Here is a 41,293-nt window from a genome sequence, read left to right as displayed (position 1 = left end):
ACGATCCGCAACATCCTCGGCGGCACAATTTTCCGCGCCCCGATCCTCATCTCCAACGTTCCCCGCCTCGTTCCGGGCTGGACCAAGCCCGTCGTCGTCGGTCGGCATGCCTTCGGTGACCAGTACCGCGCCACGGACTTCAAGGTGCCCGCTGCCGGAACCGTCACCATCACCTACACCCCGGACGACGGATCGGCGCCGATCGAGCACGAGATCGTCAAGATCCCCGAAGAGGGTGGCGTCGTGATGGGCATGTACAACTTCAACAAGTCCATCGAGGACTTCGCGCGGGCGTCCTTGAACTACGGGCTGCAGCGCAACTACCCGGTGTACCTGTCGACGAAGAACACCATCCTCAAGGCCTACGACGGCGCGTTCAAGGACATCTTCCAAGACGTCTTCGACCGCGAGTTCAAGGCCGAGTTCGACGCGGCCGGCCTGCACTACGAGCACCGGCTGATCGACGACATGGTCGCGTCGTGCCTCAAGTGGGAGGGCGGCTACGTCTGGGCGTGCAAGAACTACGACGGCGACGTACAGTCCGACACGGTCGCCCAGGGCTATGGTTCGCTGGGTCTGATGACGTCGGTGCTGCTGACCCCGGACGGCAGGACCTGTGAGGCCGAGGCCGCCCACGGCACGGTGACCCGGCACTATCGGCAGCACCAGCAGGGCAAGCCGACGTCGACCAACCCGATCGCCTCGATCTTCGCCTGGACTCGTGGACTCGACCACCGTGGCAAACTCGACAACACCCCGGAGGTGCGCGAGTTCGCCGAAGCGCTCGAGGACGTCGTCATCAAGACCGTCGAGTCGGGAAAGATGACCAAGGACCTGGCGCTGCTCGTCGGCGGTGATCAGGCCTACCAGACGACTGAGGAGTTTCTCGGGACTCTCGACGTGAACCTGGCGAAGGCGCTCAAGGCCTGAGTCGATACCGTGGCCGCGTGAGCATTTCGATTACGACGGTCAACGTCAACGGCATCCGGGCTGCAGTCAAACAACGCTCGGATGAGAACTGCGGCCTGCTTCCGTGGCTGGCCGATCTGGACTCCGATGCGGTTGCGCTGCAAGAGATTCGAGCGACCCGAGAGCAGGCACAGGAGGCGCTGGCCCCCGCGCTGGCGGCCGGCTGGCACCTGAGCATGAGTGAGTCGACCGTAAAGGGCCACGCCGGTGTCGGTGTCCTGACCCGCGCCGCGCCGTCGGCGGTGCGGGTCGGCTTCGGCAGCGACGAGTTCGATTCGTTGGGCCGCTATCTGGAGGTCGACGTGGCGACGGCGCTGCTCGGCGAGATCACCGTCGCGAGCCTCTATCTCCCCAAGGGGGCCGTCGATCCGGCGAATACCACTACCGCGACCGAGGGTGATGCGCGCAAGTTCGCCGAGAAGAAGCGCTTCCTCGTCGAGTTCGGTGCGCACCTGGGCCGGCTAGCCGAGGCCGACCGCCCGGTGATCGTCGGCGGCGACTGGAATATTGCGCCCGCCGAGAACGATCTCAAGGCGTTCAAGACGAATAGGCGCAGTCCGGGCTTCCTCCCGCACGAGCGCGAATGGGTCGCGGCGCTTCTGGGGGGCGGTTGGGTCGATGTGGCCCGCCAGCTGACCGGCGACGTGCCCGGCCCGTATACGTGGTGGTCGTGGCGGGGAAAGTCGTTCGACAACGACGCCGGGTGGCGGATCGACTATCACCTGGTCACGCCCGGCCTGGCCGCGCGTGCGGTGAAGTCAGATGTCCATCGACCTGCGGCGTACAACCTCCGGTGGTCCGACCACAGCGCGGTCACGACGGTCTTCGGCTAGCCGGTCGGCCGATCGGGTGGCCCGCCGGTGGCAGTTCCGGCCGCTGGCCACCGTTGCGCCCGGAAACTCCCCGTCGTGGCCGGTCTGAAAGACTGGAACCATGAGCAACGACGAGCGTGCGACGGCCCGCCGCGTGCGGGTGCTTTCGGGCATCCAGCCGACCAGTGACTCCTTCCATCTGGGCAACTACCTGGGTGCGGTGAAGCAGTGGGTGGCACTTCAGGATGAGTTCGACGACGCGTTCTACTTCATCCCCGACATGCATGCGATCACCGTGCCCAACGACCCGGCAAAGCTGCGGGAACGGACCCGGCTGTCGGTGGCACAGCTGTTGGCGCTTGGCGTCGATCCGTCGAAGTCGACGATCTATGTGCAGTCTCATATCCCCGAGATCGCCCAGCTGACCTGGGTTTTGTCGTGCATCACCGGGTTCGGCGAGGCCAACCGGATGACACAGTTCAAGGACAAGTCCGCCAGGCAGGGGGCTGAGGCCGCCGGCGTCGGGTTGTTCACCTATCCGATCCTGATGGCCGCCGACATCCTCGCCTTCCACGTGGACGCGGTGCCGGTGGGCGAGGATCAGCGACAGCACCTTGAGTTGACCCGGGACCTTGCCAATCGCTTCAACACTCGCTTCGGTGAGACGTTGACTGTGCCCCGGGCCTACATCGTCAAGGAGTTCGCCAAGATCTACGACCTGCAGAATCCGACCGCGAAGATGAGTAAATCGGCCGACTCCGATGCCGGGCTGATCAACCTCCTCGACGAGCCGAAGCGATCGGCGAAGAAGATCCGGTCTGCGGTCACCGACAGTGATTCGGTCGTCGCCTTCGACCGCGAGAACAAGCCGGGTGTCTCCAATCTGCTCACTATTCAGGCGGCGCTGACCGGACGCACAATCGACGACCTCGTCGCGTCCTATGACGGCAAGCAGTACGGCCATCTCAAAGTCGACACGGCCGACGTTCTGACCGATTTCGTGACACCGCTGCGGGGGAGGGTCGACGAGTTGCTCGCCGATCCGGCACACCTCGACGCCATCCTCGCGGCAGGGGCGGCGAAGGCCAGGGCGGTCGCGGCGCCGACGCTGCGCGAGGTGTACGACAAGATCGGTTTCCTCGCATCGTCGGCAACCTAAGGGTACGTTCGGGGCCAATGCCATCGTTGCCGCCACCACTCGCCTCGGCCTGGAGTACTGCCTCCACCGTTGGTGGACGAGTCGCATCGTGGGGTGGCGATGTGTGGGCGTCGCTGCGCAAGCGGCTGCCGATCATCGATCGGATCATGGCTGCGCTTGCCCGTCACGACGCGCACTACGGTGGGGCGTTCGCTTCGGCGATGAGTTTCCGCACCGTGATGGCCATGGTGCCGATGCTCATGGTCGGGTTCGCGACTGCCGGTTTCATCTTGAACGCTCATGCCGACCTGCTCGATCAGTTCCGGCAGTCGATCGTCGATGCCATTCCGGGTGAGCTGGGCCAGACTGTCGCCAAGACGATGGATTCTGCGGTGCAATCGCGCACCACCGTCGGCCTCCTCGGTCTGATCGGTGCCGCGTGGACCGGGGTGAACTGGATCTCGGGGCTGCGGGAGGCGATGACGGCGATCTGGGGTGGGCGAGTGAACCGAAACCCTCTCCTGGGCAAAGTATTTGACCTGGGTATGTTCGTTGTTCTCGGCCTGGGATTCGTCGCATCTCTGGTGCTGAGCATTGCGACCTCCGGCAGTCTCGCCGATCGCTTTCTGGTGTGGCTGAACCTGGACTACTGGGACGCCGCGGTCATCGCCGTCCAGGTGTTGGCCCCGGTCATCTCGATTCTCATCCTGTGGCCGCTGCTCACCTTCGTCTTGGCGAAGGTGCCCCTGGTGAACCTGCCGCTGCGTAACGCCGCCAAGGCGGGACTCGCCGCGGCGATCGCGATGGAGATCCTCAAGGTCCTCGCCGGCCGGGTGATCGAGTCGACCAGCACTGGGCCGGCAGGGGTGGCGTTCGGGTCCATCATCACCGTCATGGTCGTCACCAACCTGATCGCGCGCATCATGTTCTACGCCACCGCATGGTGCGCAACGGCGCCGATTAACGCCGGGTACCTGCTCGACGGCGACGGTGCCGAAGATCCTGAGCCCGGCGAGGAGGCCGCTGACTCTGGGGCGGGCACCCCAGCCTAAGCCCGCTGCGGGTCATTCCGGTGGAAACCTGGGTACGGTCGGCCGCAATTCTGGGCACGGCCGACGATTAGTGCCTGGACAGGGTTCGAATGCCGAGGAAGCCCAGACCGCCGACGACGAGCGCGGCGATCAGGCCGAGGACGAGACTGTTGTCGAAGAGGCCGGACGACTCCGCCGGCGCCGGCGACGCGGGGGCCGCCACGGGTACCCGCGGCGGCGTTGCCGGATCGGCCGCCTGCCGGCCTGCCAGGGTGCCCACGGTGGCGCCCCGTGGTGCGCGGCCACCCCATCGGAACAGGTCTTTGGCCTGGGCCCAGTACGAGGAGGATTCGGTCGACAGTCCGTAGAGTTGCACGATCAGCACCTCGCGCGACCCGACACGGGCGGCGCCCACGTACGTCTTGAGTGCGTCGTCGGTGTAGCCCGTCTTCCCGCCCAGCACGCCGGGGAAGCGTTCGGCCAGAAGGTTGTTCGAGGTGACCATCTCGTAGGCGGGATGGTCGGGGTCGCCGGGGATCTCCGGGCGCGGCGGGTAGCCGGGGAAGCGGTACTGACGCGTGCCGATGATCTCGCGGAACGTCGGGTTGGCCATCGCGGCGCGGAAGATGACGGCGAGATCGTAGGCCGACGTCGACATCCCCGGGGCATCGAGGCCCGATGGCGAGGCCGCGCGGGTGTCTAGCGCGCCGAGATCCTTGGCGCGGGCGTTCATCTTGCCCAACGTGGCCTCGACGCCGCCGAGCTGCCGGGCGATCACCATTGCGCAGTCGTTGCCCGACGCCATCAGCAGGCCGGTCACCATGTCGCGATTGGTGTAGTGCCCGCGTGGTCCCGTGCCGCAGGAGTCGCCCTCGGTCTCGTACTCGGCACGGTGCACGGACACCGGTGCGTCGAGGTGGAGTTCGTCGAGGGCCACCAGTGCCAGGAGCACTTTGATCGTCGACGCCGGGCGATAGCGTCCGTGCGGATCCTTCGCGGCCAGGATGTCGCCGGTACCCAGGTCGGCGACCAGCCACGCGGCCGAGGTCAGCCTGGCCGGGGGTTGGCCCATTCCATCGGCGACGACGACGCCGCAGGTGGATAGTCGCGGTCCACCGGCCGGCGGCATCTGCAGGGGTAGGGGCCGGGGGGTGGTCGCGCCCGGCTTGGGGACTTCGGAGGTGTCGACGGCGGGCGGCGTCGCTGATCGGTGGGGACAGTGATCGGTCGGGGGCGTCGTCGGATTGACGCCGACGACGTGGCCGGGCCCAGGCGGATCAGCCCACGCAGACGAGTTGCCGAGCGCCACCGTCCCGATAATCAGAACACCCGCGATCTGTGCGAGGGCGGTCAGCCGTCGAACGTCATCCCCCAAGGCAATCACGCCCAACCCTAACAAGGGGGCGGCACCGGTCGGCTACGACGCGCAGGTCACCCGGGCGCCGCTTCGGAGTGCGGTGTGCTGATCTCGCAACTCGTCGTTGACGGTGACCACGCAGCGAGCGAAGGAGCCGGTCGTGGTGAACGTCGCGGAGAGTCGGAGGGTGGTCGACACTGCGGTGTAGACCAGCGTCGAGGTCCACAGTCGTGCGGCGCCGACCGGCTCGACGAGGACCGTTCGCTCCTGGCTGCGCGGCCGATTGAGTGCGTCGAACCAGGTGGACGGACCATTGTCCTGACGGTCGGAGACAAATGTGATGGCGACGCGATCGCCGGCGACGGCAGTCGGCCGGCCCGGGTCGGCACCCGCCGGTGGCGGGACGACCGTTCCGGCGATCAGCCAGAGGAGTATCAGAAGGCGAATGAGGTGAGCAGTCATACCTTCTTAGACGCACGCGGCCGGCGATTGGCTCCCCGTGCCCGTGAAACGGGCGAACCCCCGTCGAGAAGGAGAGTCGACGGGGGTTCGGGAAGCCGATTGCGGCGGCGGTCAGCGCGAGAACATCAGAGCGCGCTTGACCTCTTGGATTGCCTGGGTGACCTGGATGCCGCGCGGGCAGGCATCGGTGCAGTTGAAGGTGGTGCGGCAGCGCCAGACGCCATCGACCTCGTTCAGGATGTCGAGGCGTTCGACGGCAGCTTCGTCGCGGCTGTCGAAGATGAATCGGTGCGCGTTGACGATTGCGGCGGGGCCGTAGTACGAGCCCTCGTTCCAGAACACCGGGCAGCTGGTGGTGCAGCACGCACACAGGATGCATTTGGTGGTGTCGTCGAATCGGGCGCGGTCTTTCTGCGACTGAATTCGCTCCATTGTCGGCTCGTTGCCGCTGGTGATGAGGAATGGCTTCACGGCGCGGTACGCGTCGAAGAAGGGCTCCATGTCGACGACGAGGTCCTTCTCCACCGGCAGACCCTTGATCGGCTCGACGGTGATCGTCAGCTCTTTGCCGGCATCCTTGGGCAGCAGATCCTTCATCAGCAGCTTGCAGGCGAGGCGGTTGACGCCGTTGATGCGCATTGCGTCCGAACCGCAGACGCCGTGCGCGCAACTGCGCCGGAACGTCAGGGTGCCGTCGAGATAGCCCTTCACGTACAGCAGCAGGTTGAGAAGGCGATCGGTCGGCAGGGCCGGGACGCGGAACGTCTCGAACCCGCTGGCGTCAGGATCCTCGGGGTTGAACCGGTAGATCTTCAGATTCACCATGCGCGCCTCGGCCGGAACCGGGGGCAGCGGCGGCTCGCCCGATTCGACGGGGGTGCCTTCGACGGTTGCAGTCATCAGTACTTGCGCTCCATCGGCTCGTAGCGGGTCTGGACGACGGGCTTGTAGTCCAGCTCGATGTCGGCGATCAGGCCGGGGCCCTTCTTGTACGCCATGGTGTGTTTCATGAAATTCGCGTCGTCGCGGTCCGGGAAGTCCTCGCGGGCGTGGCCGCCGCGCGACTCCTTGCGGTTGAGCGCGCCGACGACGGTGACTTCGGCCATCTCCAGGAGGAAGCCGAGTTCGATGGCCTCAAGCAGGTCGGTGTTGAAGCGCTGTCCCTTGTCGTGGACCCGCACGTGGTTGTAGCGCTCCTTGAGTGCCATGACATCGGCGAGTGCCTGGGTCAGCGTCGCCTCGGTGCGGAACACCGACGCGTTGTTGTCCATGGTCTGCTGCAACTCGGTGCGGATGTCGGCGGCGCGCTCATTGCCGTGCTCGGACAGGACGCCTTCGAGCCATCCGTCGACCATCTCGGTCGGGTTATCCGGCATCGGAACGAAGTCGTGGCTGTTGGCATAGTCGGCGGCCGCGATGCCGGCGCGGCGACCGAACACGTTGATGTCCAGCAGCGAGTTGGTGCCCAAGCGGTTGGCGCCGTGCACCGAGACGCAAGCGCACTCGCCCGCGGCGTAGAGGCCGTGGACGACCTCGTCGTTGTTCGCCAAGACCTGGCCCTCGACGTTGGTCGGAATGCCGCCCATGACGTAGTGACAGGTGGGGTAGACCGGCACGTACTCGGTCACCGGGTCCACGCCGAGGTAGGTGCGGGCGAACTCGGTGATGTCGGGGAGCTTCTCGTTGAGGACATCCTCGCCGAGGTGGGTCACGTCGATGTAGACGTAGTCCTTGTTGGGGCCGGCCCCACGGCCCTCGAGGACTTCGAGGACCATCGAGCGCGCAACGATGTCGCGCGGCGCGAGATCCTTGATCGTCGGGGCGTAGCGCTCCATGAAGCGTTCACCGTCGGCGTTGCGCAGGATTCCGCCTTCGCCGCGGACCGCTTCGGAGATCAGGATGCCCAGGCCGGCCAGCCCCGTCGGATGGAACTGGTGGAACTCCATGTCCTCCAGGGGCAGACCCTTGCGGAAGATGATGCCCATGCCGTCGCCGGTCAGCGTGATGGCATTGGACGTCGTCTTGTACATCCGGCCCGATCCGCCGGTCGCAAAGATGATCGACTTGGCGTGGAACACGTGGATCTCACCGGTCGCCAGCTCGTAAGCGACGACACCGGTGGCGACCTTCTCGCCGTTCTCGTTCTCGGTGAGGGCGATGTCGAGTGCGTAGAACTCGTTGTAGAACTCGACGTCGTGCTTGACGCAGTTCTGGTACAGCGTCTGCAGGATCATGTGGCCGGTGCGGTCTGCGGCGTAGCAGGCCCGGCGGACCGGGCTCTTGCCGTGGTCGCGGGTGTGCCCGCCGAAGCGCCGCTGGTCGATCTTGCCCTCGGGGGTGCGGTTGAACGGCAGACCCATCTTCTCCAGGTCGATCACCGCGTCGATGGCTTCTTTGGCCATGATTTCGACTGCGTCCTGGTCAGCGAGGTAGTCGCCGCCCTTAACTGTGTCGAAGGTGTGCCACTCCCAGTTGTCTTCCTCGACGTTCGCCAGGGCGGCGCACATGCCGCCCTGCGCCGCGCCGGTGTGGCTGCGCGTCGGGTACAGCTTGGTGAGAACGGCGGTGCGGGCTCGGGGTGCGGCTTCGATTGCCGCCCGCATCCCGGCGCCGCCAGCGCCGACGATGACCACGTCGTAACGGTGTTCCTGCATAACTGGTGGGTCTCCTTGTGACGGACGCGGGTGGGGACTAGCTACCGGTATTGAAGGTCAGCAGGGCATAGGTGCCCAGGACGAGGGTCAGGATCATTGACACCCCGAGCAGCACGTTGAGCCAGAAGCGGGTCGAGTCCTTGCGGGAGTAGTCGCCGATGACCGTGCGGATACCGTTGCCGCCGTGCAGCTGGGCGAGCCACAGCATCGTCAGATCCCAGATCTGCCAGCCCGGGCTGGCCCAGCGCTGGGCGACGAACTCGGAACTGATGCGGTGCACTCCGCTGTCCCAGGTCAGCATGATCGCCATGTGGCCGATCACGAGGAAGATCAGGACGATGCCGGAGAAGCGCATGAACATCCAGGCGTACTTCTCGAAGTTGCCGCCCCGGGGCTTGCGCGGGGAGCGGGGGTTGTCCAGTGATGGCGGACGGTCGTAAGACGTCAGGAGCGTCTTCGCGGGCTGCGGGGCGGCGGTAGTCATCGTGTCGAGTCCTTTAGAACGCGTGGCTGATAATGAGCTGCAGCAGACGGATGGCGGCGGCACCGAAGACGACGGTGAACAGTGCGACGACCACCCAGAGCATCTGTCGCTGGTAGCGCGGGCCCTTCGACCAGAAGTCGATGAGGATGACGCGCACGCCGTTGAAGGCGTGGAACAGCACGCAGAAGACGAGTGCGATCTCCATGAGACCGATGATCGGCGTCTTGTAGGTGTTGATGACCGCGTCGTAGTCGTCCCGGTTGATCCGGATCACCGCGGTGTCGAGGACGTGGACGAAGAGGAAGAAGAAGATCGTCACGCCGGTGATGCGGTGCAGGACCCACGCCCACATCCCTGGGTCGCCCCGATAGATCGATATCTTGCGCACCGGAGCGGGCGCCGTCGTGGGTGTGCTCATGGCGGAATTCGGCCTCCGAACGTGGTTTCCATAGGTCCCGATGAGATGACTCTAAACCCTGGTGATCGGTCGGTGAAAAGGACCCGAAAGGAATTCCAATCCAACAACGCGGAACTAAGGTTTGCCTTACCAATCAATGTTCTGGTAAAGGCTCGGAAATGACGCGGTCACAGGGTGTCCTTAGTTGTTCGCGCACTGTTCGCGCCGAATCCGGGTGTGCAGAATGTCTCACCCGAATTCTGTGTCACGCTCAACAGATGAGCGCCGATCCCGCCTCCATCACACCCGCCGGCCAGACCGAGCCGATCACGCCATCGACCCTGAGACTGGCGCCCAAGGTGGTCCTGCACGACCACCTCGATGGTGGGCTGCGCCCGGCCACCATCATCGACCTGGCACGCGAGTCGGGGTATGCCGAGCTGCCCACCGAGGATCCCGAGCAGCTGGGGCGGTGGTTCGTCGACAGCGCCAACGCCGGATCCCTCGTCCAGTACTTGCGGACCTTCGGGCACACGGTCGCGGTGATGCAGACCCTGGGCGCGCTGCGCCGGGTCGCCCGAGAATGCGTGGAAGACCTCGCCGCCGACGGCGTCGTCTACGCCGAGGTGCGCTTCGCCCCCGAACTTCACCTCGAACAAGGGCTGACCCTCGACGAGGTGGTCGGCGCGGTGCTCGCCGGGTTCGACGAGGGTCAGCGCACGGCGGCCGCGGCCGGCCACCGAATCGTCGTCGGATGCCTGGTCACCGCCATGCGGCATGCGGCCCGTTCAACCGAGATCGCCGAGCTCGCCGTCCGGTTCCGCTGCGACGGGGTAGTCGGCTTCGACATCGCCGGGGCGGAGGCGGGCAATCCGCCGACGCGACACCTGGACGCGTTCGACTACCTGCGCGCGCACTGCATGCGCTACACCATCCACGCGGGGGAGGCGTTCGGGCTGCCGTCCATCAAGGAGGCCATCGGCTACTGCGGGGCCGACCGGCTCGGACACGGCGTCCGGGTCATCGACGACATCACGCTGCCGCCCGGGGTCGATCCCGCCGCCGATTCGCTGGCCGGGGCCCGGCTGGGCGACGTGGCCAATTACGTGCGCGACAAACGGATCCCGCTCGAACTGTGCCCGTCGTCGAATGTGCAGACCGGCGCCGTCGCCGACCTCGCGTCGCACCCGTTCAACACGCTGGCGCGGCTGCGCTTCCGCGTGACCGTGAACACCGACAACCGACTCATGGGTGACACGACGATGAGCCGTGAGTGCGCGCTGCTGGCCGACCAGTTCGGCTACGGGTGGAACGATTTCGAGCGCTTCGCCGTCAATGCGATGAAGTCGGCGTTCATCCCGTTCGACAAGCGAATGGAACTCATCGACGGTGTGCTCAAGCCCGGCTACGCGGTCTTGATCGGCTAATTCCCCACCGTCGGTCGAGCGACCGCGGCAGGGAGCCGCCGTACCGCGGCCCGAAGCTAGGCCTTGCGGTCGATCCGGTCCTCGAAGTCGTGGACCAGCGCCCGGAACGCTTCGGACTCGTTGTCGAACGGCGGGCTCGGCGCCAGCCGCTTGGGATCGGGGTTCGTCGCGTAGTCGATGAACCAGCCCAGCGGCGTCGTCGAACTCAGGGCATCGGCCACTGCATCGTCGTCGGCGTACTCGCCGGCGTCGAGGAGTAGTTCGACGGCCAGGTCCAGCTGTTCGCCGTCGACTCGGCGCGGACCATCGGCGATGTCCTCGGCGAGGCCGGGGAGCACATAGACGTTGTCCTCGTACACCTCGAACTCCAGCGAGCCGTCGGTGGCCGCGGCGCGCACATCGTCGAACGTGGACACCCGGGTCAAGTCGTGGTCGTCATCCTCCGCGAGGAAGCGGGTGATCGAACGCACGGAAGGGAAGACGAAGATCGACCCGCGCTTGCCGAGGAAGATCGGCTCGTCATCGAGGTAGCAGCGCAGTGAGAGGTACTCGCCGTCGGACGTCGTGATCTGAATCGGATCGATGCCGACATTGACCCAGAAGTCGTCTTCGTCGATGTCTCCGTCGAGCAGCTCGGCGGCTTCGGTGTCGTCGTCGTCGTCGTCGACGAGCGAACGGGCGTCGGTGTCGTCGTCATCGCTATCGTCGTCGCTGCCGACCAGATCGAGGTCGTCGTCGGGCTCGTCCTCGTCCTCGGCTGAGGCGGCGGCGGCCAACTCGGCCTCGGCGGCCACGACCGCGGCCTCGTCGACCTCGGGGGTGGCGAGCACATCATCGAGCGCGTCGATGACGCCGTCCCAGTGTTTGGCGATGAGCCGGCCGATGCGGACCCACAGATCCTGGCCGTCCCGGCCGACGAAGTTGCGGGTGCCCGCGGTGACCGCGCCGAGGATCGGGTTGCCGTTGAAGAACTTGGTGATCGTGTTCAGCTCGCACACCTCACCGAGGGTGCGCACGATCTCCAGCGCGTCCTCCAGCTCGGCGATGTTCTCCGGCGTCGGGTCATCGGCGGCCAGCTCGGGTACCCCGACGAGATCGTAGGTGTGCCGCTTGTCCGGGACCAGCTCGTCGCCCTGGAGTTCGACGACGGTCGGCCACGCCGGATGGTCGACGAGGTCGTGTTCCTCGTCGGTGGTACGGATGTATCCCACGAGGTGGGCCACGTCGTCAAAGCCGTATAGATCGTCCTCGAGCCCGAGGAACGCCTCCCACTCCTCGTCGTCCTCCCGCCAGCGCGGGGCCCAAAGGGTATAGGCGTTTCCGTCGGTGAGACCCAGCTCAATGGGGACGATGTCTCCGGCCATGGGGCAAAGCCTAACCAAGGAGTGCGGCCCGCGTGAACGCCGGGGTCCGTCGGGGGATTGGGGGCTTGCCGAACAGCGGTGTTTGCGCCCACCTACGATGATGGGATGTTGACCGACTTCACCCCGAATGAGCGCAGAGCGCTTGGGATCATGACGGTCCTGGCCCTGCTCTTCGGGGCTTATTTCTTGCGCCACTATCTAGTCCTGATGGGCTTCGCCGCGGTGCTCGCGTACCTGTTCCTGCCGATCTACCGCCGGCTCGCGAACAAGATGAATAGCGGCCTGGCGTCGGCTCTGACCCTGATCAGCGCCATCGCGATCGTCGCTATCCCGGTGAGTGCGGTGATCACGCTCGCCGGGATTCAGATCGCCCAAATGGTCGACAGCGTCCGCAAGTGGTTGCAGACCGCCGACCTGACGCAAGTCGGTCAGCGGCTGCTGGAATCGATCAACCAGTTTCTCGTGAAGGTGCCGTTCGTGCACGTCGATCCGCTGACGATGGACAAGGTGCGCGATGTGGTCTCGAACATCGCCGAGGCGGGTGGAAAGTTTGCGCTGGGATTTGCGCGGGACTCCGCGGGCGGCCTCGCCACGACGGTGACGATGGCGATCATCTTCCTCTACGTGTTCTTGGCGCTGTTGACCAACGGGTCGAAAGTCGTCGAGATCGTCAAAGACCTCAACCCGCTCGGCCCAGAGGTCTCCGACATCTACCTGAGCAAGATCGGCTCGATGGTCACCGCGACGGTGCGCGGCCAGTTCGTCATCGCGTTCGTGCAGGGCCTCGCGGGCGCGATCTCGATCTATATCGGCGGAATCCACCAGGCATTCTTCATGTTCGTCATCTTCTTGACGGTGCTCTCGATCATTCCGCTCGGCAGCGGCATCGTCACCATGCCGCTCGGCATCGGCATGGCGCTGACGGGCAACGTCGTCGGCGGCATCTTCGTCTTTGTGTTCCACCTGCTCGTGACCACGAACATCGACAACTTCCTACGACCGATGCTGGTGCCGCGCAACGCCCACCTGCATCCGGCGCTGATGCTGCTGGCCGTGTTCGCCGGACTCGGGATGTTCGGGTTCGCCGGCATTGTTTTCGGCCCGGTGCTGATGATCATCATCGTCACCACCGTCGATATGTACCGCTCGGTCTACAAGGGGGCGGCGTGGGTGGACGATTTCGAGTCGGCCGGCGACGACGACGACGATTCGGGCAAGCCGCGCTGGTGGCGGCGGGTGCTGCATCGGGGCGGATCGCCGAGCCAGGATGACTCCGGCGCATCGACCCTCACCGTGGCCGGTAAAAGCCCTGGAAGCCCTGATTGAGGTTCGTCGTGCGGATCGGGTTGACCTGCACCGGGTCGCCCGCTTCGACCATGAGGCCGTCACCGATGACCATCGCGACGTGGCCGTCCCACACGGCGAGGTCGCCCGGCTGAACCCGGGCCTGGTCGATGCGGACACCCGCATCGTCCTGGTCCTGGGCGAGCCGGGGGATCTCGACCCCGGCCTGGTGGTAGGCCCACTGGGTCAGTCCGCTGCAGTCGAACCCCTGCGTCGTCGTCCCGCCCCACAAATAGGGAACGCCGCGCTGGCTCAACGCGGCCCGGACAGCGGCCGCCGCCCGCGCGTTGGGCGCGTGGACGACCTTCCCGTTGGGCAGGGTGACCGCGAGAGAACCATCCTTCGCCCCGTCGCCGCAATCGGGAGTGGCGGGCGCCGGAACACGCTTCGGGGCAGGGTGTTTCGAGTTGGCGAGCAATGCGGCTGCATCGGCGCGCAGTTCGTCCCGCGTCTGCGCCACGATTGCCGCACCGCGGGCGACGTGGTTGAGCGCGACCGGTAGTAGCGCCAGCAGGCCCTCGATGCGGTAGAGGGCTGAGCCCAAGGAGTTCGCGGCCCGCGCAAAGGAATCGAGGAGGCGGTGCACCTCGGTGGCCGCCTGGCCGACTTTCGCGCCGGCCACGTCAACGATTGAGGCCGACGACGAGTTCGCGGTCGCCGACCGCCGGTGGCGGGTGGCGATTGATTCGGATGCGTGCGCCGCTGCGTCGGCGCCGCGTCCGGCCCACCCGTCGTCGAGTGTCTGGGCACCGCCCTGGGCATCGCGCGCGGACCGGTGCGAGGTCGTGGCAGAAGTCCGCAATTCCTCGAGTGGGCCGCCGGCCGGCAGCGTGCCCGTCCCCAGGGTGGTGACGAGGGCGCGCAGCGGCGCGATGAGAGCCTCGGCGCCGGTCATCGTCGACCGGTCCCGGTGAGCCCGCCGACACGCGTCGCGGCGCCGGAGTCCGTGCGCGCGTAGCCCTCGACGCCGCTGTCGGTGGCGGCGGCGATCGATCGGTGGTGCGCGCCGAGGTCGTCCTGGTAGTGGGCGGCTCGGTCGAGAACCTGGGCCAGCGCGGTGAGGAACTCGGCTCCGATCAGGCCGAATGCCGGCAGTAGCGGGGCAAGGTCCCCGCGCAGCGCCGCCGCCGACGCAGTGGCCTGCTCGGCGCTGGCGCGATGGCCTGCGGCGAACCGGTGGGCAGTGGGGGCATGCAGTATGACCGTCATGTCGAATTGGACGCACCACAGCGCCGAACGGTTCCCTCGGCGCGACCCACGACTGGGTCACGGGCATGTGACTGGGGTGCCGAGCTTAGGCGAGCAGGGCGTGGGCGACCCGTTCTGCAAGAGCGGTCGCGTCTCGGCGGGCGCCGCCGGCATCGACCGTCGCCGAGATCGGGGTGACGGCCTCGACGTAGGCCTTCAGCTTGGGCTCGGTGCCCGATGGGCGCACCAGCGCACGGATCCGGACATCGCCGTCGGCGCCGGCGAACTCGACGGCATTGGTGCGCAGGGCATCGTCGCGACCGGCGTAGTCGTGCATCGAGCAGTCGAGTCCGGTGATCGTCCGCCGTGCGGCGGACCGCAACCCCGCCATCACCGCGTCGGCCTCCGCGGGCGCCCTGAGGCGCACCGACGTCCCGACGGTGGCGTGCACCCCGTGGGTCAGTGACAACTCGTCGAGGAGCAGGTTTGCCGATGAGTCGTCTCGGCGCAGCCGGGCGGCGATCTGCGCCGCCAGTACGGCGGCGCTGATTCCATCCTTGTCGAGCACGGCAGCGGGGTCGACGCAGTGTCCGATCGCCTCCTCGTAGGCGTAGCACAGTCGATCGCCGGTCCGGACCAGCCATTTGAAGCCGGTCAGCGTCCGCACCGAGCGTGCGCCGGCGGCTTGGGCGATATCGGCGGCAAACGTCCCCGAGACGATACTGCTGGCCACGACGGCGCCGGGGACCGCGAGGGTGTGGCACAGCAGCGCGCCCACTTCGTCGCCGGTGAGTTGGCGCCACCCACCGTCGCAGGGGATGGCGAGCGCGCACCGGTCGGCGTCGGGATCGAGGGCGATAGCGAGGTCCGCGCCCACCTCGGCGGCCAGGCGCAGTAGTTCGCCGGTGGCACCGGGCTCCTCCGGGTTGGGAAAGGCGACGGTGGGGAAGTCGGGGTCGGGGGCGAACTGATCGGGTACGACGTGCACGTCGTGGAACCCCGCGACCGCCAGCGCGTCGAGCGCGAGTTGCCCGCCCACGCCGTGCAACGGGGTCAGTGCCAGGCGAAACGGTGCCGCCTCCTCGCCGGCACCGAAACGGGTCGATATCCGCGCCAGGTAGCGCGACCGATTGGCCTGCGCCCGCCGGTCGGGAGGTACGGCGCACCGCGGGATCGTTCCCGGCGCCCGGGTCATCAGCGCCTCGATCTGCTCGTCGATCGGGCCGACGATCTGCGCGCCCGGGGCGTCGGTGCCGACTCCGCCGTACAGTTTGAATCCATTGTCGCCGGCCCGATTGTGCGATGCGGTGATCTGGATCGCCGCGGCGGCGCGAAGATCGCGGCAGGCGAAGGCGACGAGTGGGGTCGGCGAGTGACCGGGTAGCGCGACGACGTCGAAGCCGGCCGCGGCGAGTACCCCGGTCGCGGTGGCAAAGAACTCCGGCGATCCGTGGCGCGCATCGCGCCCGACGACAATGGTGCGGTCAGCACCGTTGCCGCGCAACCATTCTCCAACCGCCCACGCGGCCCGTGCGACCAACTCGACGTTCATCCCGCCGATCCCGGGCTGGACTGGGCCGCGCAGGCCCGCGGTGCCGAAGCGCAGCTCGTCAGCGGTCACGGTAGGGGTTCGGTCCGACCGTCGTGCTCAGTGACGTGACGATCGCGCGCAGCAGTTCACCGATCCGGCCGGCCGCGGCCTGCCCGGACTCGAGGACCTCTGCATGGCTCAGCGGGGCGCCGCTGATACCGGCGGCGAGATTGGTGACCAGCGAGATCCCCAGGACCGCCATCCCAGCGGCACGCGCGGCGATCGTCTCGTGGACCGTCGACATCCCGACGAGGTCGGCGCCGAGGGTGGCGAGCATCGCGATCTCGGCGGGCGTCTCGTATTGCGGGCCCGGAAGGCCGGCGTAGACGCCTTCGGCGAGCGTGCGCCGGTCACCGGCGCCCCCGTCTAGGGCGTCGTGCACGCGCTGGGCCACGGCGCGCAGGGACGGCGAATAGGCGTCGACCATGTCGACGAACTGTGCGCCCACCAGTGGCGAGCGCGCGGTGAGGTTGATCTGGTCGCGAATCAGGACCGGGCTGCCGACCGGATAGGAGCGATTCACCGCACCGGCCGCATTGGTCACGATGATCCGCGTGCAACCGGCGGCGGCGGCGGTCCGTACCGGGTGTACGACCCGCGCGAGGTCGTGACCCTCGTAGGCGTGGGCGCGTCCGGCGAAGACGAGCACGCGCTGGTCGTCGACGTGGATCGAGGTGATCGAGCCGTTGTGCCCGGCCGCGGCGGGTTGGGCGAAGCCGGGCACGCCCGACATCGGCAACTCGGCGATGGGCGGATCGAATGCCGCCGTCGCGGCCGACCACCCGGAACCGAGGATGATGGCGGTGTCGTGGCGGGTGCAGTCGGACTCGGCGGCGATGACGGCGGCCGCCGCGGTCGCCGCAGCACTGGGGTCGGAACTGGGGTCCATGGGGTACACGGTAGTGGCCCCCGGTCATCGCCACCGGCCACCGGCCGGTGGCCTAGAGTTGCGGCCATGCCGTTTCTTCGTGAATCTGATGATGTGTTTGAGCTCTTCCTGGGAACCGAGGGCGTCGAGCTAGACGAGGCCAACCCGGAGAACCGGTTCACCCTTGAGTGGATCGAGCAGGTGAACCGAGCCCTCGACGAGGTGGCGCAAGCGGGCTCGTCGTCGAAGAAGGGGCTGGTGATCACCGCCACCGGGAAGTTCTTCTCCAATGGGCTAGACACCGACTACATCGTCACCGACGCCGACAAACTGCCGTCCTACCTCGACCTGGTCCACGCGGTGTACACCAGGGTGTTGACCCTGCCCGTCGCGACGGTCGCCGCCGTCAACGGCCACGCTTTTGGTGCGGGCGCGATGCTGGCGCTCTGCGCCGACCACCGCGTCATGCGCACCGAGCGCGGCTTCTGGTCGCTGCCCGAGGCGGCCCTGAGCATGCCGTTCACCGCCGGGATGGCGGCGCTGGTGCGCACGCGACTGAGCGACGCCGCCGCGACCGAGGCGATGCTGACGGCGCGACGTTACGGCGCCGCCGACGCCTTGGCCGCGGGAATCGTCGACGAGACCGTCGGAGCCGGCGAGCTCGCGGCCCAGGCCCGCACCGTGGCGGCGCAGCGCGCTGCCACCGCCGGTGCGAATCTCGCGATCATCAAGGCCGGGCTGCGGGCACCGTTGCTGGCGAACCTGGCCATACCGACGCCGGCGTCGCTGCTGTAGGCGGTCAGAAGAGCTCGGTGTCGCCGCCGGGGCCCGGGCCCACATTGCGCGAGTCGTGCAGCTGCAGCCGTTGCACATAGTCGTCGGGTGCGCCGGCCTTGTCGGCCGCGTCGGACATGACGCCGAGATAGCGCGCCGAGGGCAGTCCGCCCTCGAACGCGTCGACGACGTAGAGCCACGCCAGGGTCGCCCCGTCGGTCGCCTCGATGCGGACGCGCAGCTTGCGGTGCACGCCAAGTTCGGAACCCTCCCAGCGGTCGAGCGTGTGCTCATCCTCGTCGGTGACGTCGTAGACGACGACGAAGACGCGCGCGTCGGGATTGTCGCGGTCTTCGACGACAGTCGCCAGCGAACCCTCCCACCCGATGTCTTCGCCGGCGAAGGTCAGGCGCCAGCCCACCAACCAGCCGGTCGCCGACATGGGTGAGTGGGGCGCGCGCATTGCCATCTGCTCGGGATCCATGTTCGAGCCATATGCGGCGTACAGCGCCACGGGCGTCTCCTCCGGACTTCAAGTGACAATGGTGCTGCGCGGGCAGCGAGACAAGCCTAGCGCTGGCCCGCCGATCTGCGTTACCCGCCGATCCCGGTGGCGGGATGGGGCGCGCACCGGCGCCGGGTGCGACAGAATGGGCGTGCGAGAGAATGAGGGTGCACAGTCGGGCAGTCAGCCGCCGTCCTCGGCAAGTCAGGAGAGCACGCAGTGACCAAGATCGTGATCATCGGGGGCGGGCCCGCCGGATATGAGGCGGCGCTCGCGGCGGCGGCGTACGGATCGGATATCACCATCGTCGACGCCGACGGTGTCGGCGGCGCCTGTGTGCTGTACGACTGCGTGCCGTCGAAGACGTTCATCGCCTCGACGGGAATCCGGACCGACGCGCGCCGCGCCATCGACCTCGGCGTCGACCTGCACTATGACAGTGCCACCGTCAGCCTGTCCGAGATTCACCGACGGGTGAAGGAGTTGGCGTTCGCCCAGTCGGCCGACATCAGGGCCCGGCTGCTGAGCGAAGGAGTGCGGTTGGTCCAGGGTGTCGGCGAGTTGATTGATTCTGGCCCGGGCGCCGGGTCGCACCAGGTGTTGGCGCGCTGCGTCGACGGCGGCGAGGAACTGCTCGATGCCGATGTCGTCCTCATCGCGACCGGTGCGCGGCCGCGGATCCTGCCCGACGCCCAGCCCGATGGGGAGCGGATCCTCACCTGGCGGCACCTCTACGACCTCGAGGAACTCCCGACCCACCTCGTCGTCGTCGGCTCCGGTGTCACCGGAGCGGAGTTCGTTCACGCCTATACCGAGCTCGGCGTGCAGGTCACCCTGGTGTCCAGTCGCGACCGGGTGCTTCCCGGTGAGGACGAGGATGCCGCCCTGGTGCTGGAAGACGTACTCGCCGAGCGCGGTGTCCGGCTGGTGAAGAATGCACGTGCGGACAAGGTCGAGCGCGACGGCGACACTGTCGTAGTGACGTTGGCAGACGGACAGACGGTCACCGGATCGCATGTGCTGATGACGGTCGGATCGATTCCGAACACCTCCAAATGCGGGTTGGACCGGGCCGGGGTGGCCACCGACAAGGGCGGCTACATCACCGTCGACCGGGTGTCGCGCACGTCGGTGCCCGGGGTCTACGCGGCCGGCGACTGCACCGGCCTGTTCCCGCTGGCGTCGGTGGCGGCGATGCAGGGGCGGATCGCGATGTACCACGCGCTCGGCGAGGGGGTCGCACCACTGAAACTGAAGACGGTCGCGTCGGCGATCTTCACCCGCCCCGAGATCGCGACGGTCGGTGTCTCGCAGGCCGCGATCGACTCGGGTGAGTACCCGGCACGCACGGTGATGCTGCCGTTGGCGACAAACCCGCGTGCGAAGATGAGCGGCCTGCGCCGAGGTTTTGTGAAGATCTTCTGCCGACCGGCGACCGGGGTGGTGATCGGCGGCGTGGTCGTCGCGCCCACCGCATCAGAGCTGATTCTGCCGATCGCCATCGCCGTGCAGAACAAGCTGACGGTGAGCGACCTCGCGCAGACCCTGTCGGTCTACCCCTCGCTGTCGGGTTCGATCACCGAGGCGGCCCGGCAACTCGTGCGTCACGACGACCTGGACTGAGCGTGCGACGACCCGATCGGCGTCCGGCCGGCTAGAGCCCGCCGGTGCCCTGGTCGTCGATTCCCAGTTCGACGAGGAGTTCGGCCGCCAGGCGCTCGAGTTCGTCGCGGACCGCCACGAGGTCGGTGCCGGCGGGCACGCGAACGTCGAAATGTGCCTCGAACAGCAGGCCGCCGGCCATGGGTGCTTCCCGGGTATCGGTGGTCATCGCCTCGATACTCAGGCCGTGGGAGCGCAGGGCGCCGGACAGCTCGCGGACGATGCCGGGACTGTCGTTGCCGAGGACGCCGATGGTGAGGTGGGTGAATCCCTCGGTGTCGCCGTGACCGTGGTTGCCGGCGTGCACCGAGACCTCGAGTTCGGGTAGTGATCTGGTGGCGATGAGCAGCCCGTCGGCCTGCTCGTCGGGTACCCCGACGGCGACAATCCCGGCGAACTTGCCTTCTAGGCGCGCAAGTTGGCTGCGCTCCCAGTTGCCGCCGTGGGCGGAGATGGCGTCGGCGAGGGTGGAGACGAGTCCGGGTCGGTCATCGCCGATGACGGTCAACACGAGGTGGCGCACAAGGCGAATGGTAGCCGTTGGCTCGATCAGTTGTTGTTCAGCAGTTCGTCGATCTGGTTGATGGCGCCGGTGGCGCCGTCAACCACGCCCATCTCGAGTACCTTGCTGAGCGCCTCCTCGGTGGCGTACACGCTGGTGTACTCGGCGCGGGTCCCGTCGCCGTCGGCGACGAAGCGGTAGGTGTTCGCGGAGGTCGGCAAGTCCGGATCGGCGGTGAAATCGTCGGTGTTCAGGGCGAATCCGTCGTCGAATTCGAAGGCATGGGGTTCGTCGACCGCCGTGACGTTCCAGTACCCGGCGAATCGTTGGCCCTCGGGCGAGGTCATGTAGTAATGCATCTGGCCACCGGGACGCAGTTCGTGGCGGACGAACGTGGCCGGGTAGGTCGGCGGACCCCAGACCTTCTCCAGTTGGCGCGGGTCGGCGTAGATCCGCCACACGCGCTCCACCGGTGCGTCGAATCGGGCGGTCATCGTGAGGGTGCGGTCGGCGAGGCTCTTGGTGACGTCGATGACGGGCATGGGTTTCACTCCTTGTTGGGTTGGTGGGGATTGTTGGGTTGGTGGAGATTGCTGGGTTGCTGGGGATCAGGCGTGTGCCTGTCGGCCGCGAGCAGGGCATCGATGCGCGCGACGCGGCCGCGCCAGATTTGTTCGAGTTCTTCCAGCAGGGCGCTGACCGAACGGATCGCGGAGACTTCTCCCGATGCCAGGGCCTCCCGGCCACTGCGCCGTTTGGTGACCAGTCCCGCCCGCTCTAGTACCGCTACGTGCTTCTGCACCGCGGCGAAACTCATGTCGTATTGCGACGCGAGTGCGCTGACCGAGAACTCCCCGACGAGCGATCGCCGCAAGATGTCGCGTCGAGTCCGATCGGCGAGCGCATGGAACAGTGCATCAACCTCGTCGTCGGGAAGTGCAGTCATGGTCACACGAGAAATATACAACTAAACGGTTGTAGGTTGTCAAGGTTGATCCCACCCGGTTTCGTCCGTGCTGCTTCGACTGGTGTGGGGCGGACGAAAGCAGGGAGGACCGATCACTCGGGCATGCGGGAGATCGTCGCCCGAGTGAAAGCGATGGCCCGGGAACAGATATCTGCGATCGGTGGTGCGGGGACTTCGAAGCTGTCAACAATGGTGTTGATCCCAGCCCTCCGACTCTGCACGCGTGCAACACAGGTGGATGGATTCATGCTGAACACCACGATCTGCCGGCCGTTGATCCACTGATCCGGTAGCCAGTCGAAGAAGTAGTTGACTCGCTTGTACGCGACCAGACTGGGGCTGTTTCCTGCGACCTGCTGCAAGCTCCAAATGGATCCGTGACGAGTGTCCTTCCACACACACCCGCGCGCCGTTTGTCTGTCGACGACTGCAGCATCCCGCCTGGATGACCAGTCCCAGCCTAATTCCTGGACTGCTGGCCGATTGACGTCGCTGCACGGCTCGTAGTCTGTGCCGTCGTTGCCAGGATTCATACGGTGTGAAAATGGTCCGGGGTGTATCGACACGGAGCTTAGGTTTGGGGATGGGGCCCTGACAGGTTCGCGAGGCGTTCCGGTCACCGTGCATCCGGTGATTGTGACCGCGGATAGGACGACTACCCACAGGCGAAATGCACTACCTTCCAATGAACTGTTCTCCGACTTGATCCTGCTCAACTATCGCTGACGCTCCGGTTGTGCACAGGCCTGCCAGGTGTGATGCCGCTATAGCCTGTTCCGCGAGTCGATGGCGCCAACTCGATGGACCGGATGCGACTGTATTCGAGAGCCCGATGTAGATCGGTGATGCTTCTGAGCAGCCCATTCCGAAGTAGTTGGACGCAAGCACCGTGGAGATGATTTGGCCGCACTCCCTCAACTCCTCGGCCGCCCATTTGGCGACTGTGGCGCGTTGCGCCCAGGCGTCGGCTTCGCAGCGCAGGGTGGTGCAGGGTTCTGGACTCACGGGACCTCCGGTGGCGGGGATGGAACTGCCCTTTCCATACTTGGACGCAGTGGGTGGCCGTTCGGTTCCATCGGATTTCGCTTGGTGTCGTGGTGGAACCGTTCACGGTCCGGGTGCGTCTAACAATTGTGGCTCCTGGGGGACGGACGCCGTGGTCGGCAATCGACTTGTCGGCCATCGCGGATATGGCGGATTCGATGGGCGCCGAGCAGGCGGCCGCCGATGCCGCCGCGCTGGTGGCGGCGATCGAGCGGGCGCAGGCGGTGGCGCGCCGGGTTGAGGCGGTGTTCGCGTCGACGGCGAGCTCGCTGGCCGGGGCCGCGGCGGCGGCGAGCGGGCGGGCGGCGAGTGCCGTCGCGGCCGATGTTGTGCGGGCGGCGGCGGTCGCCCGGTCGGCGAGTAGCGCGTTGCGCGGAGTGGCGAACGCCCTCGCCGCGACGAAGGCGAAGGGACCGGCGCTGCGGGCCGCGGCGCAGGAGTTGGCGGCGGCCGACTTGCGGCCTGACGAGGTGGCCCGAGTTCGAGAAACCGTCGCCGGTGCGATGAATGCGGTCTACAGCGATCCGATGCTCGCGACGTCGACACCGGTCGGTGATGCGCCGCGACGGTCGGTGCCCTACGACGGTGCGGCAGCCGTGCTAGCGGGGCCGTCAGCCGCGAATCAGGGCGGCCAGTTCGCCGCGACGCTCGGCCGGGTGTCGCCGAGTGCAGCGCGCGGCACACCTGCCGCGCCGGGCCCTGCGGGTAGGAGTCCGAAACCGATGTTACCGCCGGTGGGCCGGCCGCCGGCGACGGATCAGGCGGGCCAGGTACGGCCACCGGGTCCACCTGGGTCATCCGGCCCGCCCGCGGCGGCACACCGGCCGGTCGGCGGATCACCGGCGGGAGTCGGGCCGAACCCGCCACCGGGCGGCCCGGTCCCCGGTATCGGCGGCCCGAGGCGCCTCGGGGTCCCGCTCGGCGGCAGGCCGGGCCGGGTGGGCGGCGGGCCGGTCGGTGGGCGCCCCGTCGTCGCACCGAACCCGCCGCGCCCGGGTGCGCCTCGACTCGCGCAAACTGCGACGCCGGGATCGCCCGTCCCCGCTGCTCTGCCGCGTTCGGCGGCGAGCCCCGGAATGCGCGGCGGAATGCCGTACGCCCCGCGGGCAGGACGGACGGAGGAGTCGGCGGACCGTCGCCCCGCGCCCTATCTACGGGTGCGGGAGAATGCCGAAGCGGTCGCCGGCGAGTTGCCGCTGGTGGGGCCGGCCGTCATCGGCGAGCCGGAACCGGTACCGGATCCGCCCGGCGATCCCGATTCGCCGGCGCCGCGCCGATAGCGGGGCGCCGCTACGCCAGGTCGAGGCTGTGTTCGACGGCCCGGTTCCACTCGGAGTAGAGGAGGGCGCGCCGATCGTCGGGCATCTGTGGGAGCCACCGCTTGTCCTCGGCCCAGTTGTCGGAGATGTCGGCGCTACTCCAGTATCCGACGGCGAGTCCGGCAGCGTACGCGGCGCCGAGCGCCGTTGTCTCGCTGACCACCGGCCGGATCACCGGCACGCCGAGCAGGTCGGCCTGGAATTGCATGAGGAGGTCGTTGACGACCATCCCACCGTCGACCTTGAGGGTGGTCAGCGTGACGCCGGAGTCGGCTTCCATCGCCTCAATGACCTCCCGGGTCTGGAACGCACTGGCCTCCAGCGCGGCCCGCGCGAGGTGACCGCGGTTGATGAACCGGGTGAGTCCGACGACGACGCCGCGGGCATCGGGACGCCAGCGCGGCGCGAACAGTCCGGAGAAGGCTGGGACGATGTAGGCGCCGCCGTTGTCGTCCACCGACGCTGCGATCTCCTCCACCTCCGACGCAGATGAGATCAATCCGAGGTTGTCGCGCAACCATTGGATGAGCGATCCGGTTACCGCGATCGACCCCTCCAGGGCGTAGCACGCGGGGGCCTCCCCGATTTGATAGCACACGGTGGTCAGCAGCCCGTGATCGGAGAAAACCGGCTCGTTGCCGGTGTTGAGCAACAGGAAGTTGCCGGTCCCGTACGTGTTCTTCGCCTGCCCGGGGGACAGGCACGCCTGCCCGAACGTGGCGGCCTGCTGGTCGCCGAGGATACCCGCGAGGGGTACGCCGGGTAGGGAGCCTTTGGCGCGCAGCGGCGCATATACCTCGGAGCTGCTGTGGATCTTCGGCAGCATCGACATCGGGATGCCGAAGTCGGCGCAGATCTCGGCATCCCAGTCGAGGGTGCGCAGATCCATCAGCATGGTGCGCGACGCATTGGTCACGTCGGTGATGTGCTCGCCGCCGTTGACCCCGCCCGTCATGTTCCACGCCAGCCACGAGTCCATGGTGCCGAAGCACAGGTCGCCGGCCTCGGCGCGGGCCCGCACCCCACTGACGTTTTCGAGCAGCCACACCAACTTCGGCCCGGCGAAATAGGTTGAGAGCGGTAGGCCGGTGCGCGCGCGATACCGATCGGGCCCGGCGTCGCCGGCGAGCCGCTCACACAGCTCGGCGGTGCGAGTGTCCTGCCAGACGATCGCGTTGTACACCGGTACACCGGTGCGGCGGTCCCAGACGACGGTGGTCTCGCGCTGATTGGTGATGCCGCACGCGCGGATATCGACCGGTTTGACGTCGATCGACGCTAGCGCTGAGGCGGTCACGCGCCGAACGTTGCGCCAAATCTCGAGGGCGTTGTGCTCCACCCAGCCGGGCCGCGGGAAGATCTGTTCGTGTTCAACCTGTTCGGAGCCGGCTGGCCGGCCGCGATGGTCGAAGAGAATTGCCCGGGACGACGTGGTTCCCTGGTCGATCGACACGACGTATCCGCTGCTTCCCGCCACGTCAGTCATCTTTGCACGCGGTAGGCTCGGCAACTGTGGATACCGAGTGGGAGACTGATCGACCGGCGGACCTGAGTTCGCAATACCACGCTCATGCGTGGGAACGATTGGGTTCTGAGCAGTACGACGTCGTCGTCGTCGGCGGTGGCGTCGTCGGGGTGGGGGCCGCACTTGACGCGGCGACGCGCGGCCTGCGGGTCGCGCTGGTGGAGGCGCGCGACATCGCATCGGGCACGTCGAGCCGATCGTCGAAGATGTTCCACGGCGGCCTGCGCTATCTCGAGCAGTTGGAGTTCGGGCTCGTCCGCGAGGCCCTGCGCGAGCGCGAGTTGTCGCTGCGGCTCCTCGCGCCGCACCTGGTGCGCCCGTTGCCGTTCCTCTATCCACTCACCAAGCGATTTTGGGAGCGCCCCTATGTCACGGCCGGGCTGTTCCTGTACGACCAGATGGGCGGTGCCAAGTCGGTTCCCGGTCAGCGTCAGGTCACCCGTTCGGGGGCGCTGCGCGCCGCACCGGCACTCAAGCGCAACTCGCTTGTCGGCGGGATCCGCTATTACGACACCGTCGTTGACGACGCGCGACACAGCTTGACCGTCGCGCGCACCGCCGCCCAGTACGGGGCCGTTATCCGGACGTCGACGCAGGTCGTCGGTTTCCTGCGTGAGGCCGACCGGGTGAAGGGGGTGCGCGTGCGCGACTCCGATACCGGGGCGGTCACCGAGGTGCGCGCCCATTGCGTCATCAACGCCGCCGGGGTGTGGACTGATGAGGTGCAGGCGCTGTCGAAGCAGCGCGGTCACTTCCGGGTGCGCGCGTCGAAGGGGGTGCACATCGTGGTGCCGCGTGATCGGATCGTCAGTGAGACGGCGATTATCCTGCGCACCGCGAACTCGGTCTTGTTTGTCATCCCGTGGGAGACACACTGGATCATCGGCACCACCGACACCGACTGGAACCTCGACCTTGCCCATCCCGCCGCGACGCACAAGGACATCGACTACATTCTGGACCGCGTCAACGAGGTCCTCGTTTCGCCACTGACCCACAACGACATCGAGGGTGTCTACGCCGGTCTGCGCCCGCTGTTGGCCGGGGAGGACGACGAGACGTCGAGTCTGTCGCGTGAGCACGCCGTGGCCACGGTGGCGCCCGGCCTGATTTCTATCGCCGGCGGCAAGTACACGACCTACCGGGTCATGGCCGCCGATGCGGTGGACGCGTGCAACGACTTCATCCCGACGCGGGTCGCCCCGTCGATCACCGAGCGCGTGCCGCTCGTCGGCGCCGACGGCTACTTCGCACTGATCAATCAGTGTGAGGGTTTGGGTGAGCGGTACGGACTGCACCCGTACCGGGTACGTCGGCTACTCAATCGGTACGGCTCGCTGATCGACGATGTGCTGCGCTGGGCCCAGGACGATCCGTCGCTGCTGGAGCCGCTGGCGGCCGCGCCCCAGTATCTGCGCGTGGAGATCGTCTACGCGGTGCGGAACGAGGCCGCGCTGCATTTGGAAGATCTGTTGGCCCGGCGGACCCGCATCTCGATCGAGTACTCGCATCGCGGCGTCGACTGCGCCGCCGAGGTGGCCGGTCTGGCGGCGCCGATTCTCGGCTGGGATGAGGCGTCGACGGCGTTCGAGGTGGCCAACTATGTGGCGCGGGTCGAGGCGGAGATCGCCTCGCAGCAGCAACCCGACGACGACTCGGCGGATGCGTTGCGCGCCGCGGCACCGGAGTCGCGCACCGAGATCCTCGAACCAGTTCCGGTCCCGGACTGACTGCGGCGGTCAGAGGACCTTCTCCTCTGGAAGGGCGGTCGACCTGCGCGTAGGCTCGGTCTGACCACGAATGCTGCGCTCAGGGAGGTCACCATGGTCGTCGGAAGTGCTGTCGAAACCTTGTCGTCGGAGCAGGCGTGGGAACTGCTGTCCACGCGCCAACTCGGTCGAATCGCGACGAGTGTCGGCGACCAGCCGGAGATCTTCCCGATTAACTTCTATGCCGCGGACGGCAAGATCGTGTTCCGCTCGGCTGCCGGCGCCAAACTGGCCGAGATCGCGGTCAACAACCGTTTGGCCTTTGAGGCCGACGAGACCGACGACGACGGGGGCTGGAGTGTGATCGCCAAGGGGCACGCGCGAATACTCGTCTCCGTTCGGGACATCGAGGCGGCCGATCAGTTGCCGCTGCGGAGTTGGGTGCCCACCCTGAAGTACGACTACGTCGAGATCACCGTCGACGAGATCTCGGCGCGCCGTTTCACCTTCGGTCCGGAACCGGATCGGTATGGGAATCAGTGAAGCGGCTCGACCGGCAGTGCGTCCCCACCCGCGGGTGATCAGCCTGTTGCGCCATACCGCAGGCGAACGCCTCGAGGTGTTCGGGTGAAGCCGGCTGCCAGCAGACTGGTGCCGAAATCGGTGGACTGCACCGGTCCACCGTCGACGGTGTCGATGGCAAGGCGCTCGACGCGCCCGGAGTGGATGAGGCCGGCGAGGGCAGCAGCGGCGGCTTGACCGGCCCCGTCGAACGTCAGCACCGTTTTGCCGCCACGCTCAACGAAGCAGACGAGATCCCCGTCGACGAGCACGACGAGGGCGCCGGCCTTTCGGCCGGGGCGCGCCGGGCTCGCGTGGTCGGGCCAATCTAGCGCGGCGCCATAGGGATTCGCCGGATCGGTTGCCGCCAGCACGATCGCCCGACCGGTCTGCGGCCGAGGGATCGTCGTGTGGTCGCGCAGCACATCGACGGTTGCCGGAACGGCGAACTGCGCACCACCGAGCCCGTCGACGTAGTAGCCGCGCCGCACTTTGCCGCTGTCCTCGAAAACGGTCAGGGCGCGGTAGACGTGCGAGAACCCGCCGGGCACCCCCTCGCTGTGCACAGCGCCCTTGGTGACGATCCCGTAGCGCTCCAGCAGTACTTCACATCGTGCCGAGGTGGTGGCGGTCAGGTCGGCGGTGGGCCGGTCCAGTAGCAGCCATCTGCCGCCAAGGACTCCGGGAACACTTTGGGCGACAACGGGATTGACGGCGCCGCCCAGGTAGGCGCCGGACAGTCGTGCGCCCCGCAACCGGGGTGGGCGCCGCGACCGGTGACTGGGCGAACTCCGCGCGGCAGCGGCCCCGCGACCTGACAGCAGTGCGCGCACTGGGGCGAAGCTGTCGTTAGCGACGATTCCGGCCCACACCAGCCCCCACACCGCGTCGGTCACATCGCCGGTGGCGTCGAGACGGGCCACCAGTTCCGGGAGGCGCAGGGCGCCACCGGAGTTGAGGGCGTCGACCAGGCTCGCCATCGTCGGCGTCAACTCGATCGCATCGGGCGGCGGCAGGGTTGCGGCGGTCATATCGGCGGGGTGGAAGGCCACCCAGCCGTCGGCGGCACCGATCTGCCCGTGGCCCGACCACACCACCTCCCCGGCGGAAAGGAGTTCGTCGAGCATCGACGGCGCGTAATCGTGGACCCTGGCCGGCAGCACGAGCGACTCCCAGGCCGATGCCGGGATGGGGACTCCGGCCAACTGGTCGAGAACCGCGGCGACGCCATCGGTGCCGCGAACAGTTCGATCGTCCGCCACATGCTGCCAGTCGAGGAGGAACCGGGCGAAGCTTGCATGGTCGACCGGAGCGATCTGCGACCGGGTGGCAGCGAGGGAACCGCGTCGAAGCTGGCTCAGAACGTCCGGGTGGCACCACTGCGCGGGGCCTTTGCCGGGAACGAACTCGCCTTCGATCACCCGGCGCGAGGAGGCGAGACGCACCAGCGTGTCGGCGGCGATCGCCGGTGGCAGACCGAGGTGCCCGGCGGCCTCGGCGGTGGTGAAGGGGCCGTGAGTCCGCGCATATCGGCCGACGAGATCGCCCAGCGGATCGGCGACCGGTGCGGCGAACGCCGCCGGCACTCCCGGTGGCAGGGCGACCCCGAGCCCGTCGCGCAGCTTCGCGGCATCCTCGACCGCCGCCCACAGGGGCTGTCCGCGCACAGTGATCGCGACGAGTTGGCCGCGCAACTCTCTGAGGGCCGTCTCGAGGGGTTCCGCGCCGCGATATCGCTGTGCGATATCCGCGGTGCTCAACGGCCCGAGCCAGCGCAGCAGGTCGCCGACGTCTTGGGCGTCGCGGGCCTGCCGGGCCGGGTCCAGCCGCTGCAGGCGGGCGACGACCTCGGCGATGACATCGTCGTCGAGAAGCTCGCGCAGGTCGAGTCGGCCGAGTAGCTGGGCCAGCAACGCGGTGTCCAGCGACAGGGCCGCAGCGCGACGCTCGGCGACGGGAACGTCGTCGGCGTACATGAATGCCCCGGCGTAGTCGAAGAGCAGGGCGGCGGCGAACGGCGATGCGCTCGGTGTCTCGACCGCGGTGAGCCGGACGTCTCGCCGGGCGATGCGGGTCAGCAGGTCGTGCAGCGCGGGCAGATCGTAGACGTCCTGCAGGCACTCGCGGACCGCCTCCAGGATGATCGGAAAGTCCGGGTAGCGCGTCGCGACGCCCAGTAGTTGCGCGCTGCGCTGACGCTGCTGCCACAGGGGGGAGCGGCGGCCGGGATCGCGGCGGGGCAGGAGTAGGGCGCGCGCGGCGCACTCGCGAAACCGGGCCGCGAAGAGTGGGGAGTCGCCGAGGGCGTCGGTGACCATGTGTTCGATGTCGTCGGGGGCGACGACGAACACGTCCGGGCCGGGCGGCGCGTCGTCGGTGTCGGGCAGGCGCACCACTATCCCATCGTCGGCGGCACTCACCGCCCCGTCGATCCCGAGGGTCGCCTTGAGTCGGTTGGCGATGGCACTGGCCCACGGGGCATGGACCCGAAGCCCATACGGCGAGTGCAACACGACCCGCCAATCGCCCAGCTCGTCGCGGAACCGTTCGACGACGAGGGTGCGGTCGGTGGGGACGGTGCCGGTGGCCGCGCGCTGCTCGCCGATCAGCGACGTCAGGTTCGTGCGCGCAAAGTCGGTGAGACCCAGCCCGGTTCCGTCGGGGGATCCGGTGAACTCGGCGACGGCCTCCGCCATCGATGTCGCATTGGCCACCCGGCCGGTGAATTCGCCGATGGCGGCACCCAATTCGGCTGGCCGGCCGACCGCGTCGCCGATCCAGAACGGCAGTCGGCCCGGCATACCGGGGGCCGGGGTGACCAGCACGCGGTCGGGGGTTATTTCGGCGATCCGCCAGCTAGAAGCACCCAGCGCGAACACGTCACCCACGCGGGACTCGTAAACCATCTCTTCGTCGAGCTCGCCGACGCGGCGCGGGCCCTCATCGTCGCCGGCGAGGAAGACGCCGAAGAGTCCGCGATCGGGGATGGTGCCGCCGGAGGTGACCGCGAGTCGAAGAGCGCCGCGCCGGCCGGTCAGAGTGCCTGCCACGCGGTCCCAGGTCACGCGGGGCCGCAACTCGGCGAACTCCTCGGACGGAAACCGGCCGGCGACGAGGTCGAGGGTGGCCTCGAACACGTCGCGGCCGAGGTTCTTGTAGGGGGCGGCGCGGCGGACGGTGTCGTACCACTCGTCCACGTCGAGATCGGCGACGGCCGCGGCGGCGATGGTCTGCTGCGCCAGCACATCGAGCGGATTGGCGGGGAGGTGGAGTTCTTCGATGAGGCCGGCGCGCATGCGTGCCGCGGCCACGGTCGTGTGGATGAGGTCGGTGCGGTGCTTGGGATAGAGAATTCCGCGGCTGATCTCGCCTACCTGATGCCCTGCGCGTCCTACCCGCTGCAGGCCGCTCGCCACCGACGGCGGCGACTCCACCTGGATCACCAGATCCACCGCGCCCATGTCGATGCCGAGTTCGAGTGAGCTGGTGGCGACGACGCAGCGCAGGCGGCCGGACTTCAGGTCGTCCTCGATCTGCGCCCGTTGCTCCTTGCTCACCGAGCCGTGATGGGCGCGCGCCAGTACGGGGGCATCGAGCGGGATGGCGGGCGTGTCGGCCGTGGTAAGGGCCGCCGGCCCGCCGCCGGGGTTCTGGTGGTTGCGCGTGTCGCCGGTCGTGAACCCCAGTCGGCGGGCGTACAGCTCGTTGAGCGCCGCGGTCAGTCGTTCGGCCAGGCGCCGCGAGTTCGCGAACACGATGGTCGCCCGGTTGGCGAGAATCGCGTCGGCGATGGATCGTTCGATGGCAGGCCAGATCGAGCCGGCAGTGGGGGAGAGGGCGTCGTCGCCGGGGAGGGGATCGATGTCGTCGTCCGTGCCGGCGCCGATGTTGGCCATGTCTTCGACGGGAACGTCGATGCGCAGTTCGAACGTCTTGACCGCCGGTGGTGCGACAATCCGGCACGGCCGAGATCCGCCGAGGAAGGCGGCCACCGCCGCGGGCGGGCGGACGGTCGCCGAGAGGCCGATGCGCTGGGCCGGGTCGGCCAGCATCGAGTCGAGGCGTTCCAGCGACAGCGCCAGGTGGGTGCCCCGCTTGGTGCCGGCGACGGCGTGCACCTCGTCGACGATGACGGTGTCGACCGCGGTGAGTGTTTCGCGAGCCGATGAGGTGAGCATCAGATACAGCGACTCGGGAGTCGTGATCAGGATGTCCGGTGGGGTGCGGACGAGTTGACGGCGCGCGGCGGCGGGAGTGTCCCCGGACCGGATTCCGACGGTGACCTCCGGAGGGGCGGTGCCGGCGGCGATGGCTGCGGCGGAAATCCCGGTCAGCGGCGCGCGCAGATTGCGCTCGACGTCGACGGCGAGGGCCTTGAGTGGGGAGATGTAGACGACTTTCGTGCGCCGGGGGGTCGTGTGCGCGTGCGCGCCGGCCAGACGGTCGATGGCCCATAGGAAGGCGGACAGCGTCTTGCCCGACCCCGTCGGCGCGATGACCAGGGTGTGGTGACCGTCGGCGATCGACTCCCAGGCGCCGACCTGTGCGGGGGTCGGCGCCGGGAAGGAACCGGTGAACCACTCGCGGGTGGGTGCCGAGAAGCGGGACAGCGCATCGGGGGCGGGCACGGGTCCATTGTTCCCGACCGGCCGGACATCGGGGACGGTGGAACGATTGCCGCCCGGGGGGACTAGACTGGATGGGTCAGCAGATGCGGGTAACCCGGTGTGATCCCGGGGCGGTCGCGCCACTGTGAGTCATCGGTCCCGGACAGGTGGCGAGTCAGGACACCGCGCTGGCAGTTGTGAGGAACGCGGACGCGAGATCCGCCGACGAAAGGACCGCTATGACCCAGGTGGCTGCCGCCCCCCGTGCGCTCGCCGTGCCCGACCTGTCCGCGCTCAGCGTTGCGCTGTTGCTCACCGCAACGGTGCTGATCGCCGCGCTCGCCTACTACTTCTTGGCCTATGACCAGGGTGCTGTCTCGGTATTCGGGTCCGACACCCACATCCACGAGTTCGTCCACGACGCCCGTCACTTCCTCGGCTTCCCCTGCCACTAGCTGAGGCGGAACCAACCATGGAGCGCAAGTTCATCGGCGCCGGGCTGCTGGCTGGCCTGGTCGCGGGAATCGTCTCATTCACTTTCGCTCGGATCTTCATCGAACCGCAGGTCGCCAAGGCGATCGACTTCGAGGAGAGTCAGAGTAGGGCCGAGGAAGCGGTGGCCCACACGGCCGGTCACGATCACGGCGAGGTCGAGGTGTTCAGCCGGACCATTCAGGAGAACGTCGGAGCCGGCGTCGGCACCGTGGTGTTCGCGCTCGCGATGGGTGCCTTTTTCGCCGTTGCGTTCACCGTCTTGTGGGCCTATGTCGGGCGGCGCTGGCCGTCGACCGATCCGCTGGCCGTCGTCGGGGTGCTGGGCCTGCTCGGCTTCGTCGCCGCCTTCGGGGTGCCGTTCTTCGTCTATCCGGCGAATCCGCCGGCGGTCGGGGCCTCGGACACGATCGGTGCACGCTCGGGCACCTTCCTCACCATCACCCTCGTGTCGGTGATCGCGATGATCGTCGCGGTCGTCGTGGCCCTGCAGCTGCGCGACCGACTCGGCGGACTGGGTGGTGCGGCGGTCGCCGGGTTCGGCTATCTCGTTGTGATCGCCGCGGCCAAGGCGCTCCTTCCGGAGTTCCACGAGGTTCCCGCCGGGTTCCCCGCCGCGGTCGTCGGCGATTTCCGGGTGTATGCGATCGCCAACCAGGTCGTGTTGTGGGCGGTGTTGACCCTCGTGTTCGCGGCGACAATCTCGGCGATTGGTCGGCGCACCGTGTCCTCAGCCGGCAACCTGGTCGCCGGCGCTCGATGACCGGGTGCGCGCGAACCTAATTGTCGCCGGGCGCACCGGGCCCAACCACCTGGTGCGCTTCGGCGAGACCGGCGCGCCGCTCGATGAGCGTGGCCGGGCCGACGTGTCCGCGCTGGCGGAGCAGAGCGGACCGGTGAGCTGCGGACCGGTGATCTGCGGACCAGAGCGGGCGGCCCGGGAGACGGCGTCGTTGCTGTCGTTGACGGTTCTCGTCGACGCGCGGCTGGCGAGTCTGGACGTCGGGGCGTGGACCGGGCTGCTTCCGGAACAGGTATCCGGCACGGAGATGGGCGCGTGGTTCGGCGACCCGTCGGCCCGGCCGCACGGTGGGGAGAGCATCGTCGCCTTCGTCGGGCGTATCAAGGAGGTCGGGCGTATCAAGGAGGTCGGGCGTATCAAGGAGTGGGCGAGCCCGGCGCCGTCGTTGACGCTCGTCGTGGCCGGCCCCGTCGCACAGGCCTTGCTGTGTCGGGACGCCGCATCGTTCTTCGACGTCGCGGTCGTGCCGGGGCGCGGCTATCAACTCTAGCCCGGCACGTTTAGGCGTCGAGTTGTCTGTGTACGACAGATGCCCACGCGTCGAGGACGCCGATCCAGTCGGCCTCCATCTGCGGTGTCCACTGTTCGGCCAGCCCCGTGCGCACCGCGTCGACAATTACGCTGAACATCGTCTCAATCATTGGGCGGGTGACCTCGTAGGCGATGTGGTCGACGACCCAGGCCGCGCTATGCGCCGGGTCGAGAGTCCCGTCCGCGAGGTCGATGAGAATGCCGAGGATCCCGGCCATCATTCGGCGCGGGATCAGTGTGTCGCCGCCGAACAGCTCCTCCGCCTCGGGATGGGTCGCGTAGAACCGTGCATAGATCGCTGACGTGGGATCACCGTGCTTGTCCGCGTAGAGCTCCAAGGACTCGGTGATCGCACTGCCGGCGGAAAGTGCCATGGTTCATCGTGCCACCGACGACGGTTCGTTCCGAAGGGGCGCGGGACTTTGTACCTATGCCTGGCGGGCGAGCTGGATCATCTCTTTGAGACCCATCCCGGCTTTCGTTCCGCCATCGCAGAGGATGTCGACGCCGGTGAGGTAGCCGGGTTTGGCACTTGCGCAGAAGGCGAGCAACTCGGCAATCTCCTCGGGTCGGCCGAAGCGCTTGAGGGCGGCGAATTCGGTGAGTTTGCCCGCGCCGCCCTGCTCCTCGATCCGGCCCATTTCGGTGTCGAAGGAGCCCGGCGACACCGATAAGATGCGGGCGCCCGTGGCGCCGAAGCGGGCCGCCTGGTCCGCGCTGTACCAGACCACGAACGCTTTCGAGATCGGATAGGCCTGTGCGGCCGCCATCTTCCGGCCCGTGCGACCAGCCGCGGCGAGTAGCTTGCGGCGGAACGTGTCGAGATCGGTGGAGGCGTGGCGGAAAGCACGTTTGGGGATCATGATGCCCGGCACCATTTGTGCCGCGATCGATGCGACATTGACGACGGCGAAACCCTCGTCGGCGACGGTGAGTGCGGATTCGGTGACGTTGATGGTGCCGACGGCGTTGATCTCGATGATCTTCTCCGCAGACGCCATGTGCGGGCTCACGCCGGCCGCATGCACCACTGCGCGGAGGCCGCCAGCGGTGGCCGCCGCGGCGAACACCGCGTCGACCTCGGCCCGCGCGGTGATGTCGGCGACCACGAATTCTGCTGTGCCGCCGGTCGATTCGATCTCCTTGACTGCGGTGGCGAGCTTCTTGTCGTCGACGTCGGTGAGCACGATGTGATGGTCGGCCGCCATGACTTTGGCCGTCGCCAGACCCATGCCACGCGCGCCACCGGTGATGATTGCCGTGTCCTTGGTCATGCCGAGAGCGTAGCGCTCACATCGTGTGATCGGTGCCCAATGAGTGGGCCGGTCATCGTCACCGCGGGACTCTGGTCCCCCGACCGCTACAACACATTGTGTGTGGTTCCACGGTGTCGGCGATCAGGGTGAAACGACCGGTCGTTTCGAACGCTCTGATCTGGCCTTATTGGGATCGATGGCAAACCGTGGATCGCCGCCGGTTTCGTCGAAGTCCCAGAGCGGATCCATCGGCGGACCGGAGTCGACGGGATCCGCTCGGCGCCGTGGTGCGTCTAAGGGTCATGACGATGCCATCACCAGAACCCAGCGCCATCATCACGCGATCCGATGCCGTGGCCCGCGGAATGACCGATCGCGAACTCGCCCGGCTCGAGCGGGTCGCCAGGGGTCTCTACCGGACGTCTCCCGAGCAGCAGCGCTACCCGGAGGCCGGGCACCGGGAGGTGGCTCTCGCAATCGCTGGTCGCGCCGCGTCGCACAATTCGGTGGTGAGCCACCACTCCGCGGCGACGATCCACCGCCTGCCGATGCTGCGGCCCGACCTGAGTCGGCTGCATTTGACACGCAGAGAGGGCAAGGAGGGGAATCGCCGGCGTACCAGGCACACCCACCCCGGGCCGTTGGGTGATGAGGAGATCGTCGTCGTCGAGGGTGTGGTCGTGACCACCATTGAGCGCACGGCGATCGATGTTGCCCGCGGTAGCGACTTCGCCGAGGCGCTGACCGTTGTCGATTCCGCACTGCGGGCGGGCGCCGACCACGATCTCATGGCGCAGCTGTGTGAACGCAGTCGTCAGCGTGGAATCGCCGTTGCCCGCTGCGCGGTGGCGACGGGCAGTCCGTTGGCGGCGAACCCCGGCGAGTCGTGGAGTCGGGCCCAGATGATCGTCGCAAAATTCCCTTCTCCCGGCCTGCAGCGCGAACTGTGGGTGGAGGGTACTCAGTACTTCGTCGACTTCGACTTCGCCGGCGAAGTTGTCGGCGAGTTCGACGGACAGCGCAAGTATACGAAGGATCTCCGGCCGGGCGAGGATGCGTCGCAGGCGGTTATTCGGGAGAAGAACCGGGAGAACGCGATTCGCTCTACCGGCGCAGAAGTCGTTCGCTGGGACTGGAATGATCTGGGGGCAGGGCGCATGATTCCTCGCCTCGGTCGGGCGTTACGGGGTCGGCGATTGATTTGACGGGTGATTCCCACAGCTATTCACCTCTCCCACCGCTGCAACGGTGGGAAAGGTGAATAGCTGTGGGAGGTTGGCGGTCAGGGCTGCAGGGCGCGATTGATCGTCGACGTGAGTGCTGCGTAGTGTGCGGAGTCGTTGCCGCTCACCGGCTTGCCGCTGCTGACGATCCCCACGGCGATCTGCCGCGACGGGTCGGCCCAGGTCACGATGTGGGTCAGTCCACTGTTGCCGAAAGCATGCTCGCTGTCGTCCCCGAACAGTGGGGATCGCTTGGCGCCCAACATGAATCCGGTTCCCCAGCGGAGCGGGGCGCCGCCGGTCGCGATATCGGGGCGCAACCGCCGGCGCTGGCGTGTGGCGTTGGGAATGGTCGACGGGGAGAGGACGCGGTGCCCGTCGAGCTCACCGCCGCGCCGCAGGAACTCGGCGAAGCGGGACAGTTCGTAGGCTGTGGAGACGAGGTTGGACGACGGGACGACGTCGGTCAGGTATTCCGGCATGTTGGAGATCGGGATGATGTCGGCCATCGTCCCGCCGACTGCCTTGCGGAAGGCGGCGTCGACCAGTCCGGGCTCGGCGTGGCCGGTCACATGACTGGGTGCGACGAGTGGCACGTCCTCGTCGTCTACCCCGAAGTTGTTCCAGCGGAAGCCCAATGGATTGAGGAACTCGTCCGCGGCAATGTCGCGGATGCTGCGTCCGGTGGCCGCCGAGACCAACTCGCGCACCAGCGGCCCCCAGGTGAGCCCGTGATACATGTGCAGGGTGCCCGGTGGATAGATCGGCCGCAGTTCGCGGAGCATGGTGCGTGCATACTCGCTTTCGCGCATCCGGCGCGGGTCGGGTTTGGGCCCGGTCAGCAGTGGGACGCCCGCCCGGTGGGTGAGCACATGGTCGATCGTGGTGCGGCCTTTGCCGTGCGCGCCGTACTCGGGAAGGTAGTCGGTGACGCGGTCGTCCAATCGCCATACCCCCTGATCGGCAAGATGCAAGACGATGGCGGCGGCGAGTCCCTTCCCCGCCGAGTAGCAGCAGTACGGCGTGTCGACGGTGACCGGGATCTGCTCGGCATCAGCAGGGTCGCGCGGGCCGGCCCCCCGGGCATGGCCGACGGCACGGTTAAGCACGACCCGTCCGCTGCGGCGCACACACACCTGGAGTGCGGGCTGCGCGCCGGCCCGGTACCAGGTCAGTGCTGACGACCAGATGGCCTCGACAGCGCTCCGTTCGGCAGCAGCGACCTCTTCGTCGCCGACGTCGGTGATGGTGAAAAGGTCATCCATGGCAGCCAAGCCTAGTGACGCCTGGCACAATGGGCGCTGAACTAGAACACGTTCTACCCGGGCGCCGGGAGCGATAGCGAGCGGGCCCAATAGAAGACCGGGCGCCGGGAGCGATAGCGAGCGGGCCCAATAGAAGACCGGGCGCCGGGAGCGATAGCGAGCGGGCCCGATTTCACCGACGTCTGGAGGCGCAATGTTCGAATGGTCCGACGAAGATCTCATGGTGCGCGACGCTCTGCGTGCGTTTATCGAGAAGGAGATCCGGCCTCACGTCGACGAACTCGAGACCGGCCAGCTGCCGCCCTTTGACATCACCCGCAAGATGCTGGCCACCTTCGGCATCGATGCGATGAATCGGGAGCAGCTCGAAAAGGATCTTGCGGCCGAGGAGGCCGGTGAGGAGAAGCCCAAGAGTGGGGGCGGCACCTTGGGCTCGTCGATGGCGCTGATTCTCAACATGGAGCTCGCGGGGGTGAGCCTCGGGCTCGTCGGGTCGATGGGCGTGAGCATGGGGCTGACCGTGTCGACGATCCGCTCGCGCGGCACGCTGGCGCAGAAGAAGCGCTGGCTGCCTGAGCTGGTGACGATGGAGAAGGTCGGTGCGTGGGCGATCACCGAACCCGACAGTGGATCGGATGCGCTCGGCGGAATGAAGACCACTGTCAAGCGTGACGGCGACGGCGGCTACCTCCTCAAGGGGCAGAAGACCTTCATCACCAACGGTCCCCACGCCGACACCATCGTCGTGTTCGCCAAGCTCGATGAGGGTGACGGCACCCCCATCCGCGACCGCAAGGTGCTGACCTTCGTGCTGGACACGGGAATGGAGGGCCTCACGCAGGGCAAGGCCTTCAAGAAGATGGGCATGATGAGTTCGCCGACCGGTGAGCTGTTCTTCGACAACGTGAAGCTGTCGGCTGATCGGCTGCTCGGCGAGACCGAGGATACCGGCTCTGATAAGCGCGGCGGCGACAGCGCGAAGGCTGGATTCACCGCCGAGCGCGTCGGGATCGCCGCGCTGAGCCTCGGCATCATCAACGAGTGCTTGCGACTCTCGCTCGACTATGCCAAGAACCGCACGCTGTGGGGTCAGGAAATCGCGCAGTTCCAGCTGATCCAGCTCAAGCTCGCCGAGATGGAGATTGCGCGCCTCAACGTCCAGAACATGCTGTTCGTCGCCATGGAGGCGATGAAGGCAGGCAAGCCCCCGACGCTTGCGGAGGCGTCGGCGATGAAGCTCTACTCGTCGCGCGCGGCCACCGAGGTCGCCATGGAAGCAGTGCAGCTCTTCGGCGGCAACGGCTACATGGCCGAGTACCGCGTGGAGCAACTCGCGCGTGACGCGAAGTCGCTGATGATCTATGCCGGTTCCAATGAGATCCAGGTGACCCACGTCGCCAAGGGACTGCTGCGGGGCTGACGGCGCATCAGTCGGATGCGGTCTCGGCCGCATCCGACTGGCGGGGGGGCGCGGGCCAGGGCGGTGGCCTCGTCGAACTCCGCGTCGATCACATCGGGGTCGCTGCGCGCGGTCATCAGACTGACGGCGATCGCGGTGGTGAAACTCGTGGCGAAAGCCGGCACGATGCCGTACAGGTGCGCGTTGAGGGAGCTTTGGCCCCAGGCGAATGCGACCACCGCGCCGACGACGATCCCGGTCAGCGCGCCGGCGGTGGTGAACCGCCGCCAGAACAGCGACAGGATGATCGCGGGACCGAACGCCGATCCGAATCCGGACCAGGCGAAGGCCACCAGGTCCAGGATGCTGTTCGACGGTGACAGGGCCAGCAGCACGGCGATCACGGCGATGGCCAGAACGCCGATACGGCCGAATCGGACATAGGCCGAATCGGAGAGCGGGCGCAATCCGCGTTTGTGCGCCACCAACTTGTACAGGTCCTCGACGAGCGCCGACGAGCAGACGATGAGTTGGCTCGAGATGGTCGACATGATCGCGGCAAGGACGGCGGCGAGGACCAGTCCGGCGACGAAGGGGTGGAACAAGACCTGGGACATCACCAGGAAGACGGTTTCGGCGTCGGCCGGCTTCTTGCCGGCGTACACATTGAAGTAGGCGATGCCGACAAGTGCGGTACCCACCGCGCCGAGCGCGCACATGATCATCCAGCCGATGCCGATTCGGCGGGCGGTGGGGGCGTCGGCGGGGCTGCGCAGGGCCATGAAGCGCACGATGATGTGCGGTTGCCCGAAGTACCCCAAACCCCATGCGGCCGCGGAGACGATCCCGAGGGCGCTGCTGCCGGCGAAGAAGCTGGGCACCGAGGGGTCGACGTCGCGGATCAGATCGATGGTGGTCCCCACGCCGCCGAGTTCGATCACCCCGACGACTGGTACGGCGACGAGCGCGGTGACGACGAGCAGGCCTTGTGCGACGTCGGTCAGGGAGGCCCCGAGAAAGCCGCCCATCAATGTGTAGAGCATGGTGACGCCTGCGACGATCAGCATGCCGACGTGGTAGTTCACCCCGAATGCCGAGTTGAAGAATTTACCGGAGGCGACCATTCCGCTGGACACGTAGAAGGTGAAGAACACCAGGATGATCACGCCGCAGGTGATGCGCAGGATGCGGGACTGGTCGTGCAGACGCTTCTCGAAGAAGCTGGGGATGGTGATCGCGTCGTCGGCGACCTCGGTGTAGGAGCGCAGGCGCGGTGCGACCAGCTTCCAGTTCATCCAGGCCCCGACGATGAGACCGATCATGATCCACGACTTGTCCATACCGCTGAGGTAGATCGCGCCGGGCAGGCCCATCAGCAGCCACCCCGACATGTCCGAGGCGCCCGCACTCAGGGCTGCCACCCACGGCGCGAGCCCACGATCGGCCAGCAGGTAACCGTCCAGGTTGTTCTTGGTCTTCAGGTACGCGAACCAGCCGATCGCCACCATTCCGGTGAAGTACAGGACAACCGCTGCGATCTGGAAGGCGTGGCCGTGCGACGCGATAGACATGGATTTCCTCCGGGGGCGAGGCTCAGGAGGATGTACCTGCGGGCGCGATCACCTTCTCGTAGCGCAGGAATCCGTCGTCGACCGCCCCTTTGCGGAGGTTCTTGACGTCGTGGGAGACAGCCATCGTCGTCTTCCACGGGTCGACATCTCCCTGTTTGGGCAACAAGTGGATTGAGCGCTTCACATATCCGGCGTCGAAGTCGAGCAGCGGGCGGGTATCCATGACTTTCGGGGCCACCGGGCGCACCGAGGCGTATCCATTCTTGTCCATGTGGCTCAGTACGCGGCAGAACCATTCGCATAGCAGGCCTATTTTGAGGGTCCACGACGAGTTGGTGTAGCCGATCGCGGTCAAGAAGTTGGGCACGCCGGAGAGCATCGCGCCACGGTAGACGATAGTCGACGGGACGTCGACGGCCGTGCCGTTGACGGTGAGTTCCATGCCGCCGAAGAGCTGCAGGTTGAGCCCCGTGGCGGTGATGATGATGTCGGC

At 67.3% G+C, this 41,293-nt stretch carries 38 protein-coding genes, 1 pseudogene and 1 riboswitch; of the genes and pseudogenes, 16 read left to right on the top strand and 23 right to left on the bottom strand.

Features of this window, described 5'->3' with window-relative positions:
- The 4 genes from B4M62_RS09275 to B4M62_RS09260 form a co-directional block, all read left to right on the top strand.
- A partial coding sequence (locus tag B4M62_RS09275) for an NADP-dependent isocitrate dehydrogenase (protein WP_290706930.1) occupies window positions 1-930 on the top strand: 930 nt, incomplete at its 5' end.
- Between the two features lie 17 nt (window positions 931-947).
- Entirely contained in the window at window positions 948-1,802 is an 855-nt protein-coding gene (locus B4M62_RS09270; RefSeq protein ID WP_290706928.1) for an exodeoxyribonuclease III, read from the top strand.
- A 100-nt stretch (window positions 1,803-1,902) separates the two neighbouring features.
- The gene (gene trpS / locus B4M62_RS09265; protein WP_290706925.1) at window positions 1,903-2,940 is read left to right on the top strand and encodes a tryptophan--tRNA ligase; all 1,038 of its coding nucleotides are present in this window, start codon (window positions 1,903-1,905) and stop codon (window positions 2,938-2,940) included.
- Between the two features lie 17 nt (window positions 2,941-2,957).
- The gene (locus tag B4M62_RS09260; RefSeq protein ID WP_290706923.1) at window positions 2,958-3,971 is read left to right on the top strand and encodes a YhjD/YihY/BrkB family envelope integrity protein; all 1,014 of its coding nucleotides are present in this window, start codon (window positions 2,958-2,960) and stop codon (window positions 3,969-3,971) included.
- A 67-nt stretch (window positions 3,972-4,038) separates the two neighbouring features.
- Here B4M62_RS09260 and B4M62_RS09255 read toward each other — a convergent pair whose 3' ends face one another.
- From B4M62_RS09255 to sdhC, 6 genes are all read right to left on the bottom strand, one after another.
- Complete coding sequence (locus B4M62_RS09255; protein ID WP_414651813.1) at window positions 4,039-5,325, bottom strand: D-alanyl-D-alanine carboxypeptidase family protein; 1,287 nt, start codon at window positions 5,323-5,325, stop codon at window positions 4,039-4,041.
- Between the two features lie 42 nt (window positions 5,326-5,367).
- Entirely contained in the window at window positions 5,368-5,769 is a 402-nt protein-coding gene (locus B4M62_RS09250) for a hypothetical protein (RefSeq protein ID WP_290706921.1), read from the bottom strand.
- Window positions 5,770-5,880: 111 nt separating this feature from the next.
- A complete protein-coding gene (locus B4M62_RS09245) occupies window positions 5,881-6,669 on the bottom strand; it encodes a succinate dehydrogenase iron-sulfur subunit (RefSeq protein ID WP_290706919.1) in 789 nt (262 codons plus the stop codon).
- On the bottom strand, window positions 6,669-8,423 hold the full coding sequence (gene sdhA, locus B4M62_RS09240; RefSeq protein ID WP_290706917.1) for a succinate dehydrogenase flavoprotein subunit: 1,755 nt from the start codon (window positions 8,421-8,423) through the stop codon (window positions 6,669-6,671). The genes B4M62_RS09245 and sdhA overlap by 1 nt, the downstream gene beginning before the upstream one ends.
- Window positions 8,424-8,460: 37 nt before the next feature.
- The gene (locus B4M62_RS09235; RefSeq protein WP_290706914.1) at window positions 8,461-8,907 is read right to left on the bottom strand and encodes a succinate dehydrogenase hydrophobic membrane anchor subunit; all 447 of its coding nucleotides are present in this window, start codon (window positions 8,905-8,907) and stop codon (window positions 8,461-8,463) included.
- A 13-nt stretch (window positions 8,908-8,920) separates the two neighbouring features.
- Window positions 8,921-9,325, bottom strand: a complete 405-nt coding sequence (gene sdhC / locus B4M62_RS09230; RefSeq protein WP_290706912.1) for a succinate dehydrogenase, cytochrome b556 subunit — start codon at window positions 9,323-9,325, stop codon at window positions 8,921-8,923.
- A gap of 257 nt (window positions 9,326-9,582) precedes the next feature.
- Between sdhC and B4M62_RS09225 the strand changes: the two genes are divergently transcribed.
- Complete coding sequence (locus B4M62_RS09225; protein WP_290706910.1) at window positions 9,583-10,731, top strand: adenosine deaminase; 1,149 nt, start codon at window positions 9,583-9,585, stop codon at window positions 10,729-10,731.
- 56 nt (window positions 10,732-10,787) lie between these two features.
- Here B4M62_RS09225 and B4M62_RS09220 read toward each other — a convergent pair whose 3' ends face one another.
- Complete coding sequence (locus tag B4M62_RS09220; RefSeq protein WP_290706908.1) at window positions 10,788-12,095, bottom strand: primosomal protein; 1,308 nt, start codon at window positions 12,093-12,095, stop codon at window positions 10,788-10,790.
- A 105-nt stretch (window positions 12,096-12,200) separates the two neighbouring features.
- Between B4M62_RS09220 and B4M62_RS09215 the strand changes: the two genes are divergently transcribed.
- Window positions 12,201-13,421 (top strand): AI-2E family transporter, encoded by a 1,221-nt coding sequence (locus B4M62_RS09215; RefSeq protein WP_290706906.1) that lies wholly within the window; start codon window positions 12,201-12,203, stop codon window positions 13,419-13,421.
- Here the strand turns inward: B4M62_RS09215 and B4M62_RS09210 are convergent.
- From B4M62_RS09210 to B4M62_RS09195, 4 genes are all read right to left on the bottom strand, one after another.
- Entirely contained in the window at window positions 13,384-14,334 is a 951-nt protein-coding gene (locus B4M62_RS09210; protein ID WP_290706904.1) for a C40 family peptidase, read from the bottom strand. The two genes, B4M62_RS09215 and B4M62_RS09210, sit on opposite strands and share 38 nt — an antisense overlap.
- A complete protein-coding gene (locus B4M62_RS09205; protein ID WP_290706902.1) occupies window positions 14,331-14,648 on the bottom strand; it encodes a type VII secretion target in 318 nt (105 codons plus the stop codon). The genes B4M62_RS09210 and B4M62_RS09205 overlap by 4 nt, the downstream gene beginning before the upstream one ends.
- A gap of 85 nt (window positions 14,649-14,733) precedes the next feature.
- The gene (locus B4M62_RS09200) at window positions 14,734-16,248 is read right to left on the bottom strand and encodes a phospho-sugar mutase (protein WP_290706900.1); all 1,515 of its coding nucleotides are present in this window, start codon (window positions 16,246-16,248) and stop codon (window positions 14,734-14,736) included.
- Entirely contained in the window at window positions 16,238-17,107 is an 870-nt protein-coding gene (locus tag B4M62_RS09195; RefSeq protein WP_290706898.1) for a purine-nucleoside phosphorylase, read from the bottom strand. Before B4M62_RS09195 ends, B4M62_RS09200 begins: the two co-directional genes overlap by 11 nt.
- Window positions 17,108-17,173: 66 nt before the next feature.
- Between B4M62_RS09195 and B4M62_RS09190 the strand changes: the two genes are divergently transcribed.
- The gene (locus tag B4M62_RS09190) at window positions 17,174-17,881 is read left to right on the top strand and encodes an enoyl-CoA hydratase/isomerase family protein (protein WP_290706896.1); all 708 of its coding nucleotides are present in this window, start codon (window positions 17,174-17,176) and stop codon (window positions 17,879-17,881) included.
- A gap of 4 nt (window positions 17,882-17,885) precedes the next feature.
- Here B4M62_RS09190 and B4M62_RS09185 read toward each other — a convergent pair whose 3' ends face one another.
- On the bottom strand, window positions 17,886-18,374 hold the full coding sequence (locus B4M62_RS09185; protein WP_290706894.1) for a gamma-glutamylcyclotransferase: 489 nt from the start codon (window positions 18,372-18,374) through the stop codon (window positions 17,886-17,888).
- Window positions 18,375-18,584: 210 nt separating this feature from the next.
- Between B4M62_RS09185 and B4M62_RS09180 the strand changes: the two genes are divergently transcribed.
- Window positions 18,585-19,988 (top strand): NAD(P)H-quinone dehydrogenase, encoded by a 1,404-nt coding sequence (locus B4M62_RS09180; protein ID WP_290706892.1) that lies wholly within the window; start codon window positions 18,585-18,587, stop codon window positions 19,986-19,988.
- 31 nt (window positions 19,989-20,019) lie between these two features.
- On the opposite strand, the gene B4M62_RS09175 is transcribed toward B4M62_RS09180, so the two are convergent.
- From B4M62_RS09175 to B4M62_RS09160, 4 genes are all read right to left on the bottom strand, one after another.
- Window positions 20,020-20,550, bottom strand: coding sequence for a glycine cleavage system protein R (locus B4M62_RS09175; protein WP_290706890.1), 531 nt, complete (start codon window positions 20,548-20,550; stop codon window positions 20,020-20,022).
- Between the two features lie 26 nt (window positions 20,551-20,576).
- Window positions 20,577-21,071, bottom strand: a complete 495-nt coding sequence (locus B4M62_RS09170) for an SRPBCC family protein (RefSeq protein ID WP_290706888.1) — start codon at window positions 21,069-21,071, stop codon at window positions 20,577-20,579.
- A gap of 5 nt (window positions 21,072-21,076) precedes the next feature.
- A complete protein-coding gene (locus B4M62_RS09165; RefSeq protein ID WP_290706886.1) occupies window positions 21,077-21,475 on the bottom strand; it encodes an ArsR/SmtB family transcription factor in 399 nt (132 codons plus the stop codon).
- Window positions 21,476-21,588: 113 nt separating this feature from the next.
- Window positions 21,589-22,182 carry a DUF3558 family protein gene (locus B4M62_RS09160; RefSeq protein ID WP_290706968.1) on the bottom strand — a complete coding sequence of 198 codons (594 nt, stop codon included), beginning with the start codon at window positions 22,180-22,182 and terminating at the stop codon, window positions 21,589-21,591.
- Between the two features lie 408 nt (window positions 22,183-22,590).
- On the opposite strand from B4M62_RS09160, the gene B4M62_RS09155 reads away from it, so the two are divergent.
- Complete coding sequence (locus tag B4M62_RS09155) at window positions 22,591-23,820, top strand: hypothetical protein (RefSeq protein WP_290706884.1); 1,230 nt, start codon at window positions 22,591-22,593, stop codon at window positions 23,818-23,820.
- Window positions 23,821-23,830: 10 nt separating this feature from the next.
- On the opposite strand, the gene glpK is transcribed toward B4M62_RS09155, so the two are convergent.
- Entirely contained in the window at window positions 23,831-25,345 is a 1,515-nt protein-coding gene (gene glpK / locus B4M62_RS09150; protein ID WP_290706882.1) for a glycerol kinase GlpK, read from the bottom strand.
- 26 nt (window positions 25,346-25,371) lie between these two features.
- Here glpK and glpD point away from each other — a divergent pair, with 26 nt between their 5' ends.
- Window positions 25,372-27,114 (top strand): glycerol-3-phosphate dehydrogenase, encoded by a 1,743-nt coding sequence (gene glpD, locus B4M62_RS09145; RefSeq protein ID WP_290706880.1) that lies wholly within the window; start codon window positions 25,372-25,374, stop codon window positions 27,112-27,114.
- Window positions 27,115-27,207: 93 nt separating this feature from the next.
- Complete coding sequence (locus tag B4M62_RS09140; protein ID WP_290706878.1) at window positions 27,208-27,636, top strand: pyridoxamine 5'-phosphate oxidase family protein; 429 nt, start codon at window positions 27,208-27,210, stop codon at window positions 27,634-27,636.
- Window positions 27,637-27,674: 38 nt separating this feature from the next.
- On the opposite strand, the gene B4M62_RS09135 is transcribed toward B4M62_RS09140, so the two are convergent.
- Entirely contained in the window at window positions 27,675-32,282 is a 4,608-nt protein-coding gene (locus B4M62_RS09135; protein WP_290706876.1) for an ATP-dependent helicase, read from the bottom strand.
- An 88-nt stretch (window positions 32,283-32,370) separates the two neighbouring features.
- A riboswitch (cobalamin riboswitch) is annotated at window positions 32,371-32,446 on the top strand.
- A 54-nt stretch (window positions 32,447-32,500) separates the two neighbouring features.
- On the opposite strand from B4M62_RS09135, the gene B4M62_RS09130 reads away from it, so the two are divergent.
- The 3 genes from B4M62_RS09130 to B4M62_RS09120 are packed head-to-tail and all read left to right on the top strand — an operon-like array spanning window position 32,501 to window position 34,045.
- Window positions 32,501-32,716 carry a CbtB domain-containing protein gene (locus B4M62_RS09130; RefSeq protein WP_290706874.1) on the top strand — a complete coding sequence of 72 codons (216 nt, stop codon included), beginning with the start codon at window positions 32,501-32,503 and terminating at the stop codon, window positions 32,714-32,716.
- Between the two features lie 17 nt (window positions 32,717-32,733).
- Complete coding sequence (locus B4M62_RS09125) at window positions 32,734-33,516, top strand: CbtA family protein (protein WP_290706871.1); 783 nt, start codon at window positions 32,734-32,736, stop codon at window positions 33,514-33,516.
- A gap of 4 nt (window positions 33,517-33,520) precedes the next feature.
- On the top strand, window positions 33,521-34,045 hold the full coding sequence (locus B4M62_RS09120) for a histidine phosphatase family protein (protein ID WP_290706869.1): 525 nt from the start codon (window positions 33,521-33,523) through the stop codon (window positions 34,043-34,045).
- A 10-nt stretch (window positions 34,046-34,055) separates the two neighbouring features.
- Here the strand turns inward: B4M62_RS09120 and B4M62_RS09115 are convergent, their stop codons facing one another.
- Window positions 34,056-34,460: a globin gene (locus tag B4M62_RS09115; protein WP_290706867.1), complete on the bottom strand. Its 405-nt coding sequence runs from the start codon at window positions 34,458-34,460 to the stop codon at window positions 34,056-34,058.
- A 54-nt stretch (window positions 34,461-34,514) separates the two neighbouring features.
- Entirely contained in the window at window positions 34,515-35,360 is an 846-nt protein-coding gene (locus B4M62_RS09110; protein ID WP_290706865.1) for an SDR family NAD(P)-dependent oxidoreductase, read from the bottom strand.
- 290 nt (window positions 35,361-35,650) lie between these two features.
- On the opposite strand from B4M62_RS09110, the gene B4M62_RS09105 reads away from it, so the two are divergent.
- Entirely contained in the window at window positions 35,651-36,547 is an 897-nt protein-coding gene (locus B4M62_RS09105) for a type IV toxin-antitoxin system AbiEi family antitoxin domain-containing protein (RefSeq protein WP_290706863.1), read from the top strand.
- Between the two features lie 77 nt (window positions 36,548-36,624).
- Here the strand turns inward: B4M62_RS09105 and B4M62_RS09100 are convergent, their stop codons facing one another.
- Window positions 36,625-37,830 carry a serine hydrolase gene (locus B4M62_RS09100; RefSeq protein WP_290706861.1) on the bottom strand — a complete coding sequence of 402 codons (1,206 nt, stop codon included), beginning with the start codon at window positions 37,828-37,830 and terminating at the stop codon, window positions 36,625-36,627.
- Between the two features lie 193 nt (window positions 37,831-38,023).
- On the opposite strand from B4M62_RS09100, the gene B4M62_RS09095 reads away from it, so the two are divergent.
- Entirely contained in the window at window positions 38,024-39,250 is a 1,227-nt protein-coding gene (locus B4M62_RS09095; protein WP_290706859.1) for an acyl-CoA dehydrogenase family protein, read from the top strand.
- Here B4M62_RS09095 and putP read toward each other — a convergent pair.
- Both putP and B4M62_RS09085 read right to left on the bottom strand, forming a co-directional pair.
- A complete protein-coding gene (putP, locus tag B4M62_RS09090; protein ID WP_290706857.1) occupies window positions 39,190-40,800 on the bottom strand; it encodes a sodium/proline symporter PutP in 1,611 nt (536 codons plus the stop codon). The two genes, B4M62_RS09095 and putP, sit on opposite strands and share 61 nt — an antisense overlap.
- Before the next feature lie 22 nt (window positions 40,801-40,822).
- A pseudogene (locus tag B4M62_RS09085) lies at window positions 40,823-41,293 on the bottom strand (FAD-containing monooxygenase EthA); the annotation flags it as partial.

Source organism: Gordonia sp. UBA5067, assembly GCF_002414845.1.
In the GTDB taxonomy this organism is placed as follows: Bacteria; Actinomycetota; Actinomycetes; order Mycobacteriales; family Mycobacteriaceae; genus Gordonia; species Gordonia defluvii.
This window is presented reverse-complemented; position numbering and strand designations above follow the sequence as displayed.

Bases quoted from the DNA above. Each gene is read 5' to 3' on its own strand.
- B4M62_RS09140 (WP_290706878.1), top strand. From the start codon at position 27,208: ATGGTCGTCGGAAGTGCTGTCGAAACCTTGTCGTCGGAGCAGGCGTGG.
- B4M62_RS09195 (WP_290706898.1), bottom strand. From the start codon at position 17,107: ATGGACCCCAGTTCCGACCCCAGTGCTGCGGCGACCGCGGCGGCCGCC.
- B4M62_RS09125 (WP_290706871.1), top strand. From the start codon at position 32,734: ATGGAGCGCAAGTTCATCGGCGCCGGGCTGCTGGCTGGCCTGGTCGCG.
- B4M62_RS09115 (WP_290706867.1), bottom strand. From the start codon at position 34,460: ATGGCACTTTCCGCCGGCAGTGCGATCACCGAGTCCTTGGAGCTCTAC.
- B4M62_RS09245 (WP_290706919.1), bottom strand. From the start codon at position 6,669: ATGACTGCAACCGTCGAAGGCACCCCCGTCGAATCGGGCGAGCCGCCG.
- sdhA (WP_290706917.1), bottom strand. From the start codon at position 8,423: ATGCAGGAACACCGTTACGACGTGGTCATCGTCGGCGCTGGCGGCGCC.
- B4M62_RS09220 (WP_290706908.1), bottom strand. From the start codon at position 12,095: ATGGCCGGAGACATCGTCCCCATTGAGCTGGGTCTCACCGACGGAAAC.
- B4M62_RS09170 (WP_290706888.1), bottom strand. From the start codon at position 21,071: ATGCCCGTCATCGACGTCACCAAGAGCCTCGCCGACCGCACCCTCACG.
- B4M62_RS09225 (WP_290706910.1), top strand. From the start codon at position 9,583: ATGAGCGCCGATCCCGCCTCCATCACACCCGCCGGCCAGACCGAGCCG.
- B4M62_RS09165 (WP_290706886.1), bottom strand. From the start codon at position 21,475: ATGACTGCACTTCCCGACGACGAGGTTGATGCACTGTTCCATGCGCTC.
- B4M62_RS09130 (WP_290706874.1), top strand. From the start codon at position 32,501: ATGACCCAGGTGGCTGCCGCCCCCCGTGCGCTCGCCGTGCCCGACCTG.
- B4M62_RS09100 (WP_290706861.1), bottom strand. From the start codon at position 37,830: ATGGATGACCTTTTCACCATCACCGACGTCGGCGACGAAGAGGTCGCT.
- B4M62_RS09110 (WP_290706865.1), bottom strand. From the start codon at position 35,360: ATGACCAAGGACACGGCAATCATCACCGGTGGCGCGCGTGGCATGGGT.
- putP (WP_290706857.1), bottom strand. From the start codon at position 40,800: ATGTCTATCGCGTCGCACGGCCACGCCTTCCAGATCGCAGCGGTTGTC.
- trpS (WP_290706925.1), top strand. From the start codon at position 1,903: ATGAGCAACGACGAGCGTGCGACGGCCCGCCGCGTGCGGGTGCTTTCG.
- B4M62_RS09215 (WP_290706906.1), top strand. From the start codon at position 12,201: ATGTTGACCGACTTCACCCCGAATGAGCGCAGAGCGCTTGGGATCATG.
- B4M62_RS09250 (WP_290706921.1), bottom strand. From the start codon at position 5,769: ATGACTGCTCACCTCATTCGCCTTCTGATACTCCTCTGGCTGATCGCC.
- B4M62_RS09210 (WP_290706904.1), bottom strand. From the start codon at position 14,334: ATGACCGGCGCCGAGGCTCTCATCGCGCCGCTGCGCGCCCTCGTCACC.
- B4M62_RS09095 (WP_290706859.1), top strand. From the start codon at position 38,024: ATGTTCGAATGGTCCGACGAAGATCTCATGGTGCGCGACGCTCTGCGT.
- B4M62_RS09205 (WP_290706902.1), bottom strand. From the start codon at position 14,648: ATGACGGTCATACTGCATGCCCCCACTGCCCACCGGTTCGCCGCAGGC.
- sdhC (WP_290706912.1), bottom strand. From the start codon at position 9,325: ATGAGCACACCCACGACGGCGCCCGCTCCGGTGCGCAAGATATCGATC.
- B4M62_RS09190 (WP_290706896.1), top strand. From the start codon at position 17,174: ATGCCGTTTCTTCGTGAATCTGATGATGTGTTTGAGCTCTTCCTGGGA.
- B4M62_RS09105 (WP_290706863.1), top strand. From the start codon at position 35,651: ATGCCATCACCAGAACCCAGCGCCATCATCACGCGATCCGATGCCGTG.
- glpK (WP_290706882.1), bottom strand. From the start codon at position 25,345: ATGACTGACGTGGCGGGAAGCAGCGGATACGTCGTGTCGATCGACCAG.
- B4M62_RS09235 (WP_290706914.1), bottom strand. From the start codon at position 8,907: ATGACTACCGCCGCCCCGCAGCCCGCGAAGACGCTCCTGACGTCTTAC.
- B4M62_RS09260 (WP_290706923.1), top strand. From the start codon at position 2,958: ATGCCATCGTTGCCGCCACCACTCGCCTCGGCCTGGAGTACTGCCTCC.